The following is a 57,671-nucleotide window of genomic DNA, read 5'->3' as shown; positions in this document are numbered from 1 at the left end:
GGGGAGATTACGCTATGGGCAGGGTCGCAGGAGAGATTGTCGGCGATACATTGATCGCGCTGGTGGGACCGGCCGGTGCAGGCAAGACAAGCCTCGCGGAAGCCCTCCTCCACACTGCCGGCGCGATTTCACGACGGGGCAAGGTGGAGGACGGAAATACCATCGGCGATGCCAGTCCCGAAGCGCGTTCGCGCGGCGGATCGACCGAAAGCAATTTTCTCCATTTCGACTATCACGACCAGCATTTCGCCATCGTCGATGCGCCGGGATCGCCGAGCTTCAGCGAAGACGCCGCCCGCGCGGTCGCCGTCGCGGACCTCGCCATCGTGGTGGTCGATCCCGATCCTGGCCGGGCCGTGCTCGCCGCGCCCGCGCTGCGGATGCTCGACGAACAGGGCATTCCCCATCTCATCTTCGTCAACCGGATCGACCAGGCGCATGGCAGCATCCGCGACCTGTTGAAGGCTCTCCAGCCGCTCACCGTCTCGCCGCTCATTGCCCGCCAACTGCCGATCCGCGAAAATGACAAGATCACCGGCTTCGTCGATCTCGCCCTCGAGCGCGCCTACAGCTATCGCATCGGCAAGGCGTCCGAGCAGATCGAGATGCCCGAAGACATCAGCGAGGACGAAGTCGAGGCGCGCAATCACATGCTCGAACAGCTGGCCGACCATGACGACCGGCTCCTCGAACAATTGCTGATGGACGAAACACCCGAGGATCGACGCATCTTCGAAGACCTTCACCATGAAACCGAAGACAATCTGGGCGTGTCGGTGCTGTTCGGTTCGGCGACCGGCGAATGGGGCATCCGGCGGCTCCTGAAGGCGCTGCGCCATGACGGGCCGGGACCCGATGTCACCGCTCGCCGTCTCGGCGTCGAGAAACGCGCCATCTATGCCGCCAAGACCCACCATGGAAATGCGGTTGGTAGGCTGACCATCGCCCGGGCTCTCGGGGGCAGCTTCGAGGAGGGCGAGGAAATCTCGACCGCAGGCGGCGCCCGCGTTCGCCTGGGCTCGATCCTGTCCTTGCAGGGCGGCGGGCAGGAAAAGGCCGACGGTGCGCGCAATGGCCAGCTGGTCGGGGTCGCCAAGGTCGACGATTGGAAAAGCGGCGAATGGGCGGGCGATGCTCCCCTGCCCCCGCCCATCGAAATCGTCAAACCGGCGAGGAACGCGCGCATGGCGATCGCGCCGCGCGACCGAAAGGACGATGTCCGCCTTTCCTCGGCGCTCGCCAAGATCATCGAGGAAGATGCCGGCCTTGGTGTCACGCAGGAAGAAGGGCAACTCATCCTCATCGGCATGAGCGATGAGCATCTCAACACCGCTCTCCAGCGGCTCGAGCAGCGCTATGGCGTCGCCGTCAACGGACAGCAGCCCAACATTCCCTACCGCGAATCCATTCGCAAACCGGTCACCCAACGCGGCCGGCACAAGAAGCAGTCGGGTGGGCATGGCCAGTTCGGGGACGTGGTCATCGAAGTGCGCCCGCTGGCGCGCGGCGAGGGTTTCCGCTTCGACGAGCAGGTGAAGGGCGGCAATGTGCCCAAGCAATATATCCCTGCGGTCGAGGCAGGCGTGAAGGATGCCATGACCAAAGGCCCCCTGGGCTTTCCCGTCGTCGATGTCGCGGTCACCCTGCTCGACGGCAGCTATCACAGCGTCGATTCAAGCGAACTGGCATTCCGAACGGCAGGCCGCGTGGCGATGCAGGAAGCGCTCGAGGCCGCCAAGCCGCATCTCCTCGAACCGATGCATCGCCTGACCATCACCGCGCCCAATGCTTCGTCGAGCCGGATCGGCTCCTCGCTGGCCAGTCGGCGCGGACAGATGCTCGGCATGATGCCGCGCGATGGATGGGAAGATTGGGACCGCATCGACATGCTTCTGCCTGCCAGCGAACTCGACGGGCTCGATGCCGAACTCCGCTCGTTGAGCCAGGGTCTTGCTAGCTATGAAGCCGAGTTCGACCATCTGGCCGACGTCAATGGCGCGCTGGCTGACAGGATCGTCGCGCGGGAACGCGAACCCGCCGATTAAGGCGGGCGACAATCGCTGCGCCTTGGTCTAGAGCCATGCCCATGAGGCATTGGCTCGCCGACCGGCATTTCCGGTCGCTTCTGAAGAATAGCGGCTATCTGACGGTCGCCAAGGTAATCGCCGCCATCGCGAGCCTCGCTACACTGGCGCTGGCAGGGCGGGGCCTCGGCCTCGAAGGCTTCGGCCTGCTCATCCTCGTCATCAGCTATGCCCAGGCGGCGAGCGGGATCAGCCGTTTCCAGAGCTGGCAGCTCATCATCCGCTACGGCGGCGGGCCTTATGACAAAGGCGATGCCGATCCCTTGAAGCGCGCTACCGGCTTCTCGCTCGGCCTGGACATCGTCAGCGGCCTCCTCGGCATGGTGGGTGCCATGCTGCTCCTGCCTCTCGTGGGCGGCTGGTTCGGCCTGCCCGACCCGCTCATCGGCGAGGCGATGCTCTATTGCCTCATCATCCCCTTCCTCGCCGCTGCCACGCCGGTCGGGATCCTGCGCGTCCTCGACCGCTTCGACCTCCTGTCGCTGCAAAGCTCGCTCTACCCGATCGTGCGCGCGATCCTCATCGGCATCGCATATTGGCAAGGCTGGCCGTTCGCGGCCTATCTGCTGATCTGGTTCCTCACCGAGATGTTCGGTCAGCTGCTGGCCTGGTGGTGGAGCTGGCGCGAATTGCGGCGCAAGGACCTCACCCAAGGCATCGCCCCGACGCTCAGGCCCGATGGGCTCGAACGCGCCTGGCCGTTCGCGATCAACGTCAACCTGACTATCACCCTGAAGGCGGCATGGGGCCCAGTGGCGCGGTTGATCGTCGGCGGTCTGCTCGGCCCGGCAGGTGCGGCGCTCTACCGTGTCGCCGCTTCGATCGCCGACAGCGCACAAAAGCCCGCCGACCTCTTCGCCAAGGCCTTCTATCCCGAGATCGTGAAGATGGACGTGCGTTCGAGCAGGCCCTGGCAATTCCTGCTGCGCGGTGCCGCGCTGGCGGCCGCGATCGGACTGGCGGCATTCCTCCTGCTCGTCATCGGTGGCAGGCCGCTCATCGCGCTGACCTTCGGCGAGGAATTCCTCGGGGCCTTCGCTCCCCTTCTCGTAATGGCGGGCGTCCCGCTGCTCGTGCTGATCAGCTTCCCGCTGCAGCCCACGCTCTATGCGCTCGACAAGCCGCAATCGCCGCTCATCGCACGCGCGGTGGGCGTGCTTGCCTTCCTGATCGCCATCTTCCCCTTGTCGGAGCATTTCGGCTTGATCGGCGCTGCCGGTGCCTATCTCTTCGGCAATGTGGTGATGACCGCGATGCTCGTCGGCCAGACGCTGCGGGAATATCGGCGCATCGCGCCGCGCGGGGTCAAAGCCCCGAAACGGTCATGAGCGGGCGCCAGTCGCCGAACTCCTCGCTCCAGTCATATTCCTCGCCTTCCTGGATGCCGCCGCGAACGAAGATGGCGTCGATCCCCTTGCGGCAGGCCCCCAGCATGTCGGTATGCGGTCCGTCGCCGATCATCACGACTTCGTCCAAGGGCGGATTTCCTGCCAGCTGAAGCGCATGGTCGAAGATCGGCGCTTCGGGTTTGCCGTACCAGATCGCCTTGCCGCCGCGCCGCTCATATTCGTCGGCAAGCGCGCCCGCGCAAACCACGCGCTCTCCGCGATGCACGACGATGCGGTCGGGGTTAAGGCAATGGAGCGTCATGCCGCGCTGGAGCCAGTCATCGAGATCGGCATCATATTGGCTGACGCGGTCGCGCTGCTCGTCGAGCCCGGTCAGAGCGATTTCGTCATGCGGCTCCTGCGCCGAGGCAAAGCAAACGCCATGTGCCTCCAGATCCTCGAAATCCTCGCGCAGCCCGCAAAAGCCGACGGGCCGGACCGGATGGGTCAGCGCCTCGATCCCGGCCTGCCCGCTCGACGTCAGCGCTTTCCACAGGCTCCGGTCGAGCCCCATGCGCTCAAGCCCCCGTTCCACCCGGTCGGCGGGGCGCGGCGCATTGGTGAGGATGACCAGCGTCCTCCCTTCCTCGCGCCACCGGGCAAACCGTTCGCACACGCCGGGATAGAGGCGACCGCCGTCGTGGATCACTCCCCACACATCGCACAGGATGGTGGAGTAGCGATCCGGCAATTCATCGAGCGTCATGTCTGAAGCGCGGGTTGCCCTGCTTCGCGCTCCTCGCCCCGGCTCACCACGGTCGCGCAGGCAAGGTCGCCCGTCACGTTGAGCGTGGTGCGGCACATGTCGAGGAAGCGATCGACGCCGAGGACGATACCAATGCCTTCAGGCGGCACCCCGACCATCGCGAGGATGAGCGCGACCACCGGCAGGCTGCCCGCCGGAACGCCCGCGGTCCCGATGCCACCGAGAATGCACATCAGAAGGACGATCACCTGCTGTCCGATCGTCAGGTCGACCCCGAAGAATTGCGCGAGGAAGAGAACCGTCACGCCTTCGAAGATGGCGGTACCATTCTGGTTGGCGGTCGCGCCGATGGTCAGGACGAAGCGAGCCGGCGCGCGCGGCAGCTTGAGATTTTCGTCGGCGACCTTGAGCGCATAGGGAAGCGTGGCGTTCGAGCTGGCGGTCGAGAAGGCCATTACCATGGCTTCCTGCACATTCTTGAAGAACCAGATGGGGCTCACCCCGCCCGCGATGCGCAGCACCAGCGGATAGACGACGAACATGTGCACGCCGAGAGCAAGCAGCACCACGCCGACATAGGCACCAAGCCGGATGAGCAGGTCCCAGCCAAAGACGCTGGCCAAGTTGAACATGAAACAGGCGATGGCGATCGGCGCGAGGCGGATCACCCACATGATCAGCTTCATCGCGACATGGAAAATGCCTTCGATGCCCTTCTGCAGAAGCTCGGCTTCCTTGCTGTCGGTAAACAGAAGGCCGATGCCGAACATCAGCGCGAAAAACATCACGGCAAGGATGTCGTTGGCGCTCATCGCCGCGATGACATTGCTGGGAATGATGGCCAGCACCGCGTTGATGCCCGAGGGCGTCTCGGCATTGCTCTGGATGATTGCCCCCGCGCCTTCGCGCGCATCCTCGAGCAGCGAGGACGCCATCGCGCGATCGACGCCCGCCCCCGGCTCGAATACATTGGCGACGAATAGTGCCAGGACAACCGCGATCCCCGAGACGACCACCGTGAAGGCTAGGGTGCGAAGGCCGACGCGCTTCAGGGAGCGGGCATCGCCCATCTCGGCAATCCCCACCACCAGAGCACTGAACAGCAGCGGGATGACGAGCATGAACAGGAGGCGCAGGAAGACCTGGCCGATCGGTCCCGTGATATAGGTGGTGACGAAATCGACCCAGCCCGCGCCTTGCGCGAAGGCATTGGCAAAAAGTCCGAAGATCAGGCCGACCAGAAAGCCGATGAGCATCTGCCAGTGAAGCGGCAGGCCTCCTTTTTTCACGCCAATATCCATTTTCCGCGAATCCCCTGTTTCTTGTCGGCGCCTAGCCTTTGCGGCCACCGGAGCGTGCGTCAACCGGCATAGGCATAGTCCCCGCCCCGTTCGAGCGCGCGCTGGTAGGCGGGCCGTTCATGACAACGGCGCAGCCATGCGAGAAGGTTCGGATAGCGCTCGTCGAGGCCCGCCCGGCTGCGCGCGGCCTCCAGCGGGAAGCTCATCATCATGTCGGCGGCGGTCAATTGGTCGCCCGCGAAATAGGGTCGGTCGGCCATGTCCTCGTCGAGATAGACGAAATGTTCGTGGAGCATCTTCATGATCGGTTTTCGCGCCGGACGGCCGAGCAAGCCGAGCTTGTTCACCACCAGCATCGCGAACAAGGGAGGCATCAGCGATCCCTCGGCATAATGCATATAGAGGCGATAGCGGCGCGCATCGTGAAGGTCGCGCGGTGGCCCGAAACGCTTCTCGGTCTGGACGAAATGTTCGAAGATCGCTCCGCTCTCGGCAAGGATGACGGCATCTTCCTGGAGGATCGGCGCCTTGCCGAGCGGATGCACCTTCTTGAGCGCGCGGGGAGCGCGCATCGTCCGGGGATCGCGCTTGTAATGCTTGATTTCATAGTCGAGCCGCAACTCCTCCAAAAGCCAGAGGATGCGCTGCGAACGGCTGTTCTCGAGATGGTGGACGATGATCATGCGAGGCGCGCCGAACTGCCGATGGGATCGTCGATCGATTTCGGCGGTACGCTGAACCAGCGCGGCCCCTCTTCGGTCATGGTGAAACAATCCTCGAGCCGCACGCCGAACCGGCCCGGCAGATAGATACCGGGCTCGTTGGAAAAGCACATGCCGGGAGCCAGCGGCGTTTCCTCGCCCCTGACGAGGTTAATGGGTTCATGGCCTTCCATGCCGATGCCATGCCCGGTACGGTGCGACAGGCCGGGCAAGGCATAGCCCGGTCCATAGCCCCAGGATTCATAGGCCGAGCGCACCGCATCATCGACGCTGCCGGCCGGGTTGCCCGGAATGCAGGCTTCACGCGCGATCTCTTGTCCGCGCGCGACCTGGTCGAAGACGCGGCGCTGGTCGGCGCTCGGCGCCGCTCCCACCACGAAGGTCCGCGAGATATCGGCCTGATATCCATGCACCGAACAGCCCGTGTCGATGAGGACGACCTGCCCCTTTTCGAGCGTCTGGGGACGGCCCGTTCCGTGCGGCAGGGCCGCGGCAGGGCCGAACAACACCAACGCCCAAGGCGATGCGCCGCCCCGTTTGACCATCGCCGCCGACAGGAGCGCCTTCACTTCGCCATCGGTCATTCCGGGCTTCAGCGCGTCATGCACTTCCGCAATCGCGGCCAGCGTGATGTCCGACGCCGCCTGCATGAGGTCGAGTTCTGGCTTGGTCTTGATCATGCGCCCGGCGCGCACCACCGGATTAGCACTCACGATCCGCGCGCCCGGCAATGCTTCGCGAAGCTTGTCGACGATGAAGAAGCGGGTGCTTTCCTCGATCCCGACCGGCTCCTTTTCCAGCCCGCGATGGCGCAGGAATTCGGCGACCAGTGACAGAGGTTCGACATGCTCGTGCCAGGTCAGCACCCTGGCGGGAATCGCGAGGCTTTCCTCGACCGACGGTTTTTCGAAAAAGGGCGTGACAATAACCGGGTCGCCCTCGACCGGAATAATTGCCCCCGTCAGCCGCTCCGAGCGCCACCATCGGACGCCGGTATAATAGTCGAGGCTCGCCCCCGCTTCGACGAGGATCGCGCCGATACCATTCTTCGCCATCCGCTCGCGGGCACGGTCGAGACGGTCAAGACGCTCGGCGGTGGTGATGGGCGGCGGGATCGGAATATCCCCGGCGAGCGGCTGTTTGGCCTCACGTGCGAAAAGCGCCGACGATGTGGACATGGTCGCCATGCCCGCCATCGCCCCCTGCAACATGGTCCGCCGCTTCACCCGCATCGCCGATATCCTTCCCATTGGTCCGGCGATGCTTGTTGCATGTCGCCTGCCGATAGGCCAGCAGGCAGCGATGAGAGACAGCGTCACAAGCGAGCGGCTCCGCGCCGGCCAGCGGGAGATCGTGCTCCTGCTCGCGGCTTTCATGGCGCTCAATGCCTTCGCGATCGACACGATGCTCCCGGCGCTGCCACAGATCGGCGCCGACCTGGGCGTGACGCGCGACAATGAACGGCAGCTCGTCATCCTCGCTTACATGTTCGGCTTCGGCGCGAGCCAGATGCTCTGGGGGCCGCTCGCCGACCGCTTCGGGCGCAAACCCGTGCTAGCAGGCGGGGTCAGCCTCTATTTCCTTTTCGCAACGGTCGCGGCGGCGGCACAGGATTTCACCCTGATGATCGTCGCCCGTTTCCTGATGGGCGCCAGCGGAGCGGTCAGCCGCGTGCTCGTCAACGCCATCGTGCGCGACCTGTTCGAGGGCGAAGCAATGGCGCGCGTGATGAGCCTCACGATGATGGTCTTCATGGTGGTCCCGGTGCTTGCACCATCGGTCGGTCAGCTGATCCTTTTCTTCGGCGACTGGCGGCTGATCTTCTATGGCCTCGCAGGCTACGGGCTGGCGGTACTGGTCTGGGGCTGGCTCCGCCTGCCCGAGACCCTCAATCCCGACTATCGGCGCAAACTCGAATTCGGGATCGTCGGACAGGCGGTCCTGATCGCGCTGCGCGATCGGCTGTCGCTGGGCTATACGATGGCGCTCACCGCCGTCTTTACCGCTCTCACCGCCTATCTCGCCTCCATCCAGCAAATCGTCAGTGTGACGTTCGAGCGCCCGGGTGCGATCGGCATCGTTTTCGGCGCCATCGCCGCGCCGATGAGCATCGCCAGCTGGGGCAACAGCCGCATCGTCGAACGTTACGGCCTGCGCAACGTCAGCCATTGGGGGCTGATCGGCTTTCTCATGGTATCGCTCGCCCATCTGCTCGTCGCATGGTGGATGGTCGAGCCTCTATGGCTGTTCGTGCTTTTCCAGGCCGCGAGTTTCGTCTTCTTTGCCTTCACCACCGCCAATTTCGGTACGCTGGCGATGACCAACATGGCGAAGGTCGCCGGAACGGCGGCCTCGGTGCAGGGAACATTCGGAACGGTCGGGGCAGCGGCGCTGGGGCTGGTCATCGGCCAGGCCTATGATGGCACCCAGATCCCCTATCTTGCGGGCATGGCCCTCGCGGCAGTCGCAGCCTTGCTCGTCGTCCTCGTCACCGAACGCGGGCGCCTGTTCAGCCACGGCCCAAAAAGAAGCCCCGGAGCAACGCCTGAACGCTGCCCGGGGCCGGAAGGAAGCTGATCTTCGAGGATCAGTCGGGATCGGGGCCGGTCATCATGGCTTCCTCGACCTCTTCGGTTTTGCCACGAATCCTGTTCTCCAGCTCTTCCGCGACTTCGGGATTTTCCTTGAGGAAGGTCTTGGCGTTCTCGCGCCCCTGCCCGATCCGCGTCGAATCATAGCTGAACCAGCTGCCCGACTTCTCGACCAGGCCGGCCTTGACCCCGAGGTCGAGGATCTCGCCCATCTTCGAGACGCCCTGGCCGTACATGATGTCGAATTCGACCTGCTTGAACGGCGGAGCGACCTTGTTCTTCACGACCTTCACTCGGGTCGAGTTGCCGACGATCTCGTCGCGGTCCTTGATCTGGCCGGTGCGGCGGATGTCGAGGCGCACCGACGCATAGAATTTGAGCGCGTTCCCGCCCGTCGTGGTCTCCGGATTGCCGTACATCACGCCGATTTTCATGCGCACCTGGTTGATGAAGATGACGGTCGTCTTCGAACGGTTGATCGAACCCGTGAGCTTGCGCAGCGCCTGGCTCATCAGGCGGGCCTGCAGGCCGACATGGCTGTCGCCCATCTCGCCTTCGATTTCCGCGCGCGGCACCAGCGCCGCGACCGAGTCGACGACCAGAACGTCAATGGCATTGGATCGCACCAGCGTATCGGTGATCTCGAGCGCCTGCTCGCCCGTGTCGGGCTGCGAGACGATCAGTTCATCGATGTCGACGCCGAGCTTCTTGGCATAGACTGGGTCGAGGGCATGTTCGGCATCGACGAAGGCGGCGGTGCCCCCCGCCTTCTGCGCTTCCGCGATGGCATGGAGAGCAAGCGTTGTCTTGCCCGAGCTTTCCGGCCCGTAGATCTCGACGATACGGCCGCGCGGCAGGCCCCCGACGCCCAGCGCGATGTCGAGCCCCAGGCTGCCCGTCGAAATGGTCTCGATTTCGATCTTCTCGCGGCTGCCCAGTTTCATGGCAGACCCCTTGCCGAAGGCGCGGTCGATCTGGGCCAGGGCTGCGTCGAGCGCTTTTTGACGGTCGGTGCTCACTTTATCTCCATCGGATTTTACGACTTTCAACTGGGCTGCCATGTCCTGTTCCCTTTCGTCAACGGGCAAGGGGATCATGCCCGGTCATCAGGGTTCGTACCGCATTTGTTCTCAAAGAACAAGTGGGGAACAAACAGGCTCTATTCGGCGAAGGCGGCTTCGACGAGCGGGCGCACCCGGTCGACGGTATAAGGCTTTGCCAGGACTGGCGTTTTGGCGAATTCGGGCGGCGGCGGATCGACATGGCCCCCGGTCGCCAGGATGAAGGGACGCGCCATTTCCTGCAGGCGGAATGCTGCCGGCCAGACATTCTCGCCCTTCAGATTGACGTCGAGGATCGCAAGATCGAACCCGCCGCCATCGATTGCGTCATGCGCTTCCTGCAAGGTTTCGCACACGCCGTGAACCTCATGACCGATCGACTCGAGGAAATCCTCGAGCATCATCGCGATGAGCGGTTCGTCTTCGACGATCAGGATGCGACGCTTCTGCCCCATGGCCGGCAACCTAGGGCCAGCCGCATCCCGCCTCAAGCCTATTTTTCAGCTATTTATCGGTAAGGACCTTGCGGACCGCCTCGGCCAGTTCCTGGACCGAAAACGGCTTGGGCAGAAAGGACACATTCACGATGTCGATCGACTTGCGAAGCTGCTCCTCGGCATAGCCCGACATGAACAGGATCGGCAGGTCGGGCCGGTCCTTGCGCGCTTCGCGGCCCATGGTCGGGCCGTCCATCAGCGGCATCACCACGTCCGACACGAGAAGGTCGATCTCCTCGCCCCGCGCGAGAATTTCCAGTGCTTCCTCGCCATTGGTAGCGGTCAGCACTTCGTAGCCGTGGCGGGTCAAAGCGCGTTCGGCGACGGTGCGCACCATCGGTTCGTCCTCGACGAGCAGGACGGTGCCCGATCCCCACAATTCGCTTTCGGGGTCGGGCGCCTTCACCTGCGCGGGAGTCCTGGCGTCCTGCTCTTCGACGACATGGACCGGCAGATAGATAACGAAGCTCGTCCCCTCGCCCACCTTGCTGTCGGCAAAGATATAGCCGCCCGACTGCTTGACGATGCCATAGACGGTCGAAAGCCCGAGCCCCGTGCCCTTGCCGATTTCCTTGGTGGTGAAGAAAGGCTCGAAGATCTTGCCGAGGATGGCGGGCGGAATACCGCTGCCGGTATCGCTGATCGACAGCGCCGAATAGTCGGCCACCGGCAGGATCTCGCTGCCGATGTCGGCGACATCTTCGGCCCGCACCGAGAAAGTCCGGATGGTGAGCGTGCCGCCGCCCTTTTCTGCCATCGCGTCGCGCGCATTGACCGCCAGATTGACGATCACCTGCTCGAGCTGCCCCGGATCGGCGCGCACGGGTCCCAGATCTCGGCCATGCTTGACCTGCAGTTCGACCGTCTCGCCGAGCAGCCGCTTGAGAAGGTGCGAAACCTCGCTGACCGTGTCGGGCAGTTGCAGCACCTGGGGCCGCAAGGTTTGCTGGCGCGAAAAGGCGAGCAACTGGCGCGTCAGATTGGCCGCGCGGTTCGCATTGGACTTGATCTGCTGGATATCGTCATAGTCGCTGTCGCCCGGTGTGTGACGCATCAGCATGAGATCGCAATGGCCGAGGATCGCGGTCAGGATATTGTTGAAATCGTGCGCCACGCCACCCGCCAGCTGGCCGACCGCCTGCATCTTGGTCGCCTGCGCGATCTGCCGCTTGAGCTTGGCTTCCTCGCTATTGTCCTTGAGGAGAAGGAGCACCGCCGCATCGCCCAGCCCTCGTAGCCCCGCGATGGTGAGCGCAACTGGCTCCTTGGGCGCGATGGCGAGCCGCACGGCAAGGTCGCCCGACATGGCGGGCCCGCGCGCATTGCGCCGAACCGCATCGGCCACAGCCGCCTTGTCCTCCTTGACCACCAGGTCGCCCGGATAGGCAGGCATGCCGCCTCCCTCGATCCCGCCTGCGGTCCGGAAGGCCGAATTCATCGTGAGAAAACGCCCGTCGCGATCGACTAGCGCCAGCCCGAGCGGAAGCAGTTCGAGCAGCATCTGCACCTGTTCGCTGGTGGTCTCGCTCGGCTGCTGCCCATGGTCGAACAGGAAAATCGTACCCGCCCCGTCCTCGCTTGCCGGATCGACCGGGACGTGGACGCCCTTCAATGGCCCGCCCCGCCCTTCCTCGGCCTTGAGCAGCAAAAGGCCGTCCTCGCTCGATTCGACGAGATCGATGAAATAGGGCCGGTCTTCCTCGCTCAAAGACAGCGCTCGGTTGGTGAAGGGCCGGTTCGCGGCAATGACCCGCCCTTCGTCGTCCACGAGCGCCGCCAGGACACCCGCTGACGCAAGGCTCTCGCCCGTGCGCCCGGCAAGGCGCCGCGCGGCGACGACCAGCGCGTCAGGCTGCGGCGCGCCCGGAAAGGACCAGAGGATCGCGGGGTCGGCATCATTGCCGATCCGCTTGAGATCAAGATTGAGCGTCCCGCCCTCGACCTCGATTCCCGATGCCGACGCCATCCCGTCGCGAAGCGCGATCCGGCAGGCGGTCTTGAGCGCGTCGCGCCCGCCCTCGCTCGTCGCCAGGTCGAGTGGAGAAGGCGACCCCGCGAAACGCTCACGATAGATTTCGTTGGCGACCAGCAATCGACCGTTGGCGTCGCTGATGGCCGCCGCGTCGGGGGATAGCGAAAGTGCCGCCGCCGACATTGCCCGCTCCTCGCCCGCCTGGCTGGTCGGGTCGGGGAGAAGCTGCGCGGTAGTGCGCCGGTCGATGACGAAGGCAGCGACCAGCATCGCCGCCATCCCGGCAAGGAACAGGCCCGCGAACAGGGGTTCGCCGACCGCATAGAACAGCACGCCGCCACTTGCTGCCGCCGCGGCGACCAGCACGGGCACCAGCCAGCGCGGCGCACCGTCCTGCGGCGCCGGGTCAAGTAAGGCAGCGTGCCGTTCGAGCACTCCTTACCAGACCTTCACGCGCGACTTGGGCGGCAGATACATCGCATCGTCGGAAGTGACGTTGTAGGCGTCGTACCAGCTGTCGAGATTGCGGATCACCCAGACCCGCTGGATCGAAGGCGAATGGCTGTCGGTCTTGAGCCGCTGACGCAGATTCTCGTCGCGATAGTTGCGCCGCCAGACCTGCGCCCAGCCGAGGAAGAAGCGCTGCTCGCCGGTCGTACCGTCGATCACCGGTGCCTGCTTGCCACCCAGCGAAGCCTTGTAGGCATCGAAAGCAATGGTGAGACCCGCGAGATCGCCGATATTCTCGCCCAGCGTATATTCGCCGTTGACGAATTCGCCGGGGAAAATCTCGTAGAGATTATATTGCGCGATCAGCTCCTTGCCGGCCGCCTCGAAGGCCTGCACGTCGGCATCGGTCCACCAGCTTTCGAGTTCACCGCGCTCGTTATATTTGGCGCCCTGGTCGTCGAAATGGTGGCTGATTTCATGACCGATCACCGCGCCGATGCCGCCATAGTTGATTGCCGGATCGGCATTGGGATCGAAGAAAGGCGGCTGGAGGATCGAAGCCGGAAAGACGATTTCCTGCATACCGAAATTGGCATAGGCATTCACCGTCATCGGGGTCATCCCCCATTCCCAGCGGCGGATCGGCCCGCCGAGCTTGGACAGGTTGTCGCGATGGCCCCATTCGGCCACCCGCATCGCATTGCCGAAAGCATCGTCCTCGCGGATCGTGAGCGAGCTATAATCATGCCATTGGTCGGGATAGCCGATCTTGGTGGTGAAATTGGCAAGCTTGGCGCGCGCCCGCTGCTTGGTCTGCGGCTGCATCCATTCGAGGCTGTCGATGCGGCGCCCCATCGCCGCGACGACATTGTCGACCAGCTCTTCCATCGCCGCCTTGGTGGCGGGCGGATAATGCCGCTGGACATAGACCTGGCTCACGTCATCAGCGAGCGCGCCGACGGTAAAGTCGACCGCGCGCTTCCACCGCTCTTCCTGCTCGGGCGTGCCCGACAATGCGGTACCGTAGAAAGCAAAATGACGCTCGTCGAACGCCTTGGGCAGCACCGAGGAAGCCGCGCCGAGCGCCGCGAGAAGGATGTCGTCCTTGAGCACTTCAAGATCGGTCTTGGCGACGATCCGGCCCATCTTCTCGAAGGCATCGGGCTGTGCGACTAGTACTTCGCCGGTCACGGGATAGCCCGCGGCCTGCATCATCGCCTTCATGTCGAAGGGGCCGGTGAGCTTCTGCAGCGCATCGACCGTCATCTTGTTGTAGCGCGCATCGCTGTCGCGGCTCTTCACGCGGGTCCAATGCGCCTCGGCAAGCTTGGTCTCGAAATCGAGCACGGCCTTCGCCCGCTCGGCGGCATTGTCGCGGCCCGCCATCGTCAGCATATCGGTCATGTAGGACAGATATTCGCCGCGCAGCGCGGCCATCTTCTCATTGTCCTCGAGATAATAGTCGCGGTCGGGCATGCCGAGCCCCGCCTGCCAGAAACGGGTGATATAACGGTCGGGCTGCTTGTCATCCTGCCCGATGAAAGGCGCGAATGGACCCGACACGCTCCACACGTCGGCCTTGCCGAGGAAACGCGCATATTGGTCGAGCGTGGAAATGGCATCGATCTCGGCCATCAGCGGGCGCATCGGCTCGAGGCCCCTCGCCTCGATCGTTTCCTGGTCCATATAGCTGCGATAGGCCGCGCCGATCTTGCTCGACGGATCCTTGGCGGCACCCTCGATGATCGCGCGGGTACGCTTCTTCGATAGATCGTCGAGCACCGTGAACATGCCATAGTTGGACTTGTCGGCGGGAATGGGCGTGTTCGCGGCCCAGGTGCCGTTGGCATATTGATAGAAATCGTCCCCCGGATCGACGCTGGTGTCCATCCCGCTCATGTCGAAGCCGAAGCTGCCCAGTTCGGGCTTGCCCGCAGGATCGTCGGAAAGCTGTTCGACCGGCGTCTTGGCGCTCGATGCGGTTTCGACCTCCCGGTCCATCTGCGGCGCGCAGGCGGCGAGGCTCGTACCGGCCAGCAATCCGATCATCAAACGGGTCATACATTTTCTCCTGAGTTCATTTCATCCGTGTCGCGCGCGACACGCTGGTTCCATTTGCGGCCGATCCACAAACGCCATCCGACCAGCGACACCGCATAGGCGACGAGTGCAAGGACGACGGCGATGACGAACAGCCCGACGATGAGCGCGGGCCCCGCATCCGAAAAGGCCCAGCTGGCCCATTCGCGATAGGAAGCATTGGCCTCGGTCAATTCGGTAAAGGCGGCCAGATCGGCGCGAAAGCCGAACAGGCTCCCAACCTGCAGCCCCGCTGCAAGGAAGAAGGGCGTAGTGAAGGGGTTCGAGAGGAAGGTCATTGCTGCCGCGACCGGGATGTTGGCGCGCATCGGCAGGGAAAGCAGCGTCGCCCCGATAATCTGGAGCCCGGGGATCATCAAGAACACCCCGATGAACATCCCCGCCAGAACCCCGCGCGGCACCGACCGGCGGGTGAAGCGCCAATATTCGGAATTGCGGATACGCGGGCCGAAGGGCTTGAGAAAACGGCTGGCGAGCATTTCTTCACGGCTCGGCGCATGGCGACCGATAAAGCGGTGAAACAGGTTGCCCTTGTCCTCAGCCATGCTTTCTCAACAGCCTTCCCTGCTCCCGTTTCCAGTCGCGTTCCTTGATCGTGGCGCGCTTGTCATGCGCTTTCTTGCCGCGGGCCAGCGCAAGCTCGACCTTAGCCCGTCCGTCGCTGTTGAAATAGATGGATAGCGGCACCAGCGTCATGCCCTGCCGGTTGATCGCGCCGAACAGCTTGTTGATCTCGCGCGCATGGAGCAGCAGCTTGCGGCGGCGGCGCGGCTCATGGTTCATCCGGTTGCCATGACTATATTCGGGGATCGAGGCATTGACGAGCCAAACTTCCCCGTCCTCGACCGTGGCATAGCTTTCCTTGATCGACCCCTCGCCCACGCGCAGCGCCTTCACTTCGGTGCCCTTGAGTTCGATCCCGGCTTCGAACCGCTCCTCGACCGCATAGTCATAATGGGCGCGCCGGTTGTCGGCGACGACCTTCACCTTGTTGAACGCCTTGCTCATCCGCCGAAGCCCGCATGGCGAAGCGCATCGTCGATGGCCCGCCGCGCCGCATCGGACGGAGGCGTCAGCGGAAGGCGCACTTCCTCGGACATCCCGCCGCGCACCTTGGCGAGCGCATATTTGGCCGGGCCGGGCGATGCATCGGCGAACATCGCGTCATGCAGCGGATAAAGCCGGTCCTGCAGCTTGAGTGCATCGTCCCAGCGCCCTTCGCGCGTCGCTGCCTGGAAATCGGCGCACAGGCGCGGCGCGACATTGGCGGTCACCGAGATGCAGCCCACGCCGCCCATCGCGTTGAAACCCAACGCCATGTCGTCATTGCCCGACAATTGGCAGAAATCCTCGCCGCAAGCGAGCCGCTGGGCAGTCACGCGGGCAAGGTTGCCGCTTGCATCCTTGATGGCGACCACCTTGTCGTGACGCGCCACCTCGGCAAGTGAATCCACCGAGATATCGGCGACCGTGCGCGAGGGCACGTTATAGACCACGACCGGAAGCGGTGACGCATCGGCCACTGCCTCGAAATGGGCAATGAGCCCCGCCTGACTGGGCTTGTTATAATAAGGCACCACGCACAGCGCCGCGTCGGCTCCGGCTTCATGCGCCATTTTCGTCGCCGCGATTACTGCCGCCGTGTTGTAGCCGCCGCACCCCGCGATCACCGGCACGCGGCCCGCCGCCGCCTCGACACAGGTCGTGACGACGAGGCGATGTTCCTCGGCCGAAAGGGTGGCGACTTCGCCAGTCGTTCCGCACGGAACGAGCCCGTTCGATCCCTCTGCGATTTGCCAATCGACAAAATCGCGAAAGGCGCTCACATCGACTTCACCGTCTCTGAAAGGTGTCACCAGGGCCGGAATGGAACCGAAAAACATGCAATTTCCTCGAATCTGGGAACCTCGGGCGTATTTAACCGTCGGCTGAGCGTGCGTTCAGCGACTGATAAGGACCGGCTACCTATAATGTCCAGTATGAGAAGAGTGTTGATTCTGGGGGTCGTAGCCCTTGCCACCCCGAGTTCCGCGGCATCGCAGGCAGCAATTGACATGGCGACCGGCGCGGCCACCGTTCAGGCTGCGCAGGCACCCAGCGTCCAGTCGATCGATCGTGCCATCGCCTGGTGGCGCGCATTGAAGGACGAACGTTCGCCGCGTTTCGTCGATGCCGCGCGTTTCGCCATCGACTATCCCGACTTCCCCGCGGTCTATTCGGAGCGGGGCTTCGACAGCATTCGCCTGCGCGCCGAAAAGGCTCTTTCGACCAGCGACGATCCTTCGCTGATCGTCGAGTTCTTCCGCCTGCGCGCGCCCCAGACGGGCGGCGGCTGGGCGCATCTCGCTTATGCATATCAGCGGCTGGGCCGCGAAGCCGAGGCCTTGTCGGCGGCACGGCAGGCCTGGGCGCATCCCGGTCTCGGCCCGATGGACGAAAGCTTCATCCAGGCACGCTTCGGTAGCCAGTTCACCCGCAAGGACCATGACGCGCGCATCGATGCCCTTCTGTTCGACCGCAAGACCGATGCTGCGCTTCGCCTGCTCTCCTCGGCTAGCCCCGAGCGGCAGGCGATCGACGGCGCACGCATCGCGCTTCTGCGCGGCGATGCCGACGCCAATGATCGTTACAATGCGGTGCGCAATTACGTCAGCCGCGATGCCGGCCTGATGATGGACCGGGCGCGCTATCATCGCACCAACAATAATGACGGCGAACTGCAATCGCTTCTCGCGCAGCCGCACCAGTTCACCAACCGCCCCGCCGATCCCGAACGCTGGTATGAAATGCTGCTGATCGGCGCACGCGGCGCGGAGGCGCGTGGCGACTATGCCACCGCCTACAATATCGCCCGGCAGATCGACGATGCCTTCCCGCCCGGCGAGGACATGACGTTGCAGCCCTATGGCGTGCGCGACCATTATACGAGCCTCGCATGGCTCGCGGGCCAGATTGCGCTGACCCGCCTCAATCGCCCCGCCGAAGCCGCGAGCATGTTCTACCGCTACGCCAATGGCGGCCAGTCGCTACAGGTTCATTCGAAGGGCATGTATTGGGCAGGCCGCGCTTCGCAGGTGGCGAACAACGGCCAGGCCGCGAATGATTATTTCGCGCAGGCCGCCCGCTCGCCCGAGATGTTCTACGGGCAGCTGGCGCTCGAACGGCTCGGCCGGGAAATCCCGGTGCCCCAGCCCATGCCGGTCGCCAAGGTCCATCCCAATGCGCGCGCCAAGTTCCAGTCCTGGATGCTTCCCGCCGCCACCGCTCGCCTCGCCAACAGCCGAAGCGAGCAGACCCAGTTCGTACGCGCGCTCGCCAATGCCGTCGAGAGCGAGGACGAACGCATCCTCGCGACCCAGTTCGCGGCGCAGATCGACCGTCCCGACCTTGCCGTCTGGATTGCCCGTTCGGCGCGCAACAGCGGCACCGACTTCTATTATCGAGAAGCCTTCCCCATCCATCCCGAAGGCGCGCCTGGCGGTGAATTGTGGAGCCTTGCCCACGGCATCACGCGTCAGGAATCTTCCTTCGACCGCGCGGTGGTGAGCCACGCCAACGCCTACGGGATGATGCAGCTGCTGCCCGGCACCGCGCGCGACCAGGCACGGCGCAGCGGCCTTCCCTGGGATGCCGGACGACTGACCCGCGATCCTGCCTATAATGTCCGGCTGGGCAGCGATTATTTCGCGATGCGCCTCCGGCAATGGGACGGCAATGTCCCCCTCGCGCTCGCCAGCTACAATGCAGGCTATGGCCGAGCCCGCCAGTGGGTGAGCCAATATGGCGACCCGCGCAGCGACGGCGTCGATACGCTGATGTGGATCGAGAATATTCCCTTCTCGGAAACCCGCTCCTATGTGCAGCGCGTGATCGAGAATGCGGCGGTCTACGACCGTCTCAATCCTTATGTCCCGGCCTATGGCTCGGTTCATGTCTCGCGCCACATCGGCAAACCCGGAAGGCCCGGCTGATGCCCGCGGGGGGCAAGAGACCGCGCTACATCACGCCCGAGGGGTTCCGCCGCATCCGCGAGGAATATGACGAGCTTTTCGGCGTCGAGCGCCCGAAGCTGGTCGAGGTGATCAGCTGGGCCGCAGGCAATGGCGACCGCAGCGAGAATGGCGATTACATCTACGGGCGCAAGAAGTTGCGCGAGATCGACCGGCGCATCGCCTATCTTTCGCGCGTGATGAAGGATGCCAAGGTGGTCGATCCATCAAAAGCCGAAAAGCGCGACGAGGTTCGTTTCGGAGCGACTATAACCCTCGTGGACGAAGACGACCGGCAACGGCGCGTGACCATCGTCGGCGACGACGAAGCCGAAGCCGGAGAAGGCCGCATCGGCTGGTCCGCCCCCATGGCCCGCGCCTTCATCGGCGCGAAAGTGGGCGACGAGCGCAGCGTGCGCCTGCCTGCGGGCGAACGTTTTTACGAAGTCGCCGAGATCGTCTATCCGTCCCCCGACTGAGGGACGTTTATTCCAGACTGGGCTATTCGCCTTCGACGAGGCTTGCCGGAGCGGGCTTCACCGCCTTTGCATCGGGCTGCTCGACGATCCGGATGTTGAGTTCCTCGAGCTGCTTGGCCGTCACTGGCGAAGGCGCATTCATCAGGAGATCCTCGGCCTTCTGGTTCATCGGGAAGAGGATGACTTCGCGGATGTTGGGCTCGTCGGCGAGCAGCATGACGATCCGGTCCACGCCCGGTGCTGAGCCGCCGTGCGGCGGCGCACCGAACTGGAAGGCGCCGATCATGCCCGGGAAGTTGCGATCGACCTCTTCCTTAGAATAGCCGGCGATCTCGAAGGCCTTGTACATGATATCCGGACGATGATTCCGGATCGCGCCCGACGACAGTTCGATGCCGTTGCACACGATGTCATACTGCCAGGCGAGAATATCGAGCGGATCCTTGGTTTCCAGGGCTTCCATCTCGCCCTGCGGCATCGAGAAGGGATTGTGCGAGAAATCGATCTTGCCCGTTTCCTCGTCGCGCTCGAACATCGGGAAATCGACGATCCAGCAGAATTTGAAGGCATTTTCCTCGATCAGCTCGAGCTTTTCGCCAACCCGGGTGCGCGCCGCACCCGCCAGCTTGGCAGCTTCGGCTTCCTTGCCCGCGGCAAAGAAGATGCCGTCATCGGGGCCAAGCCCCAGTTCCTCGGCAAGCTTGTCCATCTTGTCGGCGCCATGGTTCTTGGCAATCGGGCCACCCCATTCGCCGCCCTTGCGCGTGGCATAGCCGAGGCCCGCATAGCCTTCGCCGCGCGCCCAGTCGTTCATCTCGTCGAAGAATTTGCGGCTCTTCTCGGCAGTGCCGGGCGCCGGAATGGCGCGGACGACGCCGCCACCCGCGACGATCTTGGCAAAGAGGCCGAAGCCCGAGCCCTCGAAATGGCTGCCGACGTCCGAAATGATCAGCGGGTTGCGCAGATCGGGCTTGTCCGACCCATATTTGAGCATCGATTCCTTGTAGGGAATGCGCGGAAACTCGCCTGCGGGCGTGACCGAGCGGCCATTGGCGAACTCCTCGAACAGGCCAGCCAGCACCGGCTCGATCGCGGCGAACACATCGTCCTGCGTGACGAAGCTCATCTCGAAATCGAGCTGGTAGAATTCGCCCGGGCTGCGGTCGGCGCGCGCATCCTCGTCGCGGAAACAGGGCGCGATCTGAAAATATTTGTCGAAGCCCGCGACCATCAGGAGCTGCTTGAACATCTGCGGCGCCTGCGGAAGCGCGTAGAATTTCCCCGGATGCACGCGGCTCGGCACCAGGTAATCGCGCGCGCCCTCGGGGCTCGACGCGGTGAGAATCGGCGTCTGGAACTCGGTGAAGCCCTGCTCGATCATGCGGCGGCGGATCGAGGCGATCACCGCCGAGCGCAGCATGATGTTGCGGTGCATGGGCTCGCGGCGAAGGTCGAGATAGCGATATTTGAGGCGGATATCCTCGGGATATTCCTGCTCGCCCGCCACCGGCATCGGCAGTTCGGCAGCCGCCGACTGGACCGTCACCGAGCGCGCGAACACCTCGATGTCGCCGGTCGGCAGCTTGTCGTTGGTGGTGCCCTCGGCGCGCGCCTTCACTTCGCCATCGATCGTCACGACGCTCTCGACGCGCAGTCCCTCGAGGGTCGGCAATGCCGGGCTGTCCTCGTCGGCGACGATCTGGGTCATGCCATGATGATCGCGAAGGTCGATGAACAGGACGCCCCCATGATCGCGCTTGCGATGGATCCAGCCCGAAAGGCGGACGGTGTCGCCGACATTGGCGGCGCGCAGTTCGGCGCAATGATGGGAACGGTAGGCGTGCATGTTCTTCTCTATCCGGAGGTGCGTGAAAAAATGGCGCGGGCGGCGCTTCACCCCATGAAGCCTCTTTGTCAAGCCGCGCAAACAGGCTAAGGCCCCGCGCCTATATGAAAATCCATCCTCTCATTACCAAATCCGACGAGCTCGCAGCGCTGTGCGCGCGGCTCTCCGAACATGATTTCGTCGCGGTCGATACCGAGTTCATGCGGGAAAACACCTATTTTCCCGAGCTTTGCCTCATCCAGATCGCCAGCATCGACGAAGCCGCGGCCATCGATCCGCTCGCCAATGGCATCGATCTCGACCCGCTGCTCGACCTTCTCGTCGACAATCGCGACGTCCTCAAGGTCTTCCATGCCGGCGGACAGGATCTCGAAATCTTCCACAACATGACCGACGAGATGCCGCGACCCCTGTTCGATACGCAGATCGCGGCGATGGCGCTCGGATATGGCGAACAGGTCGGCTATGCCAATCTCGTGTCCGCCGCGCTCGGCATCCAGCTCGACAAGGGCGCGCGCTTCACCGACTGGTCGCGCCGCCCGCTCGACAAGCGCCAGCTGGACTATGCGATTGCCGACGTGACGCATCTCGCCACGCTCTTTCCCAAGCTGCTCGACGAGCTGGTCGAGACCGGACGCGGCGCCTGGCTCGACGAGGAGATGGAGCGCCTCGCCGATCCCTCGAGCTTCGCTTTCGCTCCCGAAGACGCCTGGAAGCGGATGAAGCTGCCGGGCCGCAGCCCGCAGGTGCTGGGCCGCTTGAAGGCACTCGCTGCCTGGCGCGAGCGCGAAGCGCGCAGCAAGAATATCCCGCGTGGCCGGATCGTGAAGGACGACACGCTCGGCGAACTCGCCAACCATCCGCCCAAGAAACAGGCCGACCTCGTGAAGATCCGCGGCCTTTCGAAAGGCTGGAAGGACAATGACATCGGCGCGCGTCTGATGGACGTCCTCGATGCCGCCGAGCCTCTCCCCGAAGAGGAAATGCCCGCCAAGAAACCACGCCGCCCGGGCCTGACCAAGGACGCCGCGCTGGTAAGCGACCTCTTGAAGCTCCTCCTCAAGATCCGCGCCAAGGAAGCGGGCGTCGCCGCGCGCCTCATCGCCCGTGCGCAGGATCTCGAACTGCTGGCTGCCGGGGTGCGCGAGGACTTGGATATCCTCAAGGGTTGGCGCTACGAAGAGTTCGGGCGTGACGCCGTCGACCTCGTCGAGGGACGACTCGCCTTCGCCACCGAGAATGGCAAGCTCAAGATGAGCAGGATCGGAGAGTGAACCATGCGCCTGACCCTTCCCCTGATCGCCCTCGCAGTCGCGGGCTGCGTTCCCGCTGAACCAGTGGAAAGCACGCCTCCCGAACGCGGCACCGGCCTCACCTGCAATGACGAGGGGCTGTCTGCCTATATCGGACGCGAAGCCACTGCCGAACTCGGCGCGGAAATGATGAAGGCGGCAGGCGCGGGCGCGCTTCGCTGGGTGCCCAAGGGCGCGATGGTCACGATGGATTATCGCACCGACCGCCTCAACGTGCATCTCGACGAGAAGAACCGGATCACCCGCCTCAACTGCGGCTGATCAGGCGTAGCGCACCGCGCTTTCGCGCCCCATCGCCTCGCCAAGCTGGCCGAGCCGTTTGAGCACCGCCTCGCTCACCATTGCCCGGCGACGCTCGGGAACGGTCAGGACGAGCGTGTCATCCTCCATCCCGATTGCGGTGCGCTTCAGCAAGGCCTCGGTCCCGGCAGACAGGCGCTGGGCAAGGCGGATCGCGCGCCCCCAGCATTCGGCGCGATCCTCGTCGCCCTCGGCGAGCAGCTTGCGAAGCCTTTTGTCGAACCCGCCATTGCCACCAAAGGCCGTGTAGAGCGCCCGGCCGAGGAGCGCCCTTCCCTGCGCGTCGATCCCCACCCAATTGCCATGCACCGCCAGATCGACCGCGCGCTCGGCGCGAAAGTCGGGATGCGCATTCCAGGCGATGTCGCCCAGCAGGCACGCCGCCAGCCGCAACCGGGCGGCATCCACGCTATCGTCCTTGAACAACGGCGCGATCCACTGGTCGAGCAGCGCGCCATGGTCGCCGAACCGGCCCAGCCGCCGCCCCACCTCGAGTGCCTCGGCCAGCAGCGGATCTTCCCCGCGCCGCCGCGCCGGAAGATCGCCGTAAAGAAGCCCTTCGCGGAGCCCGTAGGCCGAGGTCGTGATCGACGCGGGCTGCAGCTTGCGGCCGAGCTGGCGGAGAATGGCGATCGCCGCGGGCAGATGGGGAATACGCTGGCTGCTGATCGGGCCATAATGCTGGCCGTCCCCATCGGGATAGGCGCGCACATGTTTCTCCAGCGCGCGAAGCCGGGCTTCCTTGATGTCATGGGCATGGACGATCGGCAGCGGGTGCCGCGCCAGCTCCATGTCCAGCATCGCGACCGCACGGAAACTCCCGCCCACGAGATAGAGACCCTCACCCCGCGCCGCTTCGGCCAGCGCTCCGCCCGACAGCGCGCGACCCAGTTCGGCCGCGATGGCTTTCTCGTCGGCCGGCGATCCGACCCGTAGCACGCCGAGCGGCAGGCTCGTCGCTTCGCTCACCACGCCGCCGCCCACGACCGCCAGTTCGAGGCTCCCGCCACCAAGGTCGGCGACCACGCCGCGCGCTTCGGGGATCGCCGAAATCACGCCATAAGCGGATCCCACCGCTTCCTCTTCGCCGCTCAGCAGTCTGGGCTTCAGTCCCAGCTTGCGCGCCGCCGCGAGGAATTCGGGCCCGTTCTCGGCATCGCGGACGGCCGCGGTGGCGACGGTGCGAAGTCGTTTCACCCCGATCCGCCGCGTGACGATGCGAAAGCGACCCAGCGCCTCGATTGCCATCGCCATCGCTTCCTCGTCCATCCGCCCGTCGGCACCGACCGAACGGCCCAGCCCCGCCATCACCTTCTCGTTGAACAGGATCGAGGGAACCCGCTCGCTTCCCCCATAGACGACGAGGCGCACCGAGTTGGACCCGATGTCGATGATGCCCACCGGGCCGAAGGGAACGTCCGCGCTCATCCGCCGCGCTGCATCAGCTTGAGCTTGGGCACTTTCTTGCCCTCGAGCGCCGCTCCTCGCCCCGACAGCGACGGATTGTTCATGAAGTAGCGGTGCAGGTTGAAACGGCGCTTGCCGGGCACGAGCCGCTGATATTGGCCATCACCGTCGAGCATCCAGCTCTGCTCATTGTCGATGAGGTTGGCGATCATCACCTGGTCGAGGACCTGCGCATGCACCGTGGGATTCTCGAGCGGCATCATATATTCGACTCGCCGGTCGAAATTGCGCGGCATCCAGTCGGCCGAGGAAATATAAACCCGCGCCCCCCGATGCGGCAGCCGCTCGCCATTGGCGAAGACGAAGATGCGGCTATGTTCGAGGAACCGCCCGACGATCGATTTCACGCGGATATTCTCGCTCATCCCTTCGACGCCCGGTCGCAAGGTGCAGATGCCACGCACGATGAGATCGATCGACACTCCCGCCATGCTGGCGAGGTAGAGCCGGTCGATCACCTCCGGATCGAGCAGCGAATTCATCTTCGCCCAGATCGCGGCGGGCAGGCCCGCCTCGGCATTCTCGATCTCCCGGTCGATAAGCGCGATGATTTCCTTGCGAAGCCCGCGCGGACTGAGCGTGAGAAGTTCGAGATTGTCGGCGGGCACATAGCCGGTGACGAGGTTGAACAATTTGCCCGCATCGCGCGCGGCGCTGCGCGACGCGGTAAAGTAGCTGAGGTCGGTATAGATGCGGCTAGTGACCGGGTGATAATTGCCGGTGCCGAAATGGCAGTAGGTGGCCATTTCTCCGCCCTCGCGGCGCACTACCATCGAGACCTTGGCATGGGTCTTCATATCGACGAAGCCATAGACGACCTGCACGCCGGCCCGTTCGAGCCGCGAAGCCCAGAGGAGGTTCTGCTCCTCGTCGAACCGCGCTTTCAGTTCGACCACCGCGGTCACCGACTTGCCTGCCTCGGCCGCCGCGACCAGCGCCTCGATGATCTCGGACTGCTTTCCCGCGCGGTAGAGCGTCTGCTTGATCGCCACCACGTCGGGATCGGCCGCCGCCTGCCGGAGGAAGGCAATCACTACGTCGAAGGTCTCGTAAGGGTGATGGACGATGATGTCCTTGGCGCGGATCGCGGCGAAACAGTCGCCATCATATTCCTGGATGCGCTCGGGAAAGCGCGCGCTGAACGGCTCGAACTTGAGGTCGGGCCGGTCGGTCTCGACGATCCCTACCAAATCGACGATGCCGATCAGGCCGCCGGTATCGACAATCAGCGCGTCCTGCGCCTCCACCCCCTCGCAGATCAGCTCGACCAGCGCGGGCGGCGTGTCGCTCGCCAGTTCGAGGCGGATTACCCGTCCGCGCCGTCGCCGCTTGATCGCCGAGCGGAAAGTCAGGACCAGGTCCTCGGCCTCTTCCTCGACCTCGAGATCGCTGTCGCGGAGCAAGCGAAAGGCGCCTGCCTCGACCCGAAGGAAGCCCGGGAACAGCCGATCGAAAAATTCGCGGATCACCGATTCGATCGCGATGAAGCGACGTTCCTGACCCTCGCTCGGCAAGGCGATGAAGCGCGGCAGCGTGGTCGGGATCATCAGCAGTTCGTTGACTCGCTCTCCCGAACGCTCGTCGCGCAGATTGAAGATCAGCCCGAACCCCCCGTTGGGAACGAAGGGAAAAGGATGCGCACTGTCGATTGCCTGCGGCGTGAGCACGGGCAGGATCTCGGCATCGAACCGTTCGGACAGAAAGGCGCGCTCATGCTCGTGCAGCGCGCTTCGCGTCACCACCGACACGCCGGCTTCGCACAGGAGGTCATGCAGTTCGGTCCAGCATTGCTGCTGCTCGACATCGAGCCGGTCGGTTTCCTCGCTGATCGCCTCGAGCTGCTGGGTCGGGGTCATCCCATCGACCGAGAAATCGCCGATATGCTGGAGCTGCTGCCCCTTGAGGCCCGCGACGCGCACCATGAAGAATTCATCGAGGTTGGAGCCCGATATCGACAGGAAACGAAGCCGTTCGAGTAGCGGTTGCGCCTCGTTCTTGGCTTCCTCCAGAACCCTCCGGTTGAAAGCGAGCCAGCTCAGTTCGCGGTTGAAATAGCGATCGGGGCCAAGCGCCTTGATCGCCTTCTTGCTCATGCCGCTCCCCGCTCCCCGTCCGATCCGACCCGTTCGAGCGCCCGGCGGATCGTGGGAATGGTCAGCCGCGCCCGCTCGGCAATGGCGAAACGGTCGATCGCCTCGACCACCCGCTCGGCGGCGAAATAGCTGCGCTCGATCCTCGCCGCGAGAAAGGCACAGGCCTCGGGGCCGAGATGCAGGCCCCGGTCAGCGAAATGGAGCGCCAGCAGCGCCTCGAACAGCCGGTCATCGGGCTGCTCGATGCTCGCGACGGGCGTCACCGCGAGGCGGGTGCGCAGATCGGGAAGATCGACCGCCCAGGCAGGCGGTGCCTCGTCGGCCACCAGCACGAGCGGCTTGCCGCTGTCCTGCGCCGCATTCCAGGCATGGAACAGCGCTTCCTCGTCATGGCGCTGGGCATCGTCGAACAGGCGTCCTCCGACCTTCTCGACATAGGTCCGCGCGAGAAGCGAGCGGCCCGATCGGCGCGGGCCGGTGATAACGGTCGCCTTGACGGGCCACATCGTCCAGCGCGCCAGATGTTCCAGCACCGCCTCGTTGGCGGCCGAGGGTATGAAACGGTCGGCGGCGTGCGACTGCGGCCAGTCGAGCGGGAGAGCAATCTGGTCGGCCGCGCTCATTGGCCTTCCGCTGTCGGGGCAAGCGGGTCGCGCGGCGGCGCGGCGGGCGGCGGTGCCGGATCGTTCGCAGGCGGCGGCGCGGGAGCGGCAGGCTGCGGCGCACCCGACAGCCTGAGGACGCCCCCGGCATAATCGGTCTGCCAACCCGCGGCGGCGAGCGCGCTACGGAGCGAATTGAGATCGCCGCGATAGGTAATGACCACTGCGCTCGTGCCGCCGATTGCAAGGCTCGATTCCTGGACCGATTCGACTCCCGTGATGGCGCGCAGACGCGCGATGCCATTGTTCAGCGCCGCCGCCGAGGGCGTGTCCATCTGAACCTGGTAGGGAATCGCCGCGAACAATTGCACTTCCTCGACAGGCGGTGGCGCCTCGCGGATGATGAAGCGCGGATCGGGATCGAGATCGCCCCGCGCATAGGCCCGCGCATAGATGGCATCCACGCGGCGCGCACCTTCATCCATCATCCGCTTCATATCGTCGGGGCCCGAGGCGCGCAGGCGGAACTGGCCGAGCATTTCGCGATCGAGCCCCTTGCGCGCGACGAAACGCGCATCGACCGGACCACCCGGATAGTCATAATCGAGCGTCACTTCGGCAACGAGCAGGTTGGCCGCGCCATAAAGGTCGGTCACCGATTTCCAATAATCGACATTCTCGCGGCGAAGGCTCGATCCGTTGACCAGCAGCGGATCGGCGCCCAGTCCCGAAAGGCGCACATAATCGACCGGCGTTTCGGACAGGCGGAACTCGGCCCATGCCCGCTGCCAGGGATTGCGCCGCTCGACGACCAATTCGGTCCCCGCCACCACCGTCAGCGGCACCAGCAGCATCGGCGCCGAACGCTTCCGGTTACCCGAAATGCCGACATATTGCGCGGCACGGGCGCGGTCGAAAAGCACGCCCAGCGTCGCGATATAACGGTCGGGCCCGATTTCCTCGCGTTCGACCACGATCGCGCTCACCAGCCCGTCGAGGGTGGAATCGCTCAAGCGCGGTGCCGCCGACACCGGCTGGCCACTGTTGCGCGCCCACAGCTTGGCAAAGCCTTCGCGCTGCGCGATCCGCCAACCATTCAAGCGGGCGTCCTGAGCGCTCGTCCCCGCGACATCGACTTCAATGCCGTCAACTTCGAGAAGCCCCTTGCTGTCGATCGGCAAAATACCCCGATCGCCGCTTTCCATCTGGGCGGTCGCCGCCGCGGCAAGCAACAGCAGGAACAGCGAAACCATCGCCCAGGGACGGGCAAGAGAGGCAAAAATCGACATATCGGCCTGCTTTTGGCGATAATGGCGTGGAAATCCAAGCATGATGTGGCTAGCACGGCCTCCATGAGCGAAAAGAAGGGCCTCACCTACGCCGAAGCGGGCGTATCGATCGACGCCGGCAATGCGCTGGTCAAGACCATCGGCCCCTTGGCCAGGTCCACCGCTCGCCCCGGAGCCAATGCCGAACTGGGCGGTTTCGGCGGCTTTTTCGACCTGAAGGCCGCGGGCTATAACGACCCGCTCCTCGTCGCTGCCAATGACGGGGTCGGAACCAAGCTCAAGCTCGCAATCGAGGCAGGCCGCCATGACGGCGTGGGAATCGACCTCGTTGCCATGTGCGTCAACGATCTCATCGTGCAGGGCGCCGAACCGCTTTTCTTCCTCGACTATTATGCCACCGGAAAGCTCGACAATGACGTCGCGGCCGAAGTCGTCGCCTCGATCGCGGACGGCTGCCGCCAGGCGGGCTGCGCGCTGATCGGCGGCGAAACCGCCGAAATGCCCGGCATGTATTCCGAAGGCGATTACGATCTCGCGGGCTTCTGCGTCGGGGCGGTCGATCGTGCCAAGGCACTTGTGGGCGCCGAGGCCGAAGCAGGCGATGTGCTCATCGGCCTGGCCAGCTCGGGCGTGCATTCGAACGGCTTCTCACTCGTTCGCCGCATCATCGAACGCAACGGCTGGAAACTATCCGACCCCCTTCCCTACGATGCCGGCAGGACGCTGGGCGAGGCCCTTCTCGAACCCACGCGCATCTATGTGAAGTCCGTCCTTCCTCTGGTCCGGGCAGGCCATATCAAGGCGCTCGCCCATATCACCGGCGGCGGCCTTCTCGAAAATCTGCCGCGCATCCTTCCCGACGGCGTGCGCGCCGATGTCGACCTGTCGGACCTGGAACTGCCTCCGCTTTTCGCGATGCTCCGCGAAGGCGGAGATGTCGATAATGCCGAGATGGTGCGCACCTTCAATTGCGGCTTCGGCATGGTCGCGCTGGTCGCTCCCGAAAAAGCCGACGCCGTGATGGCTGCGCTCGAAGAAAACGGCGAAAGCCCGATGCGCATCGGCACCATCGAAAAGGGCCAGCGCGGTTGCACGGTCGAAGGCGAGGGCTGGTCGGCGAGCCATGACGGCTAGGCGCACCCGCCTCGCCATCCTCATCTCGGGGCGCGGATCGAACATGGCCGCGCTCGTCTATGCCTCGAGGGCCGACGACTGCCCCTACGAACCCGTGCTCGTCACCGGCAACAAGCCCGACGCGCCAGGCCTATACTTGGCCGAAGCCGAGGGCGTCGCCACGGCAAGGCTCGACGGCAAGTCCGCTGCATTCTGGGATGACCTCGACAAGGCGCTCCGCGACCATGAGGTCGAGATGATCGCGCTGGCAGGCTTCATGCGCATCATCCCCGACCAATTCATCGCCAGATGGACGGGGCAAATCGTCAACATCCACCCTTCCCTCCTGCCCAAATATAAGGGCATCGGCACCCACAAGGCCGCGATCGAGGCAGGCGACACGGTGACCGGCGCGACCGTGCATCTCGTTATCCCCGAACTGGATTCGGGCGAAATCCTCGGCCAGGTCGAAGTCGCGATCATGCATGGCGACACGCCCGACACGCTTGCCGACCGCGTGCTGATCGCCGAACACCAGCTCTATCCGCAAGTCCTGTCGCGCTACCTCGGCCGCAAGAGCGATCCCGAATGGCTGCTCGACAAGGTCCGCTCGCTCGCGCTGGCACTCGACGAAAGCGAGGAGAAACTGTCGCACGGCACTCCGGGCTTCCGTATCGCGAAGGGCAAGTTTTTCGCCTATTTCAGCCGCGACAATTATGGCGAAGGCCCCGCCCTCATGGTGAAGGCCTGCGGCGAAGACGAGCAGGCCGCCCTCATCGAGCAGGATGACCGCCTCTACTTTCGGCCCAAATATCTCGGCCCCTCGGGCTGGGTCGGGATCCGCCTCGGCAGTTCGACCGACTGGCGCCACATCGCCGAGTGGCTCGAACGCAGCTGGCTCGAATGCGCGCCTCCCCGATTGAGCCGAATGCACAAGGCTGCTGCCCAGTTTTGAAGAGGCGAAAAAGAAAGGCCGCCAGGTTTCCCCGGCGGCCTTCGCAATTCGCTAGCAGATCAGCGATTTAGCCGACGATTTCGTCTTCATCGAAGAAGAAAGCGATTTCGGTCTTGGCGTTTTCGTCGCTGTCCGAGCCGTGGACCGAATTTTCGCCGATCGACAGGGCATATTCCTTACGGATCGTGCCTTCCTCGGCTTCGGCCGGGTTGGTCGCGCCCATGATGTCGCGGTTGCGCTTCACGGCGTCTTCGCCTTCGAGCACCTGCACCACGACCGGCTCGCTGATCATGAATTCGACCAGTTCACCGAAAAAGGGGCGATCCTTGTGCACCGCGTAGAAGCCCTCGGCCTGTTCGCGGGTCATGTGGATACGCTTCGAAGCGACGACGCGAAGGCCGGCTTCCTCGAGCTTCTTGGTGACCGCACCGGTAAGGTTGCGGCGCGTGGCATCGGGCTTGATGATCGAAAAGGTGCGGGTAACCGCCATGTCGTGAAACTCCTTAGGGGGCTGGAATTGCCGCGCCCCCTACAAGCGCAGCGCGCAATGGGCAAGCCTCAACCCTTCTCGACCCAGCGCCCTTCCTCCTGCGCCCAATAATGGCGCTCGGCATCGCTCGTCAGCCCCAGCGCCTTCCACGCCTCGCGCGCACCGCCGAGCGTTTCCTCGCCGAACAGGTAGAATGCGCGGTCATATTTGAGCGCCGCCTCGCGCCATTGCCCGTCGGCAATCAGGATGTTGCGCGCAAGATTGGGCGCCGTGGTCCGCGTCGACAGAAGGACGGGCTGGCGCTTGTCGTCAGGCCCGCCTTCGCGACCGTGGGCGAGAAAGCTCGTCGCCTTGCCCGCTTCCCACAATTGCCGGTCGAGGCTGGCAAGCAAGCCCTCGTCCTCGGCCACCACCAGCAGTCGTTCCTGCTCCTCGGCCAGCTTGGCCGCCAGCGCGGCGAGCACCGAGATGCGCGCGCCCTGGTCGGCCAACTGGTAGAAATCGACCCTCATGCCGTCATCGCGACCGGTACGGGACCATGAGGGTCAATTTCCTCAACCCTCGAGTTCTTCTTCGACGAAGCGGTCGAGCAGGCGAACGCCATAGCCCGTCGCGCCCTTGTCGAACGTGGTCTTGGCCTTGTCCGACCAGGCCATGCCCGCGATGTCGAGATGCGCCCATTTCACACCGTCCTCGACGAAGCGCTGGAGATATTGCGCGGCAGTGATCGAACCCGCTTCGCGCGGACCCACATTCTTCATGTCGGCGATCGGGCTGTCGATCAGCCGGTCATAGGCCTCGCCCAGCGGCTGGCGCCACAATTTGTCGCCGCTTTCCTTGCCTGCCTCGATGAGGTCTTCGGCAAGATCGTCGTCGTTGGAGAAGATGCCCGCATGCTCATGGCCGAGGCTGATCACCATCGCGCCCGTCAGGGTGGCAAGGTCGATCATCCGCTCGGGCGAAAATTCCTTCTGGGCATAGGTCATCGCATCGCACAGCACGAGGCGGCCCTCGGCGTCGGTGTTGATGACCTCGACCGTCTGGCCGCTCATCGTGGTCACGACATCGCCGGGACGCTGGGCATTGCCGTCAGGCATATTCTCGACCAGCCCGCAGATGCCGATGACATTGGCCTTGGCCTTGCGCCCCGCGATCGCGCGCATCGCGCCCGAAACCGCACCGGCGCCGCCCATGTCCCACTTCATCGATTCCATGCCAAGCGGCGGCTTGAGCGAAATGCCGCCCGTGTCGAAGGTCACGCCCTTGCCGATCAGCACCGTGGGCTTCTCGCCGTTCTTGCCGCCCATCCACTTCATGATGAGCAGGCGCGGCTTGCGCACCGAACCCTGCGCCACGCCAAGCAGCGCGCCCATGCCGAGCTCTTCCATTTCCTTCTCGTCGAGCACCGAGATCTCGAGGCCCGTCCCCTCGTTATGCTGCTTCACCCGCTCGACGAAGCTCTCGGGATAGATGACGTTGGCGGGCTCGGTCACCAGTTCGCGCGTCAGCGCGCAGCCCGCGGCGACTTCCTGATAATGATTCTTCCACCGCGCCTCGGCTCCATCGGGAGCGCCGACGATGGTCAGCGACACCAGCGTGACCTTCTGTTCGTCCTTGAGCTTGGTGCGATAACGGTCGTAGCGCCACGCCCGCAGCGTCGCGCCGAGCGCGAGGCGTGCCGCCGCCTCGGCATCGAATTCGCTGCCCTTGAGATCGACCACCGCATGGGTCTCGCCGCTGGTAAGAAGCTGCGCCGACACGGTTGCACCGAGCGTTTCGGCGGCCAGGCCATCGCCATCGCCTTCACCGATGACCAGCAGGCGGCGGCCATTGTCGCCCGCCAGCCATGCCGTCGCGACATTCTTCGCCTTGCCCTCGAAACGCTGGCGCCGCATCGCGGCCTTTACCATGTCGAGGTCGCTTCCCAGGCTTTCGAGCCGGTCATCGCCCTGCCCGGCGGCGGGAATGACAAGCGCGAAATCTCCGGCGGGACGATTGTCGGCGAAACGGATCTGCATGGAAACACCTTTGGAAATTGAGATGGGTTGCCCGCCCTTTAGGACGGGGAGGCCCAAAAAGGCAAAGGCGGATTGCCCGTCGCGAAACAAGCTGACATAGGCTTCCCCTGTGATGAGCGCTGCTGCACATTCCCCCCGCTGGCTGGCAAGCGTGAGCTTTGGCGCGCTGGCACTGCTGCTGCCCCAGGCCGCGCTGGCGCAGGAAGAAACACCGATCGTCGAACCGCCCGCAGCGACGATGGACGAAACCATCGCCTTCAGCGCCGACGAAGTCATCTACGAGGAGGAAAGCGACCTGCTCATCGCGCGCGGACGAGTGCGCGCCAATCGCGACGGATATTATCTCGCTGCCGACGAACTGGTCTGGGACCGCCAGGCAGGCATCGTCACCGCCCGCGGGCAGGTCGTGGTACTCACGCCCTCGGGCGACCGCATCATCGGCGAGAATGTCGAACTGGACGAGCAATTGCGCGCGGGCACCACCGAAGGCCTGCTCCTCGCGCTCGACACCGGCGGGCGCATCGCCGCCGAACGGGCCGAGCGCCGCGACGGGCAGATCGTCCTCACCAACGCGGTCTATGCCCCCTGCTCGGTCGCGACCGAGGATGGCTGCGGCCGATCCAGCTGGCGAATCACCGCGGCCCGCGTCACCCGCGACGAAAATACTGGCAGGCTGCGCTTCTCGGGTGGCCGCCTCAACGTCTTCGGGCTTGATATCCCGCTTCTTCCCGTGATCAGCTTTGGTGAACCCGGCGAATTGGGCGGCGTGACCGGCGCGCTCGTTCCCGACATCGAGATTTCGCGTCTCAACGGCCTCGAACTCACCCTGCCCTATTATTTCCGGCTCGCGCGCAACCGCGATCTCACCGTCTCGCCCACGCTCTTCACCGACCGCATCCCCGCGGTCGAGGCGCGCTATCGCCACCTCACCGAAACCGGCGCCTACCAGGTCGGCGCTTTCGTCACCTATGGCGATATCGACAATCCCGACGTGGACGACCCGAACCCCGTCCTCGAACGCGATATCCGCGCCTATTTCGAAGCCAACGGCCGTTTCCAGTTCGATCCCTACTGGCGCCTCACCGGATCGGCGCGGCTGGCCACCGACAAGACCGTCACCCGCCGCTATGACATCACGCGCGACGACCGGCTGCGCAGCTTCGCCATGGCCGAACGCATCGATAGCGACAGCTATGTCTCGATTGCAGGCTGGGCTTTCCAGGGCTTGCGCGTCGATGACGTACAGGACCGCATCCCCGTCGCCCTGCCCGCGATCGATGCGCGCTGGCGGCTCGACGATCCGGTCGCGGGGGGACGGGTCGAATTGCAGGCCAACAGCCTCGCCATCCTGCGCGTCGACGGCCAGGACACGCAGCGCGCCTTCGCGGGCGCCCGCTGGGACCGCCGCCTCCTCACCGAGGGCGGGCATGAACTCACGCTCACGGCCTATGGGCGCGGCGATGTCTATCGCACCAATGACGTGCATCTTACCGATGTCGATTTCTATCGCGGCGAGGAAGGCTGGCATTTCCGCGGCGTGGGCGCGCTCGCCGCGGACCTGCGCTGGCCGCTCATCGGCGAGGCGTTCGGCGGGACGCAGCGCTTCATCCCGCGCGTCCAACTGGTTCTCACGCCGCCCACCCCCAATCTCTCGATCCCCAACGAGGATGCCCGGGCGATCGACCTCGAGGACAGCAACCTTTTCGCGCTCAACCGCTTCCCGGGCTATGACCGGTGGGAAGATGGCAGCCGCGTCACCTACGGCATGGAATGGCTGCTCGACCGCCCCAATTTCTCGGTCCGCAGCGTCATCGGGCAAAGCTACCGCATCAACCGCTCGCCCGACATTTTCCCCGACGGAACCGGCCTTACCGGTCGCTTCTCGGACATCGTGGGCCGCACCCGCGTGCGCTTCGGCCGGCTGATCGACCTCACGCACCGTTATCGCGTCGACAAGGACAATGTCGCGGTGCGGCGCAACGAACTCGACCTCACCTTTGGCACGATCGAGACCTACGCGCAGATCGGCTATCTGCGCCTCGACCGCAACATCGACCCCGCGCTCGAGGATCTGCGCGACAAGGAGGAATTACGCCTTGCCGGACGGGTCAAGTTCGCCGATTACTGGTCGCTCTTCGGCTCGACCGTGCTTGACCTCACCAGCGCCGACGAAGACCCCCTGTCGCTCGCCGACGGTTTCGAACCGGCGCGCCACCGTATCGGGGTCACCTATGAGGATGATACCATCGAGGTTGGGCTTTCCTGGCGACGCGACTATGAACGGGTCGGCGATTTTACTAAGGGTTCGACATTCCAGATAAGATTCAATCTGAAAGGACTGGGCCGCTAAGCGGGGGTTCATGCTGGCCCGTCCACAAGAGTGCAAAATATTTGAGGGACTTGGGTATGAAATTCAGTAGTTTGGGCCGGCGCGCCGGTGCAGGAATGGTCGCAGCGATGCTGGCGGCGACCGCCGGTGCCGCGATGCAGGGCCAGAATGACCGTTTCAACAGCGCGGGAACGCTCAACCTTCCCGACAATCCGGTCGTCTATGGCCAGGCCCTGCCCCCCGTGGTGAAGGCCACCGCGATCATCAACGGCGAGGTCATCACCCAGACCGACGTCGAACATCGCCTCGCGCTGGTGATGATTTCCTCGAACAACGAAGTGACGGGCGAACAGCTCGTCCAGCTGCGCCAGCAGGTGCTGCGCAATCTCATCGACGAGACGCTGCAGATCCAGGCCGCGCGCGCCGAGGAAATCGAGATTACCGACGCCGAGATCGACCAGACGCTCGAACAGGTCGCGCAGCGCAACAACCGCACCACCGACCAATTGGGCGAACTGCTGCGTGAAAACGGCAGCTCGCTGCGCTCGATCCGCCGCCAGGTTCATGGCGAAATGGCATGGCAGCGTCTGAAGCAGGCCAAGATCGAAAGCTTCGTGTCGGTTGGCGACGAAGAGGTGCAGGCGGTTATCGACCGGCTCGAAGCCTCGAAGGGCACCACCGAATATCGCGTCGCCGAGATTTTCCTGTCGGCCACGCCCGCCAATGATGCGCAGGTGCGCGCCAACGCCGAGCAGATCCTCGAACAATTGTCGCAGGGCGGCAGCTTCCAGGCCTATGCCCGCCAATTCTCCGAGGCGTCGACCGCCGCGGTCGGCGGCGATCTCGGCTGGGTGCGCCCCGAACAGCTTCCGCCGCAGCTTGCCGAAGCAGTGCGCAACCTGCGCCCCGGCGCGGTGAGCGTGCCGATCGCGCTGCCCGGCGGCTATTCGATCGTCGCCGTGCAGGATTCACGGACCATCCTCACTGCCGATCCGCGCAACGCGGTGCTCAGCCTCAAGCAGGTGTCGATTACCTTCCCGCAAGGCACCACCGAAGCGCAGGCCGTTCCCCGTGTCGAAGCCTTCGCCAAGGCGGCTGCCAATATCGGCGGCTGCGGCGGCGCCGATCGCATCGCCAATGAATTCGGCGGCGAAGTCGTTAGCTCCGACGGCGTTCGCCTTCGCGATCTCCCCCCCGCGCTCGAGCAGATGATGCTCCCGATGCAGGTGGGCCAGGCCACCCAGCCCTTCGGCTCGCTGAGCGATGGCGTGCGGGTGCTGGTGATCTGCGGCCGCGACGAGGAAAATCCCGGCCTGCCGTCCTTCGACCAGGTCTATGGCCAGATGAACGAACAGCGCGTCAACAGCCGCGCCCGCCGTTATCTGCGCGACCTTCGCCGCGACGCCATCATCGACTTCCGCTAGGACGGGCTGGCGGTGACGGCAGCCCTGCCGCTGGCAGTATCTCTGGGGGATCCCGCGGGGATCGGCCCGGAGGTCACTGCCAAATGCTGGCAGGCCCGCGCCGAAATGCGCTTGCCGCCCTTCGTCGCGGTCGGCGATCCGCGCTCGATCTCGCAGGTCAGCGACGTGCCGCTGGTGGTGGTGGACGATCCCGAGGAAGCGATCGAAAAGTTCGAGCAGGCGCTTCCGGTGCTCGCGATCGACGCCGAGGCGCTCCCCCCGCCCGGCCAGCCCTCGAACGAGGGCGCGCGCTGCGCCCTGCACGCGCTCGAACTGGCGGTCGGCCTTGCCCGTTCGGGTTCGGCGGGCGCAGTGGTGACCGGCCCCGTCTCCAAAAGCCATCTTTACCATGTCGGCTTCACTCATCCGGGCCAGACCGAATTCATCGCCGAGCGCTGCGGTGTGGCGAGCGGCAATGTCGCGATGATGCTCGCCGGGCCGACGCTGCGCTGCGTACCGGTCACCACGCACATCCCGCTATCCAGTGTGCCATCGGCACTCTCGACCGACCTGATCGCTGCGCGCGGCCGGGCGGCGCTGCGCGGCCTTATCCGCAATTTCGGGATCGAGAATCCGCGCCTGGCGGTCAGCGGCCTCAACCCCCATGCGGGCGAGAATGGCGAACTCGGTCATGAGGATGAGGAAATGATCGTTCCGGCGGTCGAGACGCTCCGCGAAGAAGGCTGGCAGGTAAGCGGCCCCCACCCCGCCGACACCATGTTCCACGACGCCGCGCGCCAGCGTTACGACGCCGCACTCGCCATGTATCACGACCAGGCGCTCATTCCCCTGAAGGCGCTCCATTTCGATGAAGGCGTCAACATCACGCTAGGCTTGCCGATCGTGCGCACATCGCCCGATCATGGCACCGCCTTCGACATCGCAGGCACCAACCGCGCCCGCCCGACCGCGATGGGCGAAGCGATCCATTATGCAGTGAACGCCGCGACGCGGCGGCGCGATCTCGCGGCGCAGGGCCGGACCGGCATGGCGATCGGACGGTGAGCGTCGAGCCGCTGCGCGAGGTCATCGCCCGCCACGGCCTGTCGGCGTCCAAGTCGCTCGGGCAGAATTTCATCCTCGACCGACAGCTTCTCGCGCGCATCGCGGCGATTCCAGGCACGCTCGAAGGTAGCACCGTTTTCGAAGTTGGACCCGGCCCCGGCGGCCTTACCCGCGCCCTCCTCGACACCGGCGCAAAGGTGGTCGCGGTCGAGCGCGATGCGCGTTGCATACCCGTGCTGGCCGAACTCAAAGAAGAATATGGCGACCGGCTCGAGGTGATCGAGGGCGACGCCCTGGAAGTGGACGCATCCGGCATCACCGATGGCGAGCTGCACATCGTCTCCAACCTTCCCTACAATGTCGGAACGGCGCTGTTCACGGGCTGGCTCGACGGCGATGAATGGTCGCCCTTCTGGTCGTCGCTCACCCTGATGTTCCAGCGCGAAGTGGCAATGCGCATCGTCGCAAAGCCCGGCACCAGCGCCTATGGCCGCCTCGCGGTGCTTGCCCAGTGGCGCTCGATCCCCCGCATCGCGATGAAGGTCAGCCGCTCGGCCTTCGTTCCGCCCCCCAAGGTGGAATCGGCAGTCATCCATGTCGTGCCCAGGGAAGCGCCCGAAGGCGTGTCGGCGGCGACGCTCTCGCGGCTCACCGCCGCGGCTTTCGGCCAAAGGCGCAAGATGCTCCGGCAAAGCCTCAAGTCAGTGGCAGGCGCCTTGGAAGCGCTCGAACGGCTCGGCGTCGATCCCACGCGGCGCGCGGAAACGCTGTCGGTCGAAGATTTCGTCAATCTCGCCCGCCTGATGGACGAGCGCCGGGCCTAATTGGCCTTGGCTTCCACTTCGTTGGTCTTGGCGGCCAGCATCGGCCCACGCTCGATCAGCGCCGCCAGGCGGGCCTGTTCGGCGCAGCCATCGGGGCAGAGGCGGCCAAGCTGCGCGAGATTCTTGCGCGCCCGCTCGAGCGCGCCCAGCTGCACCATCGCCTCGCCCTGCACCGCAAGCGCTTCGCGGTTCGACGGATCGATGGTGAGTGCCTTGCGTCCAAAGGCGATCGCCTGGCCGTAGAGCTGCTGCTTCACGGCCACCTTGGCCATGGCGACAAAGGCCCCGACATTCTTGGGATCGAGGACCAGCGCGGCTTCGAGCGTATCGTCGGCCGCGACGAGGTCGCCGGCTTCCAGCTGGCTTTCGGCCTTGGCGACCAGCGCCGCCGACGCGGGATCGACGGCCGGACGCTGCGCGATGCCCGGCACCGCGATGGTCGAGGCCGCAACGCCGAGCGCGAGGAAGAGCGGGCTGATACGCATGAAAATCTCCAGTATTTTTCCGTCAGTTAGCATGTTTTTCGCGCAGCGGCGAAGAAAAAGCCGTCCGTGCCGTCATGGCCCGGAGTCAGCAGCCTTCCCTTCCCTGCCTTGCGTCCGACGTTCATCTCATCCTGCCATGACAATTGTGAATAGCGGCTTGCCGCTTGCTCAATCTGCCCGCTGCCTTCCTTCTCGAGGATCGAACAGACCGCATAGACCAGTCTAGCGCCGGGCTTGAGGAGCGGCACCGCCAGATCGATCAGCCGTCCCTGCGTTTCGACCAGTCGGTCGAGCCGCTCGGGGGTGAGCCGCCAGCGCCCCTCGGGATTGCGCCGCCAGGTCCCCGATCCGCTACACGGCGCATCGACCAGCACCAGGTCCGCTTGCACTTCGAGATCGGCCAGCTGCTCGGCTTCCCGCGGCATGTCGAGCAGCCGCGTCTCGATATTCCCGCTGCGGGCCCGCTCGGCGCGCGCGGGAAGCTGCGACAAGCGCGCCCGATTGGTGTCGCTCGCGACGATCCGTGCGCTCGGCGCCTGCGCGGCAAGCGCAAGGCTCTTGCCGCCCGCGCCGGCGCACAGGTCGACGATCAGCATCCCTGCTTCGGGCTGACAGGCCTGGATCACGATCTGGCTGGCTTCGTCCTGCACCTCGACAAGACCATCGCGATAGGCGGGATGGCTGTCGATCCGGCTTTCGGCAGGCAAGCGCAGGCCAAGAGAACTGATCGGCGTGGGCTCGGCCTCGGGGATGGCCTTGAGCATTGCGTCACGCCGCGTCCGCGTGGCGTGCACCCGCAGGTCAAGCGGTGCCCGTTCGAGCAGCGCGGGCCATTCGGCTTCGCTGACTAGAGGCGACAGTTCGGCAGCGATGGCATCGGGGATGAGCTGGCGCGGCGCGGCCGATTCCTCCGCTCCGATTGCCGCCGGGGCATGGCCTTCGCCAGTGAACAGCGCCGCGATTTCCGCATCGTCCGCGGCAAGCCCGAGCATCGCCGTCCGGCCATTGTCGGGAAGGCTCCCGCTTCGCCGGATCGCCGCGAAGACCAGTTCGCGCACCGCGCGCCGGTCCTTCGACCCGGCATAGCGGCGCGCCTTGAAATAGCGCCGGACGATGGCATCGGCGGGCGGGCCATTGTCCCGTGCCGAAGCGATCACCTCGTCGAGAATTTCAATCGCGGCCTGTATGCGTGCTCCGGGGGTCAAGCCGAAACCCGCTGCAATGCGTCCTTCACCGCATCGAGCGCCGCTTCGGCCTTGTCGCCGTCGGGACCGCCGCCCTGCGCCATGTCGGGACGGCCACCGCCGCCCTTGCCCCCCAGCGTCTCGACCGCGGCCCGCACCAGGTCCACCGCGCTCACGTCGCCCGACAGATCGTCGGTCACGCCCACCGCGACGCTGGCGCGGCCGTGATTGACCGCGATGATCGCGGCCACGCCCGAACCGAGCTGCCCCTTCATCTCGTCGATGGTGGGACGCAGCGCCTTGGGCTCCAGCCCTTCGACCACCTTGCCGACAAAGGCCTTGCCGCCGACATCCTCGGGACCGGCCGCCTGCGCGCTGCCGCCACCCATCGCCAGCGCCTTCTTGGCATCTGCCAGTTCGCGCTCGAGCCGCTTGCGCTCCTCGACCAGCGCGGCGATCCGCGCCGGTACTTCGTCGGGCGCCGCCTTGAGGCTGGCCGCCGCGTCGCGCAGCTTGTTGTCGCGGTCTATCAGCCATTGCCGGGCAGCTTCGCCGGTCAGCGCCTCGAGACGCCGCACGCCCGAGGAAACCGCGCTTTCCGAAATGATCTTGAACAGCTGGATATCGCCGGTCGCGCGGACATGGGTGCCGCCGCACAGTTCGACCGAATAATGCCGCTCGCTCTTGCGTCCCATCGAGAGCACGCGAACCTCGTCGCCATATTTCTCGCCGAACAGTGCCAGCGCGCCCGCTGCCACCGCATCGTCGGGCGTCATCAACTGGGTGCCGACCGCTTCGTTGGCACGGATTTCCTCGTTCACCTCGCGCTCGATCGCGGCAATTTCTTCCGCCGTGAGCGCATTGGGATGCGAAAAATCGAACCGCAGACGATCGGGCGCGACGAGGCTCCCCTTCTGGGTGACATGCTCGCCCAGCTGGTTGCGGAGCGCGGCATGGAGGAGATGTGTCGCGCTATGGTTGGCTCGCACCTTGTCGCGCCGCTCGGCATCGACTTGCTGATGCAGCGTATCGCCCTTGCGGACGCTGCCCTTCTCGACCTTTCCATGAAGCGCATGGAGCTTGCCCAGCGGCTTGGCCGTATCGCTCACTTTGACTTTCACGCCCGACGGCGTCGACAGCGTCCCAGCATCGCCGACCTGCCCGCCGCTCTCGCCATAGAAAGGCGTCTGGTTGAGGATGAGGATCACTTCCTCGCCTTCCCCGGCTTCCTCGACCCGGCTGCCGTCCTTGACGATCGCCTGGACCATGCCTTCGCCTTCATGGCTCGCATAGCCCGTGAATTCGGTCGCGCCGACTTCATCGGCAATGTCGAACCACAGTTCGTCCGACGCCTGCTCGCCCGACCCCTTCCAGGCCGCGCGCGCCGCCGCTTTCTGCTTGGCCATCGCGGCATCGAAGCCTTCGCGATCGACGCTCATGCCCTCGCGGCGCAGCGCATCTTCGGTCAGATCGAACGGAAAACCGTAGGTGTCGTAAAGCTTGAAGGCCGTTTCACCCGGCAGAGCATCGCCCTCGCCCATGCCCTGCGTCGCTTCGTCGAGCAGCTTGAGCCCGTTGGCGAGCGTCCGGCGAAAGCGCGTCTCTTCCTGCTGGAGCGCCTGCTCGATCGCGGGCTGCGCGCGCACCAGTTCGGGATAGGCCCCGCCCATTTCGCTCACCAGTTCGGGCACCAGGCGATGCATCAACGGCTCCTCGGCGCCCAGCAAATGTGCATGGCGCATCGCGCGGCGCATGATCCGGCGAAGCACATAGCCGCGCCCCTCGTTGGCGGGCAGCACGCCATCTGCAACAAGGAAACTCGCCGAACGCAGATGGTCGGCAATGACGCGGTGGCTCGCCTGGCTCTCGCCTTCGGCCCGGGTCTTGGTCAGTTCCTCCGACGCCGCGATCAGTGCTTTGAACTGGTCGGTGTCATAATTGTCATGGACGCCCTGCATTACCGCCGCGATGCGCTCCAGTCCCATGCCGGTATCGATCGAGGGCTTGGGAAGGTCGCCGACGATTTCGTCATTTTCCTGCGTGAACTGCATGAAGACGAGGTTCCAGATCTCGACGAAACGGTCGCCTTCCTCGTTCGGGCTACCCGGCGGCCCGCCTTCGATCTGCTCGCCATGATCGTAGAAGATTTCGCTGCACGGCCCGCACGGCCCGTCGGCACCCATGGCCCAGAAATTGTCCTTGGTCGCGATGCGGATGATCCGCTCTTCGGGCAGCCCCGAAATCTTGCGCCACAGGTCAAAGGCCTCGTCGTCGGTATGATAGACGGTGGCCGTCAGTTTCTCGGCAGGAAGCCCCCATTCCTTGGTCAGTAGGGTCCATGCATGGTGGATCGCCTGCTCCTTGAAATAGTCGCCGAAGGAGAAATTGCCGAGCATCTCGAAAAAGGTGTGGTGACGCGCGGTGTAACCGACATTGTCGAGGTCGTTATGCTTGCCCCCCGCCCGAACGCATTTCTGGCTCGAGGTCGCGGTCGAATAGTCGCGCGTTTCCAGTCCCGTGAAGACATTCTTGAACGGCACCATCCCCGCGTTGACGAACATCAGCGTGGGGTCGTTATGCGGCACCAGCGGAGCCGAGGGCACGCGGGCATGGCCCTGGCCCTCGAAATAGTCGAGAAAGCTGCGGCGAATATCGTTGGTCGAAGTCATTGGGGCGATGTATGCGTTATGTTGCATCGCGGCAAGCGACAAGGAGCGGAAATTTGGTGCGTAAATTGCTGAAATGGATGCTGTGGATCGGTTTCCTTCTTGTCACTGCTTCGCTGGCCATGGTGGTCTTCTACCGCTTCGTGCCGGTTCCCGTGACCGCGACCATGCTGATGGACGAGCATGGCATCACGAAGGATTGGGAACCCTTGGAAAAGATCGACCGCGACATGGTCCGCGCGGTGATCGCGGCGGAGGACAGCAAATTCTGCGCGCATGACGGGTTCGACTGGGAAGCCATTGAAAAGGCCCGCGAACAAAATGCCCGAAGCGGGCGCATTCGCGGCGGCTCGACCATCTCGCAGCAGACCGCCAAGAATGTCTTTCTCTGGCAGGGCGGCGGCTATTTCCGCAAAGGCGTCGAGGCCTATTTCACTTTCCTCATCGAGAAGATCTGGGGAAAGCGACGCATCATGGAAGTCTATCTCAACGTCGCCGAAACAGGCATCGGGACCTATGGGGTGAAGGCCGGTGCCGAACGCTATTTCGGCCACGGCGCTGACAATCTCTCCGTCCGCCAGGCTGCGGCCATCGCGGCGGTGCTGCCGCTTCCCAAGGAGCGGCCGGGCCGCAACCCCTCGGGCTTCACCGCTCGTTATGGATCGACCATCGCCACCCGCATGGGCGTGGTCGCGCGCGACGGCCTCGATGCCTGCGTCTACCCCTCAGGTGCCAGCGAGCCCGTGCAAACCCTTGAAAAACGGCCCGAACCACCAAAGCCGCGCGGCGCTCCGGCACGTGAAGGAGCACCCGCAGCCGAAGAGCCGGCCGCACCGTCTGAAGATCTGCAGCTGCCGCCCGCACCCCTGCCTGTTCCCCCGCAGGATAGCCCTGCGGTGCCTGATGCGGAGCCCCCGCCTCCGCCGCCCGCCGATCAGCCCGCGGCGGAGTAAGCCAGTGTCGGCCGGGCGGGCGCATCGGCGCCCAGTTCGACCGCATCCTCGCCCAATATGCGTGTCAGCCGGTCGGCGACATCGGCATCGAGGATGAAATCGCGCCCGATCAGCAGCACCGCATCGCGTGTCGCATCTACCGGCGCATGGATGCGCACGCTTCCCCGCCCACCATGCTCGAGTGTCGCGGCGATCGCGGGCAGATGCGCCGCATCGACCAGACGAATGTCGAGCTTCAGGCGCTGGGTCTCGGCCAGTTCGGACAAGGGCTTGAAATGCTTGATCGTCACGCGCGGCTCTTCCTCGCCCGGCTTGCGGTCGAGTTCGGCGGTAATCAGCCCGCATTCGCCTGACTTCGCGGCTTCCTCCACCGCTTCGCAGGCGGCATCGTCGAATGCCATGGCGGTGAATTGCCCCGACGCATCGGACAGCGTCGCCATCATGTAGCGCCGCCCGCGCTGCGAGGTGCGCCAGCGCGCTTCCTCGACCAGCCCCGCCATCATCGTCTGGGTCCGCGCTCCCTCGGCAGCGGCGGGCATCGCCCCCAGTTCGCCGAACTGCTTGACGCGATGCGCGGCAAGGAGGTGCCGCTGGGCATCGACCGGATGCGCCGAGAAGTAAAAGCCGAAGGCTTCCCGCTCCGCGCTCATCCGCTCGGCCAGCGTCCAATGCGCATCGGGCAGGCGGATCGCCGCGATATCCTCGCATTCGGCGCCCCCGAAGAGGCCGCCCTGCCCGCTTTCGCGCTCGCCTGCCGCCTGCTGGGCATGGCGAAGGATCGTCTCGGCGCCCGCATGGACCTGCGCTCGATTGTCGTTGAGGGCATCGAAACTGCCCGCCGCGGCCAGCCCTTCGAGCTGGCGACGGTTCAAGAGCCGCGGATCGATCCGGTCGGCGAAATTCTCGAGGCTCTCGAACGGCCCGTTGGCTTCGCGCTCTGCGACCAGCAGCTCCATGGCCTTTTCGCCCACGCCCTTCAGCGCTCCCAGCGCGTAGCGCACCTTACCGTCCTGCACGTCGAAATCGGCGCGCGCGGCATTGATGTCGGGGCCCAGCATCTCGATCCCGCTCCGGCGCGCATCCTCGGTGAACAGCGCCAGCTTGTCGGTCTGGTGCATGTCATAGGACATGGAGGCGGCGTAGAATTCCGCGGGATAATGCGCCTTCAGATAGGCGGTGTGATAGGCGACCAGCGCATAGGCCGCGGCGTGGCTCTTGTTGAAACCATAGCCAGCGAACTTGTCGATCGTGTCGAACAGCTCGTTGGCCTTGGCCGCATCGATGCCGTTCTTGGCCGCCCCCTCGACGAAACGGGTGCGCTGCTTGTCCATCTCGGCCTGGACTTTCTTGCCCATCGCGCGCCGCAAGAGATCGGCTTCCCCGAGGCTGTATCCGGCCAGCACCTGCGCTGCCTGCATCACCTGTTCCTGGTAGACGAAGATGCCATAGGTTTCCTTCAGCACCTCCTCCAGCATCGGGTGCGGATAGGCGATCTCGGCGCGCCCGTTCTTTCGGTCCCCGAACAGCGGGATATTGTCCATCGGGCCGGGCCGATAGAGCGAGACGAGCGCGATGATGTCGCCGAAATTGGTCGGCCGAACCGCCGCGAGCGTCCGACGCATGCCTTCGGATTCCAGCTGGAACACGCCCACCGTGTCGCCGCGCTGCATCAATTTGTAGACCGCTTCGTCGTCCCATGGGAGGCTGGCATAATCGAGCTCGATCCCGCGCTTCTTCAGCAAGCGCTGACCTTCTTTCAGGACCGACAGCGTCTTCAGCCCGAGAAAGTCGAATTTCACGAGGCCCGCCTGCTCGACATGCTTCATGTCGAACTGGGTCACCGGCATGTCCGAGCGGGGGTCGCGATAGAGAGGGACCAACTGGTCGAGAGGCCGGTCCCCGATCACCACGCCCGCGGCATGGGTCGAGGAATGGCGCGGCAGCCCTTCCAGCTTGGTGGCAAGGTCGAACAGCCGCTTCACATCGGCTTCTTCGGCGACTTCCTTTGCCAGTTCGGACACGCCGTTGAGCGCACGCTTCAGATCCCAGGGATCGGTCGGATGGTTGGGCACCAGCTTGGCCAGCCGGTCGACATGGCCGTAGCTCATCTGGAGGACGCGCCCCGTATCCTTCAGGACCGCGCGCGCCTTCAGACGCCCGAAGGTGATGATCTGGGCGACCTTGTCGCGCCCATATTTCTCTTGGACGTAAGCGATCACCTTGTCGCGATGCGTTTCGCAGAAATCGATGTCGAAGTCGGGCATCGACACGCGCTCGGGATTGAGGAAGCGCTCGAACAGCAATTTGAGTTCGATGGGATCGAGATCGGTGATGAGAAGCGCCCAGGCCACCGCGCTGCCCGCGCCCGAACCACGCCCCGGCCCGACCGGAATGTCATTGTCCTTGGCCCATTGGATGAAGTCGGCAACGATCAGGAAGTAGCCCGAAAAACCCATCCGCGTGATAATGTCGAGCTCATAGTCGAGCCGGTCGCGATAGGGCTGCTTTTCCTCCTCGCTCTTGCCTTCGAGCCGCCGTTCGAGCCCGGCATGCGCCTCGCGGCGCAAGGCCTCGTCTTCATCGTCCGAAAGCCGCGGCAGGATGGGCTTGCGCTTGGGCGCGGCGAAGGCGCAGCGCTGCGCGATGACGCCGGAATTGTCGATTGCTTCGGGCAGGTCGGCAAACAATTCCTCGACCATCGCGGCAGGCTTGAGCCAGGCCTCGGGCGAAGAGGTCTTGCGGTCGCTATTCTCTACATAGGTCGATCCCGCGATGCATAGCATGGTGTCATGCGCGGCATGGAATTCGGGCGTGTCATATTGCGCCGGATTGGTCGCCACCAGAGGCCAGTCCTCGTCATAGGCAAGCGCGATCAACGCTTCCTCGGCGGCTTCCTCGATCGCATCGCCGCGCCGCGACAATTCCACGTAGAATCGCCCCCCGAAAGCGCTGCCCAACCGCCGCGCATAATCGCGCGCCTTGTCGGGCTGCCCCTCGGCGAACAATCGCGCGACCGCCCCCTCGGCGCCCGCGCTCAAGGCAATCAGGCCTTCGGAATGCGCCGCCAGCCGGTCCATGCTGACATGCGGCGCTTCGTCGATCGGCCGCGCAAGATGCGCCGCCGACACCAGCTTGCACAGATTGTCATAACCCGCCGCGTCCTGCGCATAGAGTGCGACCCAGTCGATCTCGCCCTTGGGGCCCAATCCCTCGGGCCGCGCGACTCCGAGGAAAGTCCCGACGATGGGCTGCACGCCTTCTTTCAGGCAGGCATCCGAAAAGGCCATTGCGGCGTAAAGCCCATTGCGATCGGCAAGCCCCGCCGCCGGAAATCCCAGCTTCCTGGCAAGCGCCGCAATCGCCTTGGGCTCGATCGCCCCCTCGAGCATGGTGAAAGAGGAAAAAATGCGCAGCGGGACATAGACCATGAGGGCACTATGACGCCCCTTGGCCCCGCTGAAAAGGAGCCTCGCTCCCTTATCCCCAACTAATTTCTATTCGGCCTCGGCGGGCGAATAGACGAAGTCGAAACCGGTGCTCCAGCTGGTGCCATGATCGGTCGAGATTTCGCCATGCTGCCGCACCGATCCATCGTCCCTCTTGGTATAGGTCATCCGGACAAGCCGGTCGTTGCCGGGCCCGGCATAGCCGGCCCACCAACCGGTCAGGACCATCTCGCCTTTGTCATTGAGACCGCCGGTAAAGTCGACCGTCTCGCCCGACGAGCCGACCCAGCGCTGGTGCCAGCGGCCATCCGAACCCAGGCTGTTGAGGCTGCCGCCTTCATTGCCATTGGCGGGCATCCAATTCTCGCGCACCGCGCAGCCGTTGTAGAGCTTCTCGATCCGGCTCTTCGCCACCGTCTGGCGGCTCGATGCCACGCTTACCGACCAGTCGCCGACCCAGAAATCGAAGGCGTCATGGGCCTCGCTCGTACAGGCTGCCGGTGCGGCCTGCGCGGCCAGGAGCATCATGAACGGAACCATCTCTTCCCCCTCTTGTCTGTCTCGCGCTTTCCTTACAGAAGCGCCTCGATCTTCTTCGCTATAGCATCGGGCGTGGTCTGCGGCGCGAACCGATCGACCACCCGTCCCTCGCGATCGACGAGAAACTTGGTGAAATTCCACTTGATCCGCTGCGTCCCGAGCACGCCCGGCGCTTCGCGCTTGAGATGCCGGAACAGCGGCGCAGCCCCCTCCCCGTTGACGTCCACCTTGGAAAAGATCGGAAAGCTCGTCCCGAACCCCGTTTCGCAGAACTGGGCGATTTCGGCGTCCGATCCCGGCTCCTGCTGCCCGAACTGGTTGCAGGGAAAAGCGAGCACCGAGAAACCCCGCTCCCCATAGTCGCGCTGCAACTTCTCCAGCCCCTCATATTGAGGGGTAAAACCGCATTGCGACGCGGTGTTGACGATCAGCAGCACCTGGCCCCGATAGGGTTCGAGCGTCCCCACTCCCTCCCCGGGCCTTTCGACGGGAAGAGAGTAAATTTCGCTCATGACAGATGCCCATCCTTCAGTCGCACGACCCGGTCCATTTTCGCCGCGAGCCGCTCGTTATGCGTCGCAACCAGCGCCGCGGACCCTTCGGCCCGTACGAGGTCGAGGAAAGCCGCGAACACACGGTCCGCCGTGGCCTCGTCGAGATTTCCGGTCGGCTCGTCAGCAAGCACCAGGGGCGGTTTGTTGGCCAGAGCGCGCGCCACCGCGACCCGCTGCTGCTCGCCGCCCGACAGCTTGGACGGTCGATGGTCGAGCCGGTCGCCAAGTCCGAGCCGCGACAGTAATTCGTCGGCGCGCGCATCGGCTTCCTCGCGCGATGCGCCGCTGATCAACTGCGGCAGCACGACATTCTCGCGCGCATCGAAATCGGGAAGCAGATGGTGGAACTGATAGACGAAACCCAGGGTATCGCGCCGCAATTCGGTCCGCTCGTCGGCCGACAGCCTGGCGGCTTCGCGCCCGCCGATGCGGATCGACCCCTCGAACCCTCCTTCGAGAAGGCCGATTGCCTGCAACAGCGTCGATTTGCCCGCCCCCGAAGGCCCCAACAGCGCAACGATCTCGCCCGGCGCGATCGTCATGTCCACGCCGCGCAGCACATGGATCGTCACCTCGCCCTGGGTGAAGCTGCGCTTCAGTCCTTGGACGGCAATGACCGGCTCACTCATAGCGAAGCACCTCGACGGGATCGGTCGACGCAGCCTTGCGCGCCGGGAACAGGGTGAAGAAGAAAACCATGATGAGCGTCGTCGCGATGATCGCTACCACTTCCAACGGATCGGTGCGCGCCGGCAATTCGGTGAGGAAGCGCACCGAGGGATCCCACAATTCCTGCCCTGACAGCGCCTGGATGCCATCGACCACCGACTGGCGGAAAATGAGGAACAGCGTCGCCAGCAGCGATCCGATCAAAATGCCCACGAAACCGATCGACAGGCCCACGGTCATGAAGATGCGGCCCATCCCCGAACGGCTCGCCCCCATGGTGCGCAGGATCGCGATGTCGCGCCGCTTGGCGCGCACCAGCATGATCAACGAGGAAGCGATGTTGAACGCGGCGACGAGAATGATGATCGACAGGACGATGAACATCACCACCCGCTCGACCTCGAGCGCCTCGAACAGCGCGCTGTTCATCTGCCGCCAATCGACGATCACGCCATAGTTCTGCACACGGGGACGCAGCGGCGCGAGAATCTCGCCTACCTTGTCGGGGTCGGCAACTTCCAGTTCGACCATCGCCACATCGTCGCCGAGCATCAGTAGCGTCTGCGCATCCTCCATCGGCATGACGACAAAGGCATTGTCATAGTCATAGACCCCGACCTCGAAGATCGCCGCCACGCGATAGGTAACGATGCGCGGCACCGTGCCCACCGGAGTCGAACGCCCTTCGGGACTGATCAGCGAGATCTCGCTGCCGGGATAGGCGCCCAGCGCATCGGCGAGCCGCGCCCCGATGGCGACATTGTCGCTTCCGGGCACGACTTGCTGGAGGTCGCCCGTGGTGACATTGTCGGCGATCATCGGATTGCCGCGGATATCCTCGACCTCGACCCCGCGAAGGAGGATGCCTTCGACACGCCCGTTGGCCGAGGCCATCAGCGGTTGCTCGATGAGCGGTTGCGCGGCGGTCACGCCAGGCAATGCCAGCGCTTCCTCGGCGATTTCCTCCCAGTTGGACAGGCGCCCGTCATAGCCCTGCACGATGGCATGGCCGTTCAGGCCCACGATCCGGTCGAAAAGGTCGGCCCGGAAACCGTTCATCACGCTCATCACGGCAATCAGCGCGGCAACGCCAAGCGCGACCGCGCCGACCGAGAAACCGGCGACGACAAAGATGAAGCCTTCCCCCTTGTGCGGAAGGAGATAGCGCCGAGCGATCATGCGCTCGTGGCGATTGAGGATCATGAAGTCAGCTTGGCCAGCGCAGCTTCGGGCGTCAATTCCTCCCGTTCGCCGCTGGCGCGGTTTTTGACTTCGACGACGCCATCCTTCAGCCCGCGCGGGCCGATGATGATCTGCCAGGGCAGGCCCATCAGGTCCATCCCGCCGAGCTTCACGCCGCCGCGCTCGTCGCGGTCGTCATAAAGCGTCTCGACACCCGCCGCGCCGAGCTTTTGGTAAAGGTCCGCGGCCGCCGCCACGGTGGCCTCGTCATCGGCGCGCATGGTGACGATTCCGACTTTCCAGGGCGCGACCGCTTCGGGCCAGATGATGCCATTGTCGTCATGGCTCGCCTCGATGATCGCCCCGACGAGGCGCGAGACCCCCACGCCATAGCTACCCATCATCGGCGTCACCATGTCGCCATCGCGACCCGACACCTTGAGGCCCATCGCCTTCGAATAACGGTCGCCGAAATAGAAGATATGGCCGACCTCGATGCCGCGCCCGGTGCGCTTGGCCTTGTCGTCGACCATCGCCCAGCGCGCGGGGTCATGCGTCTCGTCGGTCGCGGCGTAGGAGCCGGTGACTTCGTTGAACAGGGCCGCGAGCCCCGCATCATCGTCATAGGAAAGGCCGGGCCGGTCGAGATCGATGGACTCGACGGCGGCATCGTAGAAAACCTCGCTCTCGCCATTGGGGGCAAGGATGATGAATTCATGGCTCAATTTGCCGCCGATCGGCCCGCTGTCGGCCTGCATCGGCACCGCCTTGATACCCATCCGGCGGAAAGTGCGCAGATAGGCCAGCAGCTGGCGATAATAGCTGCGCTGCCCGCCCGCCTCGTCGAGATCGAAGCTATAGGCGTCCTTCATCAGGAATTCGCGCCCGCGCATCACCCCGAAACGGGGCCGCACCTCGTCGCGGAACTTCCACTGGATATGGTAGAGCATACGCGGCAGGTCGCGATAGCTTTTGACATCGTCGCGAAACAGCGCGGTGATCATGTCCTCGTTGGTCGGACCATACAACATCTCGCGGTCGTGCCGGTCCTTGATGCGCAGCATCTCGGGTCCATAGGCATCATAGCGCCCGCTCTCGCGCCACAGGTCGGCGGGCTGGATGGTGGGCATCAGCATTTCCTGCGCCCCGGCGCGGTCCTGTTCCTCGCGGACGATCTGCTCGACCTTCTGCAACACGCGCCAGCCAAGCGGCAGCCAGGCATAGATGCCGGCGGCGGTCTGACGGACCAGTCCGGCCTGCAACATCAGCTTGTGGCTGGCGATCTGGGCGTCGGAAGGCGATTCCTTCAGAACCGGAAGGAAAGACTGGGAAAGGCGCACGAAGGGGCTCCACGAATTTGCTGCGAATGCGAAGGCTCTGCCCTAGGGCGAGGCGTCCGGCAAGGCAAACCCTCTCTCTGGCCCTCTCACCAGCGTGGCGGAATCGCAACAGCATTGCGGCAATTGGGCATGGCTACCGTCAAAAGGGGTGACAAGATGGCAAATTGCCCCCTAGCGTTCGTCTCGCTGCTTTGCTCTTTCCTTGGCAGCAACTGGGGGCTGACGAGCAATCGTCACGCAAGAGAAGCCCGGGCACCTCCACTGCCCGGGCTTTTTTCATGCCCTGTATTTCCGATCCTCGTCAGTCGGTTCGCGGCGCGGTGGCTTCCTGTCCGCCCTGGTAGAGCGTCACGGCCTTGGCCTGCCCGTCCTCCACCTCGAACACCAGCCGCGCGCCCACCCGTCTCGCCAGCAGTTCGGTCGCGCTGCGTGCATCGAGATCGATCGACGGCTGGCCGCTGAGCTGCGCGCTCACGCCGCCCGCTCCGCTTTCCGCGATGGTGAGATCGCCAAAGGGAAAGCGATAGACGCCGACAATCGCGGCGCGTTGCGCCTCGCTGAGACCGATACAGGCCTCCTCGACGATCTCGCCCGCATGAGTGCCGATGTCCGGCTCCTCGGCTCCGCCCGAATGGAAGCGCATCACTGGCTCGCCGTCCGCATGGGCAAGGCGGAAAAAGGTCATCGATCCCGGCCCGTAGAAATAGGTGCCGTCGCCCGCCGCATATGCCTCGACCTCGGCATTGTCCTTGCGCCGCGTGAACAGCTTGCCGTCGCGGATGAAGAAATCGCGATAATCCTCGCCGAAGCGATAGCGACCGAGGAAAGGCGACAGCGCTTCCTCGTCGAAAGCCTGTTTCTCCAGCAGGGGAACTTCGCGCCCCAGCGACAGGTGCACCAGCCGCGCCGTCACCGCCCCCGGGCTCACCGCCGACTGGTCACTGTTGGCAAAGACCGCGACGAACAGGTCCTCGTCGGGAAGATATTTGCTGTCGGCCTGGAAACCGAAAATGCCCCCGCCATGCCCGACCACGCGCCGGTCGAGGATTTCGCCCATCCCCAGTCCGAAACCGTAGGGGACTTCCTCGCCGTCGCCGGTCTTCGTGGGCGTCGTCATCGCGGCAAGGCTCTCCTCGCCGACAATCTCATTGCCGAACAATGCGGCATACCATTGCCACACCGATTCCACATCGCCGCTCAAGGCTCCGGCGGCATGGGGAACGCTGCCGTGGATCTTCTGAGCGCGAATGACCTGGTCGGCAAAGATGCTGTAGCCCCCGACCAACTCGGGATCGCTATCCTCGGCACCCATATAGACGATGCCCTCGATCCCGTGAGGCAACAGCAATTCCTCGCGCACCGCCTCGTGCCAGGATTTGCCCGTCACCGCCTCGATCACCGCACCGACCAGCACATAGCCGCTATTGTTGTAGGCAAAGCGGCTCCCGGGTTCGAAATCGGGGTCGAGGTCGCGAAAGCGCGCGATCATTTCGTCGGTGCTGAGGTCGCGATTGGCAGCCGCCTCGGTCATCAGCTCGGCGATCGAGGTATAGCTGCGGATGCCCGAAGTGTGATTGAGCAACTGCCGGATGGTGATCGAGTCACCCCTGGGAAAATCAGAGACATATCGGTTCAGGGGATCGTCGAGCGAGACGCGCCCTTCCTCGATGAGCTTCATCATCATCGCCGCAGCAAACTGCTTGGTGATCGACCCCAGCCGGAAGCGGCTGTCGGGCCGAAGCGGCACGCCCTCCTCGACATCCGCCATTCCCCGAGCGCCATGATAGACGATCTTGCCATCATCGACGATGTTGGCCGCCACGCCGGGCCCGTCGGCGACGAAGGCATGATCGAGATAGGCATCGACCTTGACCGCAAGATCGGGCGGCGCGGCCAGCGCCGTTCCCCCCAGTGCCATGGTCAGGATCAGGGTCAGGCCGCTCTTCATGCCAAATCTCCTCGCTCAAGCTGTATTAGCTTGATAAGGCACCGACACGGCATGTCAAGGCAGGCGGACCTTGCCTAGAAGCTGCATTCGGCCTCGGCCTGGGCGTCGCTGCGTACCGCCGAAACCAGCTTCATCTCGAAAGGCGCATCGGCGCTGATGGCGATATCGCCGCTTCCCATCGGCAGGCATTGGCCGGTGATGACCATCACCCGCTCGCCCTTGCCGGCGGCCAGCGCCATCTCCGCGCCGATGTCGCGGCTCGCCTTGCAGGCAGGCCCGTCGCACCCGGCCTCGATCCGCACCGCTCCCTCGGGCCGCTGACCGACAAGGTAGCGGATCACCACGCTGCCGCCCTCGCTTTCCTCGGGCCAACGGATCCGAAGCCGCTGCGGCCCGGTCCATCGAAGCAGCCTCCCATCCTCCTGCGCCGAGATATCGAGCCCCGAAGCGGCAAAGCCCTGCGCTCGGCCCTTGAGGTCTGCCAGCGCGGTCGCGCCTGCCGTGGCGCTCACTTCGTCGCCAAGCCGCCCCGCCCCGAACAGCATCCGCTCGCCATCGCCCGAAGCCAGCCATGCGCAATCCTCGGACAAGGGCTTCCATTCGGCGCTTCCCTCGAGGCCATAGCCCAGCGGGAAGAGCGTCCCTTCCGCTCCTTCATTGACCACGGGCCGCGTGCAGTCGCCGGGCCAGCTGAAGCTCAACCGCCCGCTGAACGGCGTCCGCCCGAACAGCCCGTCGGCAACTCCCTGGCCTTCGCTGCCGGGCAGCCAGGCCGCGACAAAGGCATTGGCGGCATTGAGTTCGCGATTGACCCACATCGGCCGCCCCGAAAGAAACAGCGCGACGGTCGGTATTCCCGCCGCGCGGTAGCGGCGAAGCAATTCCAGCCCTTCCTCGTCGCGCCAGACCAGATCCTTCCGGTCTCCCGCAAACTCCGCATAGGGCTCCTCGCCAAAGACGATGATCGCCGCATCGGGCCGCTCGTCATACTCGCCATTCTCGGAAAGCCGCGCCGATCCACCCGCTTCGCTCGCCGCGGCGGCGATCCCGTCATAGATGGAGGTCGCGCCCGGGAAATGCCCGTTGGTCAATTCCCCACCGCCCTGCCATGTCAGCGTCCAGCCGCCCGACTGGCGCGCAATCGAATTCGCCGCCTCGCCCGCGACCAGCAATCTGGCACCGGCCTTGAGGGGCAACACCCCGTCATTCTTCAACAGCACCATCGACTTGGCCACCGCTTCGCGTGCGACCGCGCGATGCGAAGGCGCCCCGAGGCGCGAAAATTCTCCCGCATTGGCGCGTTCCGACGGGCGCACATCACCCAGCAGTCCTGCCCGCAGTTTCAGCCGGAGCACCCGGCCCGCCGCTTCATCGACCCGCGCCATCGGGATGGTCCCGTCGCGCACCTGTTCGAGCAAAGTCTCGTACAGCGCTTTCCAATCCTCGGGCACCATATAGACATCGAGCCCCGCCATCAGCGCCTGCGGACAGTCGCTGTTGGTGCAGCCCTTCACCTGCCCATGCCCGTTCCAGTCCCCCACGACGAGACCATCGAACCCGAGTTCGCCGCGCAGATAATCGGTGAGCAGTGTCGCATTGCCATGCATTTTGCTCCCGTTGATCGAATTGAAGCTCGCCATGATGCTTTCGACCCCGGCGTCGATCACCGACGGATAAGGCGCGGCATGAATGCGCTTCAATTCGCCAAGGTCGCCATTCACGTCGCCCTGGTCGACCCCCTGCTCGGTTCCGCCATCGCCGAAGAAATGCTTGGCGGTGGCAACCACCCGCCCCTCGCCGAGATAGTCGGGAACGCCGCGGCGACCCTGCAGCCCCAGCGTCATCGCCGCACCCAGCGCCGCGACCCGGGCGGGATCCTCGGAATAGCTTTCATAGGTCCGCCCCCAACGATCGTCGCGCGCCACCGCGATGGTCGGGGCAAAGGTCCAGTCGATGCCGGTGATCTCGATTTCGGTCGCGGTAACCTCGCCGATCCGCCGCACCAGGTCGGCATCGCCGGTCGCGCCCAGCCCGATATTATGGGGAAAGATGGTCGCGCCCATCACGTTGGCATGGCCATGCACCGCGTCGGTTGCCCAGATCGAGGGGATGACCGGCTCGCCATTTTCATGAGGCCGCGTCGAGGCATCCCAATAGGCATCGGCAAGAGCCAGCCATTCGGGCGCCGGGGCAAGATCGTTCCCGTTCGGCCCCGAATTGCCGCCATTGAGGATCACCCCGAACCGATAACGTTCGACATCCTCGGGGGTGATCGACCCGATATCGGGCATGACGAGCTGCGCGACCTTGCGCTCGAGGCTCATCCGCGAAAGCAGCGCCTCGACCTGCGCATCCTCGCTCGCCCGGGCCTGCACGCCGGCAGGCTCCAAGGGAGTTGTCGCCAGTGGCGCACCGCAACCGGCCAGTGCCAGCGCGGCCATGCTCGTGGCTAGGCGCATCGATAATCTCCCCCCAAGGCTCGTCAAACGGATCGCTTCCTGTTCGTTTGCAGGCGCCCCGCGTCGAAAAAGCAGCGCCGGGGTGAAGGGTGAAGGACCCGGCGCACTTCGCGCGGGGCGAACCTGCGTCGGCGACCATAGGATAAATAGTGAACGTTCACAATTGCCAAAAATTTGGCATTCCTTGGCCATCGACGAACGATGCGCGTGCAGTTATGCAGGAAAGCGATGTCGATCACGATCGAAGATGTCGCAAAGGCTGCTGGCGTATCGCGCCAGACGGTCAGCCGCGTCATCAACGGCAAGCCCGGGGTGAAGCCCGCGGTCCGCGAAAAGATCGAAACGGCGATTGCCGAACTGGGCTATGTCCCCAACCTCGCGGCACGGCGCATGGGCGGCGCGCGCTCTTTCCTCATCATGGCAATCAACGACCGCGAACGCACGATCGAGAATTGGGCCGCGGGCCATGGCAACGACTGGGTCGACCAGATGCTCTACGGCGGGATGCTCGCCTGCGAAGCGCGCGGTTATCACATGCTCTTCGAACTCATCGACACCGAGACGGGCAAGGCGGTCGAACAGGTCCGCCGCGTGCTTACCAGCCTGCAGCCTGACGGCATCATCCTCACTCAGCCGCACAGCGAAAATCCAGAACTCGCCGCGCTGCTGCGCGAACGGGGCCGTCCCTTCGCGCGGATCGCCCTGCCCGATGCGAACAGCGATGCGCTTTGCGTCCATTTCGACGATGCGGGCGCGGCCCGCGCCGCGGTCGACCATCTTACCGGCCTCGGCCACCGCAAGATCGCCTTCCTCGCGGGCGACCGCAGCTATGAGGCCAGCCTCGTCCGGCGCGAAGGCTATGGCGATGCGATGAAGGATGCGGGCCTCGAACCGCTCATCGCGGAGGGCGGCTATTCCTTCGACAAGGCAGGCGCGATCGCGCGCGACTGGCTCGAAAATGGCGGACCCACCGCAGTGATCGCCGAAAATGACGAAATGGCCTTCGCTCTCCTCCATGTCGCCAGCAAGCTCGGCGTGGAGGTGCCCGAACAGCTCTCGCTGATCAGCTTCGAGGACACGCCGGGCGCGCGTTTCGCGGTCCCGCCGCTCACCGCCATCCGCCAGCCCACCGCCGCGATGATCGCGCGCGCCTGCGAACTTTTGATGGACGCCGCCGAGGGACAGCCCGCCAACGGGGATCATTGCCTGCCCTTCGACCTCATCGTCCGCGAAACCACCGGTCCTGCCCCGCGATGAACAAGGCGCGTTTCACGCCGCTCTACATCCTCGCAAATCTGGGCGCGTTCATCGCCTTCCTCCCGCTCTTGGTCCTGCTCCTGCCCCGCCGCGTGGCGGCGATCGCGGCCGACGAACCGATCACGCTGTTGAGCTGGCTGCTCCTCGTCGGCGGCGTCACCGCCAGCCTCGCCAACATCGCCGCCGGTGCCTTCAGCGACTATTGGATCCGCCGCCACGGCAACCGCCGCATGCCGATCGCTCTCGGGCTTGCCGCGCTCCTCGCCAGCTATGCGCTGTTCGCCGATGCGCGCACGCCGCTCACCCTGTTCGCCGCGATCATCGTCTTCCAGGCCAGCTTCAACCTCATGTTCGCGCCCATCGGCGCGCTTCTCGCTGACCATGTGCCGCACGCACGCAAGGGCTGGATCGCGGGCTGGCTGGGCATGGCGCTCCCGCTTGCGGGCCTTGCCATCACCCTGCTCGGCTATCTCGGCTCGGCGGACAGCGGCTGGCCCTTCCTCCTCCTCGCGGGCATCATTGCCGCGCTCATCCTTCCGCT

Annotated in this window: 45 protein-coding genes and 1 pseudogene (1 of these 46 cut by a window edge); 16 read left to right on the top strand and 30 right to left on the bottom strand. The window is 64.6% G+C overall.

The window, feature by feature from the left end:
• The first annotated feature begins 14 nt into the window (after window positions 1-14).
• Together FHS50_RS03390 and FHS50_RS03385 are read left to right on the top strand one after the other, a co-directional pair.
• On the top strand, window positions 15-2,045 hold the full coding sequence (locus tag FHS50_RS03390) for an elongation factor G (protein ID WP_183932968.1): 2,031 nt from the start codon (window positions 15-17) through the stop codon (window positions 2,043-2,045).
• Window positions 2,046-2,086: 41 nt separating this feature from the next.
• Complete coding sequence (locus FHS50_RS03385; protein WP_183932967.1) at window positions 2,087-3,412, top strand: lipopolysaccharide biosynthesis protein; 1,326 nt, start codon at window positions 2,087-2,089, stop codon at window positions 3,410-3,412.
• Here the strand turns inward: FHS50_RS03385 and FHS50_RS03380 are convergent.
• Genes FHS50_RS03380 through FHS50_RS03365 form a run of 4 tightly spaced genes read right to left on the bottom strand, consistent with a single transcriptional unit; the run spans window position 3,390 to window position 7,433 of the window.
• The gene (locus FHS50_RS03380) at window positions 3,390-4,178 is read right to left on the bottom strand and encodes a TIGR01459 family HAD-type hydrolase (RefSeq protein ID WP_183932966.1); all 789 of its coding nucleotides are present in this window, start codon (window positions 4,176-4,178) and stop codon (window positions 3,390-3,392) included. The two genes, FHS50_RS03385 and FHS50_RS03380, sit on opposite strands and share 23 nt — an antisense overlap.
• On the bottom strand, window positions 4,175-5,479 hold the full coding sequence (locus tag FHS50_RS03375; protein ID WP_183932965.1) for a dicarboxylate/amino acid:cation symporter: 1,305 nt from the start codon (window positions 5,477-5,479) through the stop codon (window positions 4,175-4,177). Before FHS50_RS03375 ends, FHS50_RS03380 begins: the two co-directional genes overlap by 4 nt.
• A 59-nt stretch (window positions 5,480-5,538) precedes the next feature.
• Window positions 5,539-6,162, bottom strand: a complete 624-nt coding sequence (locus FHS50_RS03370; RefSeq protein ID WP_183932964.1) for a glutathione S-transferase family protein — start codon at window positions 6,160-6,162, stop codon at window positions 5,539-5,541.
• Window positions 6,159-7,433, bottom strand: a complete 1,275-nt coding sequence (locus FHS50_RS03365) for a M24 family metallopeptidase (RefSeq protein WP_183932963.1) — start codon at window positions 7,431-7,433, stop codon at window positions 6,159-6,161. The genes FHS50_RS03370 and FHS50_RS03365 overlap by 4 nt, the downstream gene beginning before the upstream one ends.
• A gap of 70 nt (window positions 7,434-7,503) precedes the next feature.
• Here FHS50_RS03365 and FHS50_RS03360 point away from each other — a divergent pair, with 70 nt between their 5' ends.
• Window positions 7,504-8,778, top strand: a complete 1,275-nt coding sequence (locus FHS50_RS03360; RefSeq protein WP_183932962.1) for a multidrug effflux MFS transporter — start codon at window positions 7,504-7,506, stop codon at window positions 8,776-8,778.
• A gap of 10 nt (window positions 8,779-8,788) precedes the next feature.
• Here the strand turns inward: FHS50_RS03360 and recA are convergent, their stop codons facing one another.
• The 7 genes from recA to dapA form a co-directional block, all read right to left on the bottom strand.
• A complete protein-coding gene (gene recA, locus FHS50_RS03355) occupies window positions 8,789-9,853 on the bottom strand; it encodes a recombinase RecA (protein ID WP_183932961.1) in 1,065 nt (354 codons plus the stop codon).
• Between the two features lie 98 nt (window positions 9,854-9,951).
• Window positions 9,952-10,308, bottom strand: a complete 357-nt coding sequence (locus FHS50_RS03350; RefSeq protein ID WP_183932960.1) for a response regulator — start codon at window positions 10,306-10,308, stop codon at window positions 9,952-9,954.
• Between the two features lie 49 nt (window positions 10,309-10,357).
• Window positions 10,358-12,757: a hybrid sensor histidine kinase/response regulator gene (locus tag FHS50_RS03345; protein ID WP_183932959.1), complete on the bottom strand. Its 2,400-nt coding sequence runs from the start codon at window positions 12,755-12,757 to the stop codon at window positions 10,358-10,360.
• Window positions 12,758-12,760: 3 nt separating this feature from the next.
• Window positions 12,761-14,833, bottom strand: coding sequence for a M13 family metallopeptidase (locus tag FHS50_RS03340; RefSeq protein ID WP_183932958.1), 2,073 nt, complete (start codon window positions 14,831-14,833; stop codon window positions 12,761-12,763).
• Window positions 14,830-15,417 carry a DUF2062 domain-containing protein gene (locus FHS50_RS03335; RefSeq protein WP_183932957.1) on the bottom strand — a complete coding sequence of 196 codons (588 nt, stop codon included), beginning with the start codon at window positions 15,415-15,417 and terminating at the stop codon, window positions 14,830-14,832. The genes FHS50_RS03340 and FHS50_RS03335 overlap by 4 nt, the downstream gene beginning before the upstream one ends.
• Entirely contained in the window at window positions 15,410-15,880 is a 471-nt protein-coding gene (smpB, locus tag FHS50_RS03330) for an SsrA-binding protein SmpB (RefSeq protein ID WP_183932956.1), read from the bottom strand. The genes FHS50_RS03335 and smpB overlap by 8 nt, the downstream gene beginning before the upstream one ends.
• On the bottom strand, window positions 15,877-16,755 hold the full coding sequence (gene dapA / locus FHS50_RS03325) for a 4-hydroxy-tetrahydrodipicolinate synthase (RefSeq protein WP_183932955.1): 879 nt from the start codon (window positions 16,753-16,755) through the stop codon (window positions 15,877-15,879). Before dapA ends, smpB begins: the two co-directional genes overlap by 4 nt.
• A 171-nt stretch (window positions 16,756-16,926) precedes the next feature.
• Between dapA and FHS50_RS03320 the strand changes: the two genes are divergently transcribed.
• On the top strand, window positions 16,927-18,843 hold the full coding sequence (locus FHS50_RS03320) for a lytic transglycosylase domain-containing protein (protein WP_183932954.1): 1,917 nt from the start codon (window positions 16,927-16,929) through the stop codon (window positions 18,841-18,843).
• Window positions 18,843-19,340 carry a transcription elongation factor GreB gene (gene greB / locus FHS50_RS03315; RefSeq protein ID WP_183932953.1) on the top strand — a complete coding sequence of 166 codons (498 nt, stop codon included), beginning with the start codon at window positions 18,843-18,845 and terminating at the stop codon, window positions 19,338-19,340. The genes FHS50_RS03320 and greB overlap by 1 nt, the downstream gene beginning before the upstream one ends.
• Before the next feature lie 22 nt (window positions 19,341-19,362).
• Here the strand turns inward: greB and aspS are convergent, their stop codons facing one another.
• The gene (gene aspS, locus FHS50_RS03310) at window positions 19,363-21,186 is read right to left on the bottom strand and encodes an aspartate--tRNA ligase (RefSeq protein ID WP_183932952.1); all 1,824 of its coding nucleotides are present in this window, start codon (window positions 21,184-21,186) and stop codon (window positions 19,363-19,365) included.
• Between the two features lie 104 nt (window positions 21,187-21,290).
• Here aspS and rnd point away from each other — a divergent pair, with 104 nt between their 5' ends.
• Together rnd and FHS50_RS03300 are read left to right on the top strand one after the other, a co-directional pair.
• Window positions 21,291-22,460, top strand: coding sequence for a ribonuclease D (gene rnd, locus FHS50_RS03305; RefSeq protein ID WP_183932951.1), 1,170 nt, complete (start codon window positions 21,291-21,293; stop codon window positions 22,458-22,460).
• A 3-nt stretch (window positions 22,461-22,463) separates the two neighbouring features.
• Complete coding sequence (locus tag FHS50_RS03300; protein ID WP_183932950.1) at window positions 22,464-22,760, top strand: I78 family peptidase inhibitor; 297 nt, start codon at window positions 22,464-22,466, stop codon at window positions 22,758-22,760.
• Here FHS50_RS03300 and FHS50_RS03295 read toward each other — a convergent pair whose 3' ends face one another.
• The 4 genes from FHS50_RS03295 to FHS50_RS03280 are packed head-to-tail and all read right to left on the bottom strand — an operon-like array spanning window position 22,761 to window position 28,250.
• Complete coding sequence (locus FHS50_RS03295) at window positions 22,761-24,227, bottom strand: Ppx/GppA family phosphatase (RefSeq protein ID WP_183932949.1); 1,467 nt, start codon at window positions 24,225-24,227, stop codon at window positions 22,761-22,763. It abuts the gene before it with no gap.
• Window positions 24,224-26,359: an RNA degradosome polyphosphate kinase gene (locus tag FHS50_RS03290; RefSeq protein WP_183932948.1), complete on the bottom strand. Its 2,136-nt coding sequence runs from the start codon at window positions 26,357-26,359 to the stop codon at window positions 24,224-24,226. The genes FHS50_RS03295 and FHS50_RS03290 overlap by 4 nt, the downstream gene beginning before the upstream one ends.
• Window positions 26,356-26,982, bottom strand: a complete 627-nt coding sequence (locus FHS50_RS03285) for an HdaA/DnaA family protein (protein ID WP_183932947.1) — start codon at window positions 26,980-26,982, stop codon at window positions 26,356-26,358. Before FHS50_RS03285 ends, FHS50_RS03290 begins: the two co-directional genes overlap by 4 nt.
• Window positions 26,979-28,250 carry a heavy-metal-associated domain-containing protein gene (locus tag FHS50_RS03280; RefSeq protein ID WP_221184827.1) on the bottom strand — a complete coding sequence of 424 codons (1,272 nt, stop codon included), beginning with the start codon at window positions 28,248-28,250 and terminating at the stop codon, window positions 26,979-26,981. Before FHS50_RS03280 ends, FHS50_RS03285 begins: the two co-directional genes overlap by 4 nt.
• Window positions 28,251-28,313: 63 nt before the next feature.
• Between FHS50_RS03280 and purM the strand changes: the two genes are divergently transcribed.
• Together purM and purN are read left to right on the top strand one after the other, a co-directional pair.
• Window positions 28,314-29,384 (top strand): phosphoribosylformylglycinamidine cyclo-ligase, encoded by a 1,071-nt coding sequence (gene purM, locus FHS50_RS03275; protein ID WP_183932945.1) that lies wholly within the window; start codon window positions 28,314-28,316, stop codon window positions 29,382-29,384.
• A complete protein-coding gene (gene purN / locus FHS50_RS03270; RefSeq protein ID WP_183932944.1) occupies window positions 29,374-30,318 on the top strand; it encodes a phosphoribosylglycinamide formyltransferase in 945 nt (314 codons plus the stop codon). The genes purM and purN overlap by 11 nt, the downstream gene beginning before the upstream one ends.
• A 67-nt stretch (window positions 30,319-30,385) precedes the next feature.
• On the opposite strand, the gene ndk is transcribed toward purN, so the two are convergent.
• From ndk to FHS50_RS03255, 3 genes are all read right to left on the bottom strand, one after another.
• Window positions 30,386-30,808 (bottom strand): nucleoside-diphosphate kinase, encoded by a 423-nt coding sequence (gene ndk, locus FHS50_RS03265; RefSeq protein ID WP_183932943.1) that lies wholly within the window; start codon window positions 30,806-30,808, stop codon window positions 30,386-30,388.
• A gap of 68 nt (window positions 30,809-30,876) precedes the next feature.
• The gene (locus FHS50_RS03260) at window positions 30,877-31,320 is read right to left on the bottom strand and encodes a DNA polymerase III subunit chi (protein ID WP_183932942.1); all 444 of its coding nucleotides are present in this window, start codon (window positions 31,318-31,320) and stop codon (window positions 30,877-30,879) included.
• A gap of 42 nt (window positions 31,321-31,362) precedes the next feature.
• Window positions 31,363-32,826: a leucyl aminopeptidase gene (locus FHS50_RS03255; protein ID WP_183932941.1), complete on the bottom strand. Its 1,464-nt coding sequence runs from the start codon at window positions 32,824-32,826 to the stop codon at window positions 31,363-31,365.
• A 112-nt stretch (window positions 32,827-32,938) separates the two neighbouring features.
• Between FHS50_RS03255 and FHS50_RS03250 the strand changes: the two genes are divergently transcribed.
• Genes FHS50_RS03250 through rsmA form a run of 4 tightly spaced genes read left to right on the top strand, consistent with a single transcriptional unit; the run spans window position 32,939 to window position 38,447 of the window.
• Entirely contained in the window at window positions 32,939-35,176 is a 2,238-nt protein-coding gene (locus FHS50_RS03250; protein ID WP_183932940.1) for an LPS-assembly protein LptD, read from the top strand.
• A 56-nt stretch (window positions 35,177-35,232) separates the two neighbouring features.
• Window positions 35,233-36,579 carry a peptidylprolyl isomerase gene (locus FHS50_RS03245; RefSeq protein ID WP_183932939.1) on the top strand — a complete coding sequence of 449 codons (1,347 nt, stop codon included), beginning with the start codon at window positions 35,233-35,235 and terminating at the stop codon, window positions 36,577-36,579.
• Between the two features lie 12 nt (window positions 36,580-36,591).
• Window positions 36,592-37,623 (top strand): 4-hydroxythreonine-4-phosphate dehydrogenase PdxA, encoded by a 1,032-nt coding sequence (pdxA, locus tag FHS50_RS03240; RefSeq protein ID WP_183932938.1) that lies wholly within the window; start codon window positions 36,592-36,594, stop codon window positions 37,621-37,623.
• Window positions 37,620-38,447 carry a 16S rRNA (adenine(1518)-N(6)/adenine(1519)-N(6))-dimethyltransferase RsmA gene (rsmA, locus tag FHS50_RS03235; protein WP_183932937.1) on the top strand — a complete coding sequence of 276 codons (828 nt, stop codon included), beginning with the start codon at window positions 37,620-37,622 and terminating at the stop codon, window positions 38,445-38,447. Before pdxA ends, rsmA begins: the two co-directional genes overlap by 4 nt.
• Here the strand turns inward: rsmA and FHS50_RS03230 are convergent.
• From FHS50_RS03230 to alaS, 3 genes are read right to left on the bottom strand one after another with little or no spacing between them, the layout of a single operon-like run.
• Window positions 38,444-38,932 (bottom strand): tetratricopeptide repeat protein, encoded by a 489-nt coding sequence (locus FHS50_RS03230; protein ID WP_183932936.1) that lies wholly within the window; start codon window positions 38,930-38,932, stop codon window positions 38,444-38,446. The genes rsmA and FHS50_RS03230 overlap by 4 nt on opposite strands.
• Window positions 38,933-38,958: 26 nt before the next feature.
• Complete coding sequence (locus FHS50_RS03225) at window positions 38,959-40,137, bottom strand: RsmB/NOP family class I SAM-dependent RNA methyltransferase (protein WP_183932935.1); 1,179 nt, start codon at window positions 40,135-40,137, stop codon at window positions 38,959-38,961.
• A complete protein-coding gene (gene alaS / locus FHS50_RS03220; protein ID WP_183932934.1) occupies window positions 40,134-42,785 on the bottom strand; it encodes an alanine--tRNA ligase in 2,652 nt (883 codons plus the stop codon). The genes FHS50_RS03225 and alaS overlap by 4 nt, the downstream gene beginning before the upstream one ends.
• A gap of 77 nt (window positions 42,786-42,862) precedes the next feature.
• Between alaS and mtgA the strand changes: the two are divergent.
• A pseudogene (mtgA, locus tag FHS50_RS03215) lies at window positions 42,863-43,501 on the top strand (monofunctional biosynthetic peptidoglycan transglycosylase); the annotation flags it as partial.
• A 215-nt stretch (window positions 43,502-43,716) separates the two neighbouring features.
• Here the strand turns inward: mtgA and dnaE are convergent.
• The 8 genes from dnaE to FHS50_RS03175 form a co-directional block, all read right to left on the bottom strand.
• Entirely contained in the window at window positions 43,717-47,163 is a 3,447-nt protein-coding gene (gene dnaE / locus FHS50_RS03210) for a DNA polymerase III subunit alpha (RefSeq protein ID WP_183932932.1), read from the bottom strand.
• A 66-nt stretch (window positions 47,164-47,229) separates the two neighbouring features.
• Window positions 47,230-47,721, bottom strand: coding sequence for a sialidase family protein (locus FHS50_RS03205; protein ID WP_183932931.1), 492 nt, complete (start codon window positions 47,719-47,721; stop codon window positions 47,230-47,232).
• Window positions 47,722-47,753: 32 nt separating this feature from the next.
• Window positions 47,754-48,233 carry a glutathione peroxidase gene (locus FHS50_RS03200; protein ID WP_183932930.1) on the bottom strand — a complete coding sequence of 160 codons (480 nt, stop codon included), beginning with the start codon at window positions 48,231-48,233 and terminating at the stop codon, window positions 47,754-47,756.
• Window positions 48,230-48,904, bottom strand: coding sequence for an ABC transporter ATP-binding protein (locus FHS50_RS03195; protein ID WP_183932929.1), 675 nt, complete (start codon window positions 48,902-48,904; stop codon window positions 48,230-48,232). The genes FHS50_RS03200 and FHS50_RS03195 overlap by 4 nt, the downstream gene beginning before the upstream one ends.
• Window positions 48,897-50,147 (bottom strand): lipoprotein-releasing ABC transporter permease subunit, encoded by a 1,251-nt coding sequence (locus FHS50_RS03190; RefSeq protein ID WP_183932928.1) that lies wholly within the window; start codon window positions 50,145-50,147, stop codon window positions 48,897-48,899. Before FHS50_RS03190 ends, FHS50_RS03195 begins: the two co-directional genes overlap by 8 nt.
• A complete protein-coding gene (proS, locus tag FHS50_RS03185) occupies window positions 50,144-51,466 on the bottom strand; it encodes a proline--tRNA ligase (RefSeq protein ID WP_183932927.1) in 1,323 nt (440 codons plus the stop codon). The genes FHS50_RS03190 and proS overlap by 4 nt, the downstream gene beginning before the upstream one ends.
• A 301-nt stretch (window positions 51,467-51,767) precedes the next feature.
• Window positions 51,768-53,414 carry a serine hydrolase domain-containing protein gene (locus FHS50_RS03180; RefSeq protein ID WP_183932926.1) on the bottom strand — a complete coding sequence of 549 codons (1,647 nt, stop codon included), beginning with the start codon at window positions 53,412-53,414 and terminating at the stop codon, window positions 51,768-51,770.
• Between the two features lie 74 nt (window positions 53,415-53,488).
• The gene (locus FHS50_RS03175; protein WP_183932925.1) at window positions 53,489-55,873 is read right to left on the bottom strand and encodes a glycoside hydrolase family 3 protein; all 2,385 of its coding nucleotides are present in this window, start codon (window positions 55,871-55,873) and stop codon (window positions 53,489-53,491) included.
• A gap of 228 nt (window positions 55,874-56,101) precedes the next feature.
• Here FHS50_RS03175 and FHS50_RS03170 point away from each other — a divergent pair, with 228 nt between their 5' ends.
• Window positions 56,102-57,130, top strand: coding sequence for a LacI family DNA-binding transcriptional regulator (locus FHS50_RS03170; protein WP_246332939.1), 1,029 nt, complete (start codon window positions 56,102-56,104; stop codon window positions 57,128-57,130).
• On the top strand, window positions 57,127-57,671 hold the beginning of the coding sequence (locus tag FHS50_RS03165; protein ID WP_183932923.1) for an MFS transporter. The gene runs 661 nt beyond the window's last position; the window shows 545 of its 1,206 coding nt (coding positions 1-545); it begins with the start codon at window positions 57,127-57,129; the stop codon falls past the right edge of the window. The genes FHS50_RS03170 and FHS50_RS03165 overlap by 4 nt, the downstream gene beginning before the upstream one ends.

It is taken from the genome of Sphingomicrobium lutaoense, from assembly GCF_014195685.1.
GTDB lineage: Bacteria > Pseudomonadota > Alphaproteobacteria > Sphingomonadales > Sphingomonadaceae > Sphingomicrobium > Sphingomicrobium lutaoense.
Note: the sequence above shows the minus strand (reverse complement) of the source record. Positions and strands in the feature narration are given on the sequence as shown.

Coding starts and splice junctions, on each gene's coding strand:
- FHS50_RS03390 (WP_183932968.1), top strand. CDS start 15: ATGGGCAGGGTCGCAGGAGAGATTGTCGGCGATACATTGATCGCGCTG.
- FHS50_RS03385 (WP_183932967.1), top strand. CDS start 2,087: ATGAGGCATTGGCTCGCCGACCGGCATTTCCGGTCGCTTCTGAAGAAT.
- FHS50_RS03380 (WP_183932966.1), bottom strand. CDS start 4,178: ATGACGCTCGATGAATTGCCGGATCGCTACTCCACCATCCTGTGCGAT.
- FHS50_RS03375 (WP_183932965.1), bottom strand. CDS start 5,479: ATGGATATTGGCGTGAAAAAAGGAGGCCTGCCGCTTCACTGGCAGATG.
- FHS50_RS03370 (WP_183932964.1), bottom strand. CDS start 6,162: ATGATCATCGTCCACCATCTCGAGAACAGCCGTTCGCAGCGCATCCTC.
- FHS50_RS03365 (WP_183932963.1), bottom strand. CDS start 7,433: ATGCGGGTGAAGCGGCGGACCATGTTGCAGGGGGCGATGGCGGGCATG.
- FHS50_RS03360 (WP_183932962.1), top strand. CDS start 7,504: ATGAGAGACAGCGTCACAAGCGAGCGGCTCCGCGCCGGCCAGCGGGAG.
- recA (WP_183932961.1), bottom strand. CDS start 9,853: ATGGCAGCCCAGTTGAAAGTCGTAAAATCCGATGGAGATAAAGTGAGC.
- FHS50_RS03350 (WP_183932960.1), bottom strand. CDS start 10,308: ATGGGGCAGAAGCGTCGCATCCTGATCGTCGAAGACGAACCGCTCATC.
- FHS50_RS03340 (WP_183932958.1), bottom strand. CDS start 14,833: ATGACCCGTTTGATGATCGGATTGCTGGCCGGTACGAGCCTCGCCGCC.
- FHS50_RS03335 (WP_183932957.1), bottom strand. CDS start 15,417: ATGGCTGAGGACAAGGGCAACCTGTTTCACCGCTTTATCGGTCGCCAT.
- smpB (WP_183932956.1), bottom strand. CDS start 15,880: ATGAGCAAGGCGTTCAACAAGGTGAAGGTCGTCGCCGACAACCGGCGC.
- dapA (WP_183932955.1), bottom strand. CDS start 16,755: ATGTTTTTCGGTTCCATTCCGGCCCTGGTGACACCTTTCAGAGACGGT.
- FHS50_RS03320 (WP_183932954.1), top strand. CDS start 16,927: ATGGCGACCGGCGCGGCCACCGTTCAGGCTGCGCAGGCACCCAGCGTC.
- greB (WP_183932953.1), top strand. CDS start 18,843: ATGCCCGCGGGGGGCAAGAGACCGCGCTACATCACGCCCGAGGGGTTC.
- aspS (WP_183932952.1), bottom strand. CDS start 21,186: ATGCACGCCTACCGTTCCCATCATTGCGCCGAACTGCGCGCCGCCAAT.
- rnd (WP_183932951.1), top strand. CDS start 21,291: ATGAAAATCCATCCTCTCATTACCAAATCCGACGAGCTCGCAGCGCTG.
- FHS50_RS03300 (WP_183932950.1), top strand. CDS start 22,464: ATGCGCCTGACCCTTCCCCTGATCGCCCTCGCAGTCGCGGGCTGCGTT.
- FHS50_RS03295 (WP_183932949.1), bottom strand. CDS start 24,227: ATGAGCGCGGACGTTCCCTTCGGCCCGGTGGGCATCATCGACATCGGG.
- FHS50_RS03290 (WP_183932948.1), bottom strand. CDS start 26,359: ATGAGCAAGAAGGCGATCAAGGCGCTTGGCCCCGATCGCTATTTCAAC.
- FHS50_RS03285 (WP_183932947.1), bottom strand. CDS start 26,982: ATGAGCGCGGCCGACCAGATTGCTCTCCCGCTCGACTGGCCGCAGTCG.
- FHS50_RS03280 (WP_221184827.1), bottom strand. CDS start 28,250: ATGTCGATTTTTGCCTCTCTTGCCCGTCCCTGGGCGATGGTTTCGCTG.
- purM (WP_183932945.1), top strand. CDS start 28,314: ATGAGCGAAAAGAAGGGCCTCACCTACGCCGAAGCGGGCGTATCGATC.
- purN (WP_183932944.1), top strand. CDS start 29,374: ATGACGGCTAGGCGCACCCGCCTCGCCATCCTCATCTCGGGGCGCGGA.
- ndk (WP_183932943.1), bottom strand. CDS start 30,808: ATGGCGGTTACCCGCACCTTTTCGATCATCAAGCCCGATGCCACGCGC.
- FHS50_RS03260 (WP_183932942.1), bottom strand. CDS start 31,320: ATGAGGGTCGATTTCTACCAGTTGGCCGACCAGGGCGCGCGCATCTCG.
- FHS50_RS03255 (WP_183932941.1), bottom strand. CDS start 32,826: ATGCAGATCCGTTTCGCCGACAATCGTCCCGCCGGAGATTTCGCGCTT.
- FHS50_RS03250 (WP_183932940.1), top strand. CDS start 32,939: ATGAGCGCTGCTGCACATTCCCCCCGCTGGCTGGCAAGCGTGAGCTTT.
- FHS50_RS03245 (WP_183932939.1), top strand. CDS start 35,233: ATGAAATTCAGTAGTTTGGGCCGGCGCGCCGGTGCAGGAATGGTCGCA.
- FHS50_RS03230 (WP_183932936.1), bottom strand. CDS start 38,932: ATGCGTATCAGCCCGCTCTTCCTCGCGCTCGGCGTTGCGGCCTCGACC.
- alaS (WP_183932934.1), bottom strand. CDS start 42,785: ATGACTTCGACCAACGATATTCGCCGCAGCTTTCTCGACTATTTCGAG.
- dnaE (WP_183932932.1), bottom strand. CDS start 47,163: ATGGTCTATGTCCCGCTGCGCATTTTTTCCTCTTTCACCATGCTCGAG.
- FHS50_RS03205 (WP_183932931.1), bottom strand. CDS start 47,721: ATGGTTCCGTTCATGATGCTCCTGGCCGCGCAGGCCGCACCGGCAGCC.
- FHS50_RS03200 (WP_183932930.1), bottom strand. CDS start 48,233: ATGAGCGAAATTTACTCTCTTCCCGTCGAAAGGCCCGGGGAGGGAGTG.
- FHS50_RS03195 (WP_183932929.1), bottom strand. CDS start 48,904: ATGAGTGAGCCGGTCATTGCCGTCCAAGGACTGAAGCGCAGCTTCACC.
- FHS50_RS03190 (WP_183932928.1), bottom strand. CDS start 50,147: ATGATCCTCAATCGCCACGAGCGCATGATCGCTCGGCGCTATCTCCTT.
- FHS50_RS03180 (WP_183932926.1), bottom strand. CDS start 53,414: ATGAAGAGCGGCCTGACCCTGATCCTGACCATGGCACTGGGGGGAACG.
- FHS50_RS03175 (WP_183932925.1), bottom strand. CDS start 55,873: ATGCGCCTAGCCACGAGCATGGCCGCGCTGGCACTGGCCGGTTGCGGT.
- FHS50_RS03170 (WP_246332939.1), top strand. CDS start 56,102: ATGTCGATCACGATCGAAGATGTCGCAAAGGCTGCTGGCGTATCGCGC.